50 protein-coding genes and 1 tRNA gene (1 of these 51 only partly in view) are annotated in these 57,274 nt (G+C 64.6%); 29 read left to right on the forward strand and 22 right to left on the reverse strand.

Annotated features, from left to right (window positions below; genetic code table 11):
• Positions 1-36 precede the first annotated feature (36 nt).
• Positions 37-354, forward strand: coding sequence for a BON domain-containing protein (locus CLU86_RS01550; protein ID WP_099658262.1), 318 nt, complete (start codon positions 37-39; stop codon positions 352-354).
• Positions 355-569: 215 nt separating this feature from the next.
• Positions 570-1,679, forward strand: coding sequence for a putative zinc-binding metallopeptidase (locus CLU86_RS01555; RefSeq protein WP_099659055.1), 1,110 nt, complete (start codon positions 570-572; stop codon positions 1,677-1,679).
• A gap of 87 nt (positions 1,680-1,766) precedes the next feature.
• Here the strand turns inward: CLU86_RS01555 and CLU86_RS01560 are convergent, their stop codons facing one another.
• The 9 genes from CLU86_RS01560 to CLU86_RS01600 form a co-directional block, all read right to left on the reverse strand.
• Positions 1,767-3,065, reverse strand: coding sequence for a DUF1513 domain-containing protein (locus CLU86_RS01560; RefSeq protein ID WP_233194726.1), 1,299 nt, complete (start codon positions 3,063-3,065; stop codon positions 1,767-1,769).
• Positions 3,049-4,224, reverse strand: a complete 1,176-nt coding sequence (locus tag CLU86_RS01565) for an imelysin family protein (protein WP_099740349.1) — start codon at positions 4,222-4,224, stop codon at positions 3,049-3,051. The genes CLU86_RS01560 and CLU86_RS01565 overlap by 17 nt, the downstream gene beginning before the upstream one ends.
• Positions 4,221-5,702, reverse strand: a complete 1,482-nt coding sequence (locus CLU86_RS01570) for a di-heme oxidoredictase family protein (protein WP_099740350.1) — start codon at positions 5,700-5,702, stop codon at positions 4,221-4,223. The genes CLU86_RS01565 and CLU86_RS01570 overlap by 4 nt, the downstream gene beginning before the upstream one ends.
• 2 nt (positions 5,703-5,704) lie before the next feature.
• On the reverse strand, positions 5,705-6,928 hold the full coding sequence (locus tag CLU86_RS01575) for an imelysin family protein (RefSeq protein WP_099740351.1): 1,224 nt from the start codon (positions 6,926-6,928) through the stop codon (positions 5,705-5,707).
• 356 nt (positions 6,929-7,284) lie between these two features.
• Positions 7,285-9,234, reverse strand: a complete 1,950-nt coding sequence (locus tag CLU86_RS01580) for a PhoX family phosphatase (RefSeq protein WP_099740352.1) — start codon at positions 9,232-9,234, stop codon at positions 7,285-7,287.
• Between the two features lie 288 nt (positions 9,235-9,522).
• Complete coding sequence (locus CLU86_RS01585) at positions 9,523-10,335, reverse strand: iron dicitrate transport regulator FecR (protein ID WP_233194727.1); 813 nt, start codon at positions 10,333-10,335, stop codon at positions 9,523-9,525.
• Positions 10,292-11,125, reverse strand: coding sequence for a BPSS1780 family membrane protein (locus CLU86_RS01590; protein ID WP_099740353.1), 834 nt, complete (start codon positions 11,123-11,125; stop codon positions 10,292-10,294). Before CLU86_RS01590 ends, CLU86_RS01585 begins: the two co-directional genes overlap by 44 nt.
• A 260-nt stretch (positions 11,126-11,385) precedes the next feature.
• A complete protein-coding gene (locus CLU86_RS01595) occupies positions 11,386-12,336 on the reverse strand; it encodes a homoserine kinase (protein ID WP_099740354.1) in 951 nt (316 codons plus the stop codon).
• 136 nt (positions 12,337-12,472) lie between these two features.
• Complete coding sequence (locus CLU86_RS01600) at positions 12,473-12,832, reverse strand: hypothetical protein (protein WP_099740355.1); 360 nt, start codon at positions 12,830-12,832, stop codon at positions 12,473-12,475.
• Between the two features lie 54 nt (positions 12,833-12,886).
• Between CLU86_RS01600 and polA the strand changes: the two genes are divergently transcribed.
• The 3 genes from polA (at position 12,887) to yghU (ending at position 18,217) form a co-directional block, all read left to right on the forward strand.
• Positions 12,887-15,685 (forward strand): DNA polymerase I, encoded by a 2,799-nt coding sequence (polA, locus tag CLU86_RS01605; RefSeq protein ID WP_099740356.1) that lies wholly within the window; start codon positions 12,887-12,889, stop codon positions 15,683-15,685.
• 300 nt (positions 15,686-15,985) lie between these two features.
• On the forward strand, positions 15,986-17,173 hold the full coding sequence (locus CLU86_RS01610) for an RES family NAD+ phosphorylase (protein ID WP_199175075.1): 1,188 nt from the start codon (positions 15,986-15,988) through the stop codon (positions 17,171-17,173).
• A gap of 159 nt (positions 17,174-17,332) precedes the next feature.
• Complete coding sequence (gene yghU, locus CLU86_RS01615; protein WP_099740358.1) at positions 17,333-18,217, forward strand: glutathione-dependent disulfide-bond oxidoreductase; 885 nt, start codon at positions 17,333-17,335, stop codon at positions 18,215-18,217.
• A gap of 110 nt (positions 18,218-18,327) precedes the next feature.
• On the opposite strand, the gene CLU86_RS01620 is transcribed toward yghU, so the two are convergent.
• The 6 genes from CLU86_RS01620 to CLU86_RS01645 form a co-directional block, all read right to left on the reverse strand.
• The gene (locus CLU86_RS01620; RefSeq protein ID WP_099740359.1) at positions 18,328-19,359 is read right to left on the reverse strand and encodes an SRPBCC family protein; all 1,032 of its coding nucleotides are present in this window, start codon (positions 19,357-19,359) and stop codon (positions 18,328-18,330) included.
• Between the two features lie 69 nt (positions 19,360-19,428).
• Positions 19,429-19,908 carry a DUF2269 domain-containing protein gene (locus tag CLU86_RS01625; protein WP_099740360.1) on the reverse strand — a complete coding sequence of 160 codons (480 nt, stop codon included), beginning with the start codon at positions 19,906-19,908 and terminating at the stop codon, positions 19,429-19,431.
• Positions 19,905-20,330: a DoxX-like family protein gene (locus CLU86_RS01630; protein WP_099740361.1), complete on the reverse strand. Its 426-nt coding sequence runs from the start codon at positions 20,328-20,330 to the stop codon at positions 19,905-19,907. The genes CLU86_RS01625 and CLU86_RS01630 overlap by 4 nt, the downstream gene beginning before the upstream one ends.
• Entirely contained in the window at positions 20,327-21,286 is a 960-nt protein-coding gene (locus tag CLU86_RS01635) for an NAD-dependent epimerase/dehydratase family protein (protein ID WP_099743213.1), read from the reverse strand. Before CLU86_RS01635 ends, CLU86_RS01630 begins: the two co-directional genes overlap by 4 nt.
• A 54-nt stretch (positions 21,287-21,340) precedes the next feature.
• The gene (locus tag CLU86_RS01640) at positions 21,341-21,781 is read right to left on the reverse strand and encodes a thiol-disulfide oxidoreductase DCC family protein (RefSeq protein ID WP_099740362.1); all 441 of its coding nucleotides are present in this window, start codon (positions 21,779-21,781) and stop codon (positions 21,341-21,343) included.
• A 66-nt stretch (positions 21,782-21,847) separates the two neighbouring features.
• Positions 21,848-22,438, reverse strand: a complete 591-nt coding sequence (locus tag CLU86_RS01645) for a GbsR/MarR family transcriptional regulator (protein ID WP_099743214.1) — start codon at positions 22,436-22,438, stop codon at positions 21,848-21,850.
• A 327-nt stretch (positions 22,439-22,765) separates the two neighbouring features.
• Between CLU86_RS01645 and CLU86_RS01650 the strand changes: the two genes are divergently transcribed.
• Positions 22,766-23,662 carry a dienelactone hydrolase family protein gene (locus CLU86_RS01650; RefSeq protein WP_099740363.1) on the forward strand — a complete coding sequence of 299 codons (897 nt, stop codon included), beginning with the start codon at positions 22,766-22,768 and terminating at the stop codon, positions 23,660-23,662.
• Between the two features lie 122 nt (positions 23,663-23,784).
• Complete coding sequence (locus CLU86_RS01655; RefSeq protein WP_099740364.1) at positions 23,785-24,639, forward strand: ZIP family metal transporter; 855 nt, start codon at positions 23,785-23,787, stop codon at positions 24,637-24,639.
• A gap of 57 nt (positions 24,640-24,696) precedes the next feature.
• Here the strand turns inward: CLU86_RS01655 and CLU86_RS01660 are convergent, their stop codons facing one another.
• Positions 24,697-25,638, reverse strand: coding sequence for a LysR family transcriptional regulator (locus CLU86_RS01660; protein ID WP_099740365.1), 942 nt, complete (start codon positions 25,636-25,638; stop codon positions 24,697-24,699).
• Positions 25,639-25,707: 69 nt separating this feature from the next.
• On the opposite strand from CLU86_RS01660, the gene add reads away from it, so the two are divergent.
• From add to arsA, 3 genes are all read left to right on the forward strand, one after another.
• Entirely contained in the window at positions 25,708-26,799 is a 1,092-nt protein-coding gene (gene add / locus CLU86_RS01665) for an adenosine deaminase (RefSeq protein ID WP_099740366.1), read from the forward strand.
• 13 nt (positions 26,800-26,812) lie between these two features.
• Positions 26,813-27,856, forward strand: coding sequence for a tripartite tricarboxylate transporter substrate binding protein (locus CLU86_RS01670; RefSeq protein ID WP_099740367.1), 1,044 nt, complete (start codon positions 26,813-26,815; stop codon positions 27,854-27,856).
• Between the two features lie 135 nt (positions 27,857-27,991).
• A complete protein-coding gene (gene arsA / locus CLU86_RS01675; protein WP_099740368.1) occupies positions 27,992-29,809 on the forward strand; it encodes an arsenical pump-driving ATPase in 1,818 nt (605 codons plus the stop codon).
• A 158-nt stretch (positions 29,810-29,967) separates the two neighbouring features.
• On the opposite strand, the gene CLU86_RS01680 is transcribed toward arsA, so the two are convergent.
• The 5 genes from CLU86_RS01680 to CLU86_RS01700 form a co-directional block, all read right to left on the reverse strand.
• Positions 29,968-30,044: transfer RNA gene (locus CLU86_RS01680), tRNA-Met, on the reverse strand.
• Positions 30,045-30,071: 27 nt separating this feature from the next.
• Positions 30,072-30,851 carry an enoyl-CoA hydratase gene (locus CLU86_RS01685; protein ID WP_099658283.1) on the reverse strand — a complete coding sequence of 260 codons (780 nt, stop codon included), beginning with the start codon at positions 30,849-30,851 and terminating at the stop codon, positions 30,072-30,074.
• 147 nt (positions 30,852-30,998) lie between these two features.
• Positions 30,999-32,804: a M61 family metallopeptidase gene (locus CLU86_RS01690; RefSeq protein ID WP_099743215.1), complete on the reverse strand. Its 1,806-nt coding sequence runs from the start codon at positions 32,802-32,804 to the stop codon at positions 30,999-31,001.
• Positions 32,805-32,993: 189 nt separating this feature from the next.
• Positions 32,994-33,722 (reverse strand): DsbC family protein, encoded by a 729-nt coding sequence (locus CLU86_RS01695; RefSeq protein WP_099740369.1) that lies wholly within the window; start codon positions 33,720-33,722, stop codon positions 32,994-32,996.
• A 62-nt stretch (positions 33,723-33,784) separates the two neighbouring features.
• Positions 33,785-34,921, reverse strand: coding sequence for an FAD-dependent monooxygenase (locus CLU86_RS01700; RefSeq protein WP_099740370.1), 1,137 nt, complete (start codon positions 34,919-34,921; stop codon positions 33,785-33,787).
• A 146-nt stretch (positions 34,922-35,067) separates the two neighbouring features.
• Here CLU86_RS01700 and CLU86_RS01705 point away from each other — a divergent pair, with 146 nt between their 5' ends.
• From CLU86_RS01705 to nudB, 14 genes are all read left to right on the forward strand, one after another.
• Complete coding sequence (locus CLU86_RS01705) at positions 35,068-35,943, forward strand: MOSC domain-containing protein (RefSeq protein ID WP_099743216.1); 876 nt, start codon at positions 35,068-35,070, stop codon at positions 35,941-35,943.
• 126 nt (positions 35,944-36,069) lie between these two features.
• Positions 36,070-39,987 (forward strand): FAD/FMN-binding oxidoreductase, encoded by a 3,918-nt coding sequence (locus CLU86_RS01710; protein ID WP_099740371.1) that lies wholly within the window; start codon positions 36,070-36,072, stop codon positions 39,985-39,987.
• A 163-nt stretch (positions 39,988-40,150) separates the two neighbouring features.
• Complete coding sequence (locus tag CLU86_RS01720; protein ID WP_099740372.1) at positions 40,151-40,585, forward strand: HIT family protein; 435 nt, start codon at positions 40,151-40,153, stop codon at positions 40,583-40,585.
• Positions 40,586-40,647: 62 nt separating this feature from the next.
• The gene (locus tag CLU86_RS01725; protein ID WP_099658289.1) at positions 40,648-41,064 is read left to right on the forward strand and encodes a gamma-butyrobetaine hydroxylase-like domain-containing protein; all 417 of its coding nucleotides are present in this window, start codon (positions 40,648-40,650) and stop codon (positions 41,062-41,064) included.
• Positions 41,065-41,247: 183 nt separating this feature from the next.
• Complete coding sequence (gene ubiE, locus CLU86_RS01730) at positions 41,248-41,979, forward strand: bifunctional demethylmenaquinone methyltransferase/2-methoxy-6-polyprenyl-1,4-benzoquinol methylase UbiE (RefSeq protein WP_099658290.1); 732 nt, start codon at positions 41,248-41,250, stop codon at positions 41,977-41,979.
• Between the two features lie 47 nt (positions 41,980-42,026).
• Positions 42,027-43,037 carry a Tim44 domain-containing protein gene (locus tag CLU86_RS01735; protein WP_099740373.1) on the forward strand — a complete coding sequence of 337 codons (1,011 nt, stop codon included), beginning with the start codon at positions 42,027-42,029 and terminating at the stop codon, positions 43,035-43,037.
• 40 nt (positions 43,038-43,077) lie between these two features.
• A complete protein-coding gene (locus tag CLU86_RS01740) occupies positions 43,078-43,656 on the forward strand; it encodes an SCP2 domain-containing protein (RefSeq protein WP_099740374.1) in 579 nt (192 codons plus the stop codon).
• Positions 43,653-45,218: a ubiquinone biosynthesis regulatory protein kinase UbiB gene (ubiB, locus tag CLU86_RS01745; RefSeq protein WP_099740375.1), complete on the forward strand. Its 1,566-nt coding sequence runs from the start codon at positions 43,653-43,655 to the stop codon at positions 45,216-45,218. The genes CLU86_RS01740 and ubiB overlap by 4 nt, the downstream gene beginning before the upstream one ends.
• 105 nt (positions 45,219-45,323) lie before the next feature.
• A complete protein-coding gene (locus tag CLU86_RS01750) occupies positions 45,324-46,769 on the forward strand; it encodes a sodium:solute symporter family protein (RefSeq protein WP_099740376.1) in 1,446 nt (481 codons plus the stop codon).
• A gap of 81 nt (positions 46,770-46,850) precedes the next feature.
• Positions 46,851-47,171, forward strand: a complete 321-nt coding sequence (locus CLU86_RS01755) for an FmdB family zinc ribbon protein (protein WP_099740377.1) — start codon at positions 46,851-46,853, stop codon at positions 47,169-47,171.
• A 9-nt stretch (positions 47,172-47,180) separates the two neighbouring features.
• The gene (locus CLU86_RS01760) at positions 47,181-47,801 is read left to right on the forward strand and encodes a DUF502 domain-containing protein (protein WP_099658296.1); all 621 of its coding nucleotides are present in this window, start codon (positions 47,181-47,183) and stop codon (positions 47,799-47,801) included.
• A gap of 45 nt (positions 47,802-47,846) precedes the next feature.
• On the forward strand, positions 47,847-49,661 hold the full coding sequence (gene aspS, locus CLU86_RS01765; RefSeq protein WP_099740378.1) for an aspartate--tRNA ligase: 1,815 nt from the start codon (positions 47,847-47,849) through the stop codon (positions 49,659-49,661).
• Between the two features lie 112 nt (positions 49,662-49,773).
• Positions 49,774-50,595 carry a CsgG/HfaB family protein gene (locus CLU86_RS01770; RefSeq protein ID WP_099740379.1) on the forward strand — a complete coding sequence of 274 codons (822 nt, stop codon included), beginning with the start codon at positions 49,774-49,776 and terminating at the stop codon, positions 50,593-50,595.
• A gap of 38 nt (positions 50,596-50,633) precedes the next feature.
• Entirely contained in the window at positions 50,634-51,122 is a 489-nt protein-coding gene (gene nudB, locus CLU86_RS01775) for a dihydroneopterin triphosphate diphosphatase (protein ID WP_099740380.1), read from the forward strand.
• Positions 51,123-51,139: 17 nt separating this feature from the next.
• Here the strand turns inward: nudB and CLU86_RS01780 are convergent, their stop codons facing one another.
• Positions 51,140-52,915, reverse strand: a complete 1,776-nt coding sequence (locus CLU86_RS01780; protein ID WP_099740381.1) for a tetratricopeptide repeat protein — start codon at positions 52,913-52,915, stop codon at positions 51,140-51,142.
• Between the two features lie 241 nt (positions 52,916-53,156).
• Between CLU86_RS01780 and CLU86_RS01785 the strand changes: the two genes are divergently transcribed.
• The 5 genes from CLU86_RS01785 to CLU86_RS01805 all read left to right on the forward strand — a co-directional run.
• Positions 53,157-53,894 carry an endonuclease/exonuclease/phosphatase family protein gene (locus CLU86_RS01785; protein ID WP_099740382.1) on the forward strand — a complete coding sequence of 246 codons (738 nt, stop codon included), beginning with the start codon at positions 53,157-53,159 and terminating at the stop codon, positions 53,892-53,894.
• A 33-nt stretch (positions 53,895-53,927) separates the two neighbouring features.
• Positions 53,928-55,154, forward strand: coding sequence for a cardiolipin synthase ClsB (gene clsB / locus CLU86_RS01790; RefSeq protein WP_099740383.1), 1,227 nt, complete (start codon positions 53,928-53,930; stop codon positions 55,152-55,154).
• Between the two features lie 172 nt (positions 55,155-55,326).
• The gene (gene folE, locus CLU86_RS01795; RefSeq protein WP_099659059.1) at positions 55,327-56,055 is read left to right on the forward strand and encodes a GTP cyclohydrolase I; all 729 of its coding nucleotides are present in this window, start codon (positions 55,327-55,329) and stop codon (positions 56,053-56,055) included.
• Between the two features lie 2 nt (positions 56,056-56,057).
• Complete coding sequence (locus CLU86_RS01800; RefSeq protein ID WP_099740384.1) at positions 56,058-56,480, forward strand: BLUF domain-containing protein; 423 nt, start codon at positions 56,058-56,060, stop codon at positions 56,478-56,480.
• A 243-nt stretch (positions 56,481-56,723) separates the two neighbouring features.
• Positions 56,724-57,274: the 5' portion of a DMT family transporter gene (locus CLU86_RS01805; RefSeq protein ID WP_099740385.1), read on the forward strand. Its footprint extends 331 nt past the window's final position; only the first 551 of its 882 coding nucleotides appear in the window; it begins with the start codon at positions 56,724-56,726; the stop codon falls past the right edge of the window.

Raw genomic sequence — 57,274 nt, forward strand, 5'->3', positions numbered from 1 at the left:
CACCCGCGTTCTCCAATCTCCAACGAAGGAATTCCCATGAAATACGCACGTGCCCTTGCTTTTGCTGCCGTGACCGGCATCACCGTTCTGGCCGCTACGGGTTGCTCCGTGGCCCGAGACCAGCAGACTGTGGGTGCCTACGTCGATGACGCAGGCATCACCACCGCCGTGAAGGCCAAGATGGCAGAAGACAAAACCGTTTCCGCCACCTCCATCAGCGTGGAGACCTTGAACGGCACCGTCCAGCTGTCTGGCTTTGCCAAGTCGCAGGCCGAGAAGAACCAGGCTGAAAACATCGCCCGCAACACCAAGCATGTGCGCGAAGTGCGCAACAGCATCGTGGTGCGCCCTTGATGTTGTAATGCCTTGACGGATCGGGGGTCTGCGAAGGCCCCTGGACCCGTCAGCGACAGGGCGCAGGTGCCCACGCAGTCCCCGTCACTCATCGCAAGCCCACCCGTTGCCATGCAGCGGGTGGGTTTGTTTTTTTCCAGAGTCTTGCCGCTGGGCCCGTGCTTGTTGCATGGGGCGTGTGCGGACGAACCTGCTCAGGGGTAAGCTTCGGCACCATGCGCGTATTCAATTGCGACCACTGCGGTCACCTGGTTTTTTTTGACAGCGTGCAATGCCTGCACTGCGGCAGCACGTTGGCTTTTGTGCCCGACCAGCTCAGCATGGCGGCGCTGACCCCTGCACCCCAGGATGGCCCTGACCTGTGGCGGCGCATGGGCGAGCGCGGCGGCTCGGCCCACAGCGGCAAGCTCTACCGCATGTGCCACAACCGTACGGCCCACGGTGCCTGCAACTTTGCTGTGCCGGCCAACGACTATTCGCCGCTGTGCGTCTCGTGCCGCCAGACGCGCGTGCTGCCAGACCTTTCAGAGCCCGCCAACCTGGGGCGCTGGCAACAGGTGGAGGCCGCCAAAAGGCAGCTTTTTTACACCCTGGCGCGCCTGGGGCTGGAGCCCGTGCCGGGCCGATCGGGCCCCGTATTCGAGTTTCTGGCCGACTGGCCCGGCGGCCCAGAGGTGCTGACGGGCCACCTGGGTGGCACCATCACCCTGAATGTGGCCGAGGCCGATGACGACGAGCGCGCCCGCAGGCGCATTGCATTGGGCGAGCCCTACCGCACGCTGATTGGCCATTTGCGGCACGAGTCCGGGCATTTTTACTGGGACCAACTGGTGCGCGATGGCGGCAGGCTCGATGCCTTTCGCAGCGTGTTTGGCGACGAGCGGCAAGACTATGCCCAGGCCCTGAGCGCGCACTACGCCAAGGGCAACGACCTGGGCGACTGGGCGCAGCGCCATGTGAGCGCTTATGCGTCAGCGCACCCCTGGGAAGACTGGGCCGAGACCTGGGCGCATTACCTGCACCTGGTGGACTTGCTGGAAACCGCTGCCAGCTACCAAACCACGGTGATGGTGCCCGAGCCGCATGCTTCTTGGCTGCACAGCATGCAAGACCCCTTTGGCACCCCGCCGCCGGGGTTTGACGACATGGTGCGCCAATGGGTGCCGCTCACCCTGCTGCTCAACAGCCTGAACCGCAGCCTGGGGCAAAGCGATGCCTACCCGTTTGCCTTGTCGGCCGGGGCCATGGGCAAGCTCCGGTTTGTGCACGAGCTGGTGCAGTCTGTGCGGCTGGCGGACGACGCCCGTCGCAGCGACATGCAGTGAGTTTGCTATAAAAAATATAGCTGCTGGCGCTTATTTATCAAGCGCTAGAGGCCAATTTTGTTCTGAGTTGGATGGTGGCGCGTGACTTCAGACGGCCCGGACCAGTCCCCAATGGTTGTCTAGCCTGGCCTGGTGCAAAGTGCCCGGGTGGGTGAGTGCCTGCGTGTTGACTGGGGCTCCAGGCACCCGCTGGTGCAACAGGCTCTGGCCCAGGCCACCGGCCCACAGCCGGGCCCCGTCGGATGCCAGCGCGCACACTTCTGCCAGCGCAATCTGCCCGGTGCGCAGCCCTTGGGCATTGAACAGCACTGCGCAGCCTGCTTTGGGGCAACTCACGGCCCAGCCCTCAGGCGTGGCCACAATGCTGCCGCCATAGCCCTGCAAGTTGGCCGGCGCTTGCACAGGGGGCACGAGGGCCTCCGCTAGCGCACTGGCTCCAGTCTGCGCTGCATTGCCCACCTGGGGCTCTGCGTGCAACGCCTGCCCATCAAAGCGGGCGTGCACGGGGGCGGCATGGCGCAGGGCCGGGTCATCGTGTTCAGCCTGCAGTGCAATGCCCAGCACCGTGCCCGCCGGGTTCCAGGCCAGGTGGCGCAGGCTCAGGCGCGGGTCGTCCAGCCGCCACTGGCCCAGCAACTCGCCGGTGGTGCCATCCAGCCGCACCAGCGATGAGTCCATGCGGTGCATGTCGCGCTTGGCACGGCCGGTTTCGGGGGCGGTGGGCACGCCACCATTGGCCACGATGAGGGTGGGGGCGCCGGTTTTGCTGCTGGCGCTGAGGCGGTCCCAGATCAGCTCGTGCGCATCCATGCCATGGGTGGGCCATTCGGCCACTTTCTCCAGCGTGCGCGCATCGCGCACGCCCACCAGGCTGTCGCCGGTTTCCACGTCGGTTTCTGTGGTGTAGAGCGTTTGGCCGTCTGGGCCCGCCAGCACATGGCCGTTGAAGGTGCGGTCTGGAAACGCAGCCTCGGCGGTCTGCCACCGCCACAGCGGCGCCGTGTGGCGGCCCGGGTGCCAGCGCACCATCCAGTCACCAGGGCGGCGGGCCACGGCCAGCACCGATCCATCGGGCAAGGCGACCACCCCGTGGGGGCGCGAGGGCACTTCCAACACCGCTTGCACGCGCAGTTGCAGGCCCGCCGCCGACAGCAGCCCGATGTGAAAACTGCCCTGCGCCTCCCACGCCGCGGCCAAGGTGGCGCTGTTGGTGTGGGTGGCGTTGTTGGGGCGGGTGCGGGCTGCGGCTGCCTGCGCTGCGTGGGGCTGCAGCGCCCAGGTACTCAGCCCCCCCAGGCCTGCCAGCAGCGCCAGGGCGGTGCGGCGCTGCAGCGCCGCTGGCGCAGTCTGGCCCGTAGCTGCTGTGGGCTCAATCCCCATCGGCATCAGAAAAACCAATGCTCACCTGCAGCGCAGGCGCCACTTCCGACTCGGCCAGGAACTTGAGCGCCGCCAGATCGCGCGCCGCCTGCTGGATGGCGGGCTTGCCTTTGACCCCGGCTTTTTGCACCTGCGCCATCGAGGCATCCACCTTCTGCGCCGCCTGGTGGAGCTTGTCGGCCAGCGGGTTCAGGCCCTTGCCACGCAGGTAGGTCTCCAGCGGCACCAGCGCTTCGCCGGGGGCGGGCGTAGGCGCCTGGGCGCTTTGCTGCGTCACGGTGCTCAGCCCCTTCCAGGTGGCGGCCCAGGCGGCCAGCGTGTCCTGGCTGGCGCTGCGTGGGTACTCGGGCGGCTTGCTGCCCTGGGCTGCGCGCAGGGGCTTTTCCATGTGGGCCCAGCGCAGGCGCTCAATGCCGCCCACCCACTGGTTCACGAATTCGCTCATGGCCTGGGTGGACTGCTCTTGCTGTTCCTCGGCACCCCAGTCACTGGCTGCCGTGCGGGCAAAGTCGGCGGCCACAGCGGTGGCCTCGCGGGCCACGTCCAAGGCCACTTCGTGCGCGTAGCTGCAAGCAGGCGTGCCGGGCTGTGCGGGGCGCGTCCACAGCAGCCACTCCAGCGCTGGCAGGCCCTTGGCAGGGGTGCCGATGCGTTCAAAAGCCTTGGCGCCCTGGGGTTGTGCCTGGATGGCTTTTTCAACCAGTGCGGGGCGTGTGGGGGCGAAGTCGATGGCGCGCTGCGTGCGGCGCGCAATCACCGGGCCGATGGCGATGGCCGAGAGTTCTTCCCAAGCGCGGGTGGTGCCCAGCCATGCGTTGCGGGCTGATTCCAGTGCGGCCTTGGATGCGTTGGTGTCCGCGTTGCCACTGCACATTGCCGCCATCGCGTTGGTCAGTGCCTGCGCGCTGCGGTCAAACGCCTGCGCCCGGGGCAGGGCCCAGTGGCTGTAGATGCCTTGCAGTGCGTGCACCGTGTCATAAAACGGCACGGCCTCGCGTTGCCAGGTGGGCGCTGCGTGGGGGGGCGTGTTTTTGACCTGTGCATGGGCAGCCAAGTGCAGGGCTGGCGCGATGGTCAGCAGCAGCGCGCACAGTGTCCATGCCTGGCTCAACGGTTTGCGCGTGCTTGCAGGTGTGCTTGTGCGGCTTTGGGGTGCATGGGTCATAGCGATTCCACAAATTTCACGAGCGCTTCGCGGTCAGCCTTCTTCATCTTGAGCACCTGGTCCTTGGCCGCTTCTGCCTCGCCACCGTGCCACAGCACGGCCTCCAGCACACCGCGTGCGCGGCCGTCGTGCAGCAGGCGGGTGTGGCCGTTCACGTCCTTGATGAGACCGGTGCCCCACAGCGGCGGGGTCTTCCACTGGCGGCCATTGGCGCCAAAGTCGGGGCGGCCATCGGCCAGGCGCTCGCCCATGTCGTGCAGCAGCAAGTCGGTGTAGGGCCAGATGCGCTGGCCGCTCAGGGCCTTGCTCGTCAGGTGCGGGAAGGGGCCGCTTTGCGTGACGTAACTCGGCCGGTGGCAGGTGGCGCACTGTGCCTGCGCAAACAAGGCCTGGCCGCGCAGCACCTGGGCGTCGTTGACGCTGCGGCGTGCAGGCGGTGCCAGCGTGGCCTGGTAGAAGATCACGTCGGCCAGCGTCTTGTCGTCAATCTCCACGCCGGGCTGCCCTTGCACCGCAGCGCTTTGGCCGCTGGGCGCAGCCAGGCAGTCTTTTTGCGCGGGGGTGCAGGCCTCGGTGGCAAAGTGGCGCGAGGTGATGCCCATGTCGCCCACAAAGGCCCCGCCCGTCTGGTGCGCAATGGTGGCCACGTTGGCCTTCCAGCCAAAGCGGCCCAGCATCATGCGGCCCGAGGGTGCGTCCCACACCTGGTTGGGCGTGCCCCTGATGGGGCCTGCGGCAGCAGCCTGGTCGGCTGCGTTGGCCAGGATGTCTGTCTCGGCAATGGCTTCAAGCAAGCCCACACCGATGATCTGCGGCGCAATGCGGGGGCTCAGCATCACGTCGGGGTGCATGGGGCCGTAGCCCAGGTCGGCAAAGCCGTACGCGGGCTTTTGCAGCGCGTAGGGCGTGCCATCGGCAAACTTGCCTTTGACGGTGTCGTAGCGCAGCGTCACGCGGCCTTCGGGCTTCACGCCCTGGATGGCTGCGTTGTTGAATTGGTCGCCATAGGTGGGCTCGTGCTTGGGCCCGCCATGCGCATCGGCGCCAGGGATGGACAGGCGAATCAGCAGCGCCACCGTCGGGTCTTTGGTCTCGCCCAGGCGGTTGAAGATGGCTGGCGGCTCGCCCCGGCCGTCCTGCACATGGCAGCCACCGCACGACCGCGCAATGAAATGCGGGCCCAGGCCATCGCGGGCCTTGGTCGATGCGGGGGCCTCGACCCAGTTGCGCCGAAAGAACGAGTTGCCAATGACAAAGCGCGTGCGCTCCTCATCGCTGAGGTTGGCGGCGGGGAACGAGAACGCATTGCGCCCCGTGGCAAACACCGTGGTCTCTCCGCCCGTTTTTTCACCCAAGGGGTCGGGTTGGGGCGCGGCCGTCAAAAGGCCCACGCTCAGGCAGGCTAGGGCGGCGAAACCGGTGCTGGCTGCTGCCAGGCGCGCGGCGCGCCGGCGGCGAATGGCTTGCGGACGCTGCATGCTCAAGGCTGCACCAAGGTCAGTTTGGTGATGCCAATGGCATTGGCAGCGGCGACCAGGTCCTTGCTTTGCTGCGTCAGGCTGTCGATGGTCTTCTGGATGCGCTGGCGGCCCGGTGCTTCCTTGCCGCCAATGATCTCGCGGTCAAACGGGGCCTGAATGCCCTCGGCCGCAGCCACCGATGCGGCGATTTGCTGCGTGGTCTTTTCGGCCAGAGCCGCGTCCTTCGCGGCCACCAGGTCGCGCAGCGATGGGCCCATGAGCACCGTGCCATCGGCCTGCTTGTACTGGCCCAGCCACACGTTTTGGATGCCCAGCGCGTTGGTCACTGCGTCGCGGTGGGTGTTGTCCGAGAAGCACGAGTGCTCGTCTTCCTGGTCCTGGCTGTTGAGGGCCACCTCCAGCCGTTCGCCCGCCAGCTCGCCGCGCGAGAGCGAGCCCAGGCCCACCAGCATCTTGCGCACCGACTCGCGGTTGCCCTTGACGAAGCGGGCGCGGTAGTTGTTCTTGGCGTCCGGGGCCCAGGCCTTCACCAGCGTGGTGAGGTCATCGATGAGCAGCTCGGTCACCACGTTCAGGTACTGGCGACGGCGGTCGGCGTTGGGGGCCTTGCCGTCCACAAAGTCTTCAAAGTTGCGATCGCCCGGGCCGGTCTCAGACAGGTCCTGGCCCCACAGGAAGAACTCGATGGCGTGCCAGCCCGTGGCAATGTTCTCTTCGCCACCGCGTTCGTTTTGCGCAGAGAGGTTTTTCTTGTTGATGACGAACTTGCGGTTGTTCACCAGGCCTGCATTGGGCTTGCCCTGCACGCTGTCCACAAACGACTCGTCCATGGGCCACGCGTTGATGCGGCCCTCAGGCCCGTTGTCGTTGTCGATGGGGCCGCCATAAAAGCGGAAGGCCTCGGTCTGCCCGTAGAACTCGCGCGCCGCCAGCCAGGTCTTGCGGGCCTCGGCCAGTGTGGCGGCCGATGGCTGTGCGGTGAAGGCCGTCACCGCTGTTTGCAGGGCCTTGGCAGCGGTGAGGGTGTCGCTGTAGCTGGTGTGCACCAGGTGTGCGTAGTGCGCCACCACTTGTGGGGCTGCTACGGCGGCTGCCGCAGCCTGGGGGGCGGCCACCGCCGCTGGGCTGGAAGGAGCCTGGGCTTGGGCCACCGATGCGGCCGAGCCCAGTGCACTGATCAGGAGTGCCATGACAGGCATGGTTTTGGTGAAAGGTGTGTGCATGATGGGCTCCTTAGAGATGGCTTGGCCTGTGCGCTGCCGCAGCAGTGCATGGCCAGGGATAGGAAGAAGGTGCGTGCGGCAGAGGTGCCAACGCTAGGGGGGCTGGGCACGCAAGCTGATCGCTGGGGCGTGCCGCAGTGAATTGTAAGTTAATAAGAGTGATTTGCATTTAATGCAGTACCTGACGCCAGGGAATACTTGACCCTGTGGAGGCACTGCGCGGCAGGCTTTGCCGTGCGGGTGCTGGTCGGGTGGTTGGTTGCTCCGGTGTTGCCCTCGCCAGCAAAAAAGCCAGCCGGGCTGTATGGCCCGGCTGGCTTTTGTTGTGCCCCTTTTGCTGGGGGCAAGGCTTGTGCTTAGCCCAGTTTCATCTGGCTGGGTGTCCCGGTGAGGTAGCCCACAGCAGCGCCCGACTTGTTTTTGTAGTTGGCGCGGATCATCGGGTCCAGCGTGTCTTTGACGACGCTGTGAATGCTGCCCCAGTCGCCAGCATGCTGGAAGTTGCTCATGATGTAGGTCCAGCCGTTGATCTCGTCCACAGCGTGCAGGCCGGTGGATTCGCCACCTGCCGGGATCGACATCAGGCGCGACAGCTGCTTGGTGTCCACGTTGTAGGCCCACAAGAAGTTGTTGACGTGCTGGCTGCTGTCTTCGCCGATGAACAGCGTGCGCAGCTTTTCCGAGAACTTCAGGTTGTCGGGGTTGCAGATCTTGTTGGGGTTGCCGGTGTTACCCAGCGCGTCAGCGGTGATGTCTTCGCCTGCAAGCAGAGCCTTGGTGTCCACGGGCATCCATTCGCTGTTGATGGCGCCGCCGTCGGTGTCCTTTTGGCTGCCGCGCAGGTTCAGTGCCATGACGGCACCGGCCGACAGCTGCTTGGGCACCGAGATGCCGTTGCCGGGCACGTTGGCTGCGTTGCCTGCCACCATGGAGCTTTGCACGTTCTGCAGTGCAGAGTAGGCAATCTTGTCCTTGGCGTTGACGGTGGTGCCTTCCATTTTGGTGAAGCCCAGGCTGGCGCCCTTGAAGGCGGCGTAGCGGTGGGTTTCGAGGAAGGCTGCGGCCTTCTCCATGCCGGGGTTGATCTTGATCCACTCGGTCTTGCCGTTAGCCACGATCTTGGTGAACGTGGCGTCCTTCGGGTCAGCGCTCACCACGGTCATGATGTCCGTGGGCTTGAGCGTGTTGGCCAGGTTCTCGATCTCGGTGCTGGTGGCAGAGCCCAGCTTGATCCAGGTGAGCGCAGCGGCGCTGTTGGCTGCGGGGTCGATGGAGAAGCCAGAGCCCACCTTGGCCACATACAGCGAGCCCGAGGACAGGTCTTTTTCCTTGTCGGCCACAAACACAAAGTAGGCGCTGTTGGTGGCGTCATCGCCCATCAATGCCGTGCGCTGGTCGGGCATGACCTGCACCAGCTCGTGCGAAATGCGGCCCATGCAGAAGTGCTTCTTGATGCTGGCCGTGCCATCGGCGTTGACGGTCACTTCGGGCATGTGGCCGTAGTGGTAGGGGTTGGCCGTGGCTTCGTTGCCATACAGGTTCTTGCTGTAGGCCTTGAACATGGTGTTGCTGGCGATGCTGAAGGCATCGGGCTCGTACTCTTCGCTGGACAGGTGCGTGCCCCATGGCGAAAGGCTGGCGCCGCAGGTGATCCACAGGCCGTGCACCTTGGAGGTGTCCACGTTGTGGTACTTCACCAGGCTGAGCTTGCCTGTGTCCTGGTCTTGGTCCAGCGTCAGCACGGCGATGGGCGATGGCAGCTTGCCGTACATGTCGGTCTTGCCGTCTTGCGCCCAGGTGGTGTATTCAAACTGCACCACGGCAAACACAGGCTTGCCCTTGACGCCGTCCACCTTGGCATTGGCCACGGTCAGCAGCGAGGTGCCATCGGGCGAGTCAGAGAAGAACTGGCGCTCAGACCCTGCCACGGAGGTGTCCGTGATGGCCTTGTTGTTGATGTCGTAGTAGCCGCCAGCCAGCAGCTTGCCGCCCTTGCCATCAGACACCATGTCGCCCGTGACGAAGAAGGGCTGGTAGGCCAGTTGGAAAGAGCGCACGGAGTTGTCGCTCAGGGTCACGTTCAGTGCCGAGCCCACTGTGGTGGTTGCCATGGCGGCTGGGTTGGCCAGCGTGGGTGCGGCCATTGAGGTAAAGCTGGCGGAAACAAAGCTGGCACTGGTGCTGTCGCTACCACCGCCGCAGGCTGTCAAAAAGGAGGTGGCAGCCGTTGCGCCCAGGGGGAGCATGGGAACCCCCGCCAGAAATTGCAGTGCTTTGCGGCGGGTGGTCAGCGAGGATTGGGACATGTCTTGGTATTTCCAGTGGGGTATTGCGTTACTGCAGACCACACCACGTTCGACCCAGTGGGCCAGGCACTGCGGTCGGTGGTCGTGATCACCAGCCAGCGATGCTAGAAATATCCTGTGACACTTCGTTGATGCTTTTGTGACGTTTGCGTGACGGATACGCACTATCCGCCGCGTTGTCTGTGCGCACGCGTGACACCCCAACGAGTCCCTTGAGACAGGGGGTGAGAGACCCACCAAACACCAAAGTCAGTGGCCTGGGCGACTTGTTGCGGGGCCCTGGGCCGCTCAGTAGGGGCTGTTTTCGCCGTAAGACGGCTGCACCGGGCGTGTGGCCTTGGGCGCGGCACCGGCGGGCGCCGAGTAGGGCATTTGCCCGCTGCCGTCCTTGGTGCCTTTGCGCCCGGCAATCTGCCACGCCGTGCGCTGGCCAATCAGGCTGGCCAGAAACTCCAGCTCTTCGTCGGTGTGGTTGATGGCGCCCGCAGGCGTCAGCAGGCGGCCATTGCGCGGTGATGTCTCGGCCCAGAACGACTGGTGGTACACCGACTGGCTGACCAGGCTTTCGCTGCCAGCGGCCAGGTCCACCGTGCCATAGCAATTGCAGAAATAGCCCCGCAGGGCCTGCTCGGGGAACACCTCGGCATACACCCCCGTGCCCCGGATGCCTGCGGTGAGGGTAGGCAGGGCCACTTGCCGGTCTGTGCCCTTGCCCCACACGCTGGCCACTGCGCCGGTCAGTAAACGCAGCACCTTGACGGTGGTGGACTCCTCGCTCTTGCCCTCGCCCTCTAGCGAGACGCGCGTGTTTTGCCGCAGCATGAAAGCGCTGCTGCCCACAGCAAATACGGCGGTAGAGCCTGGGCCCGTCTCAATGCGGTCGCCTGTGGCAATGCTGTCGTGTGCCGTCAGCGCCCGGCCATTGCGCAGCACGTCCCCACGCAGCTCAACGATGTTGCTGCGGGACTGGGCCTGCGCTGCCATCCAGCCACCCGTGGTGGCCCATGCAGCGGCGGCTTGCAGCAGACTGCGGCGCTGGTGCCAGCGCAGCTCGTCTTCAGTTCGGCCCAGCAGTTGGGGCGTCGGAGGGTGGTGTGTCATGGGGTGCCTCGTGCAGCAGGCTCTCGGGCGGCTCAAAGCAGTCCCGGAAGATGAAGACAGCGCAAGTCAGGATCATGGTGAGCATCATCATGGAGGCTGCCTTCAGCAGGCTGCCAATGCCCTCGCCACCCAGCCCCAGCAGCAGCGAGATGATGCTGATTGCCAGCGCCCCCAGCACCCCAATGCCCAGCCAGGTGAAGAGGAACACCAGGCAGGCCCCGGCGTTGCGCACGCAGGCCATCAGGCTGAAGAACAAGGCCTTGACGGGCGGGACACCGTGCCAGTGCACCAGGCCCGGCGCATGCCAGAACAGCAGCGACAGGGGCAGTGACAGCAAGGTGGCCAGCCACATGGCTTTCTGAAAGCTGGGGTCCGACGCCATTTGCGCAGTGACCGGCATGCCGTCCATGTAGACCTGCACAAAGCGCCCGCCATCGACCAGCGCCGACAGACCCATGATGCCCAGAAAGCCCAGCGCGTACAGCACGCCCAGCAGCAGCATGTGGCGCAGGTGCTGGCGGCCTTTGCGGAAGGTGACCAGCAGCAGCGCAGGCGTGGGCCGGTGGCCCTGGATGGATTCGCCCGTGGCCACCATCATGGCCAGCGTGACAGAGGGCAGCAGCACCAGCGAGGCAATGCTGCCCAGCACGGGCACGCTGGTCAGCAGCTTCATTGCAACATACGATATGAAAAACAGCGCTGCCAGCGCCATGGGCTGGCGCCGGAACGCTTGCACGCCCAGTTTGACCCAGGTGAAGCCAGTCTTGGCGGGAACGATGTGGAGTTTCATGGGGTGGGTGGTGGTGTGGTCCGGGGCGGGCGGTGTGTGTGCCTGCTAGCCCATCGCGCGCCAGGGGGGAATTTACCCCAGCGCGCTGCAGCCGGTCTGGGCAAAGGGCTATCGCCTGGGGTTGTGCTGGCGTGGGGCCAGAGGTTGGGTGGCACGGGTGGCCCTGCCAACCCACCGTGTGCGCCGGTGCAGATGGCCCCTTGGAACGCTCTGTCGCTCTGGCGTTGCAGGGGCGGGCCGCAAGATGGAACTACGGGACGTCAGGCTTGCACCGGGTGCGCAATGCGCCCCTGCAGCACGCGCTCAAAGTGGGTCGGGTCGTGCGGCTTGAGCATGGACGCCTCGCGCGGCAGGTAAAAGTCCCACAGGCGCGATATCCAAAAGCGCAGCGCCCCGGCGCGCAGCATGGCGGGCAGCAGCTCGCGCTCTGCCGCTGTCAGGGGGCGCACGGACTGGTAGGCGGTGAGCATGGCCGTGGCGCGCTCGGCGTGGTGTGTGCCGGTGGGCAGGTCAATGCACCAGTCGTTCAGGCACACCGCTAGGTCAAACAGCCAGGTGTCCACGCCCGCAAAGTAAAAGTCGAAGAAGCCCGTCAGGGTGTCCTCGGCAAACATCACGTTGTCGCGGAACAGGTCGGCATGCACCGGGCCACGGGGCAGGGCGGCGTAGGTGGACGACGCTGCCACATGGTTCTGGTAGGCCAGCTCTGACTGCAGCAGTGCGGCCTGGGCAGTGTCCAGGTGCGGCAGCACCACGGGCACGGTTTCGTTCCACCAGGGCAGGCCGCGCAGGTTGGGCTGGTGGCGGTCAAAGTCGCGCCCCACCAGGTGCATGCGCGCCAGCATGGCGCCCACGGCGGCGCAGTGCACGGGCTCGGGGGCCAGCTGGCTCTTGCCGCGCAGCTTGCTCACCACCGCCGCAGGCTTGCCCGCCACGGTGTGCAGGATTTCGCCGTACTTGTCACCACGCGGCTCGGGCACGGGGATGCCGCCGTGCGCCAGGTGCTTCATCAGGTGCAGGTAAAACGGCAGTTGCTCGGCCGTCAAGCGCTCAAACAGGGTGAGGACGAACTCGCCTTGCGAGCTGGTCAAAAAATAGTTGGTGTTTTCAATGCCGCCCTCAATGCCGCGCAGTTCCACCAGTTCGCCAATTTGCAATCGGCGCAGCACTTCGCGTGCATCTTTTTTGGAGACTTCGGTAAAAACAGCCATCGTTCAGCTCAGCAGGGGAGAAAGTAAGGGGCGGGGGAGTCACGGGCCCAGCCCGTGCCGGGGCCATGGCCCCCATGCGGGTGCGGGGGCAGGGCGTGCAGTGCGGCGGGCCCTCAAGGCAGGCCCGCGCAGGGGTTCAGAACTTCATCACGTTCCACACACGCGGGGCGGTGTTGGTCTCCGCACCGCTGTTGCTGCCAGCGCGGCTGCGGGCGCCGTCGGGTGACTTCACTTCGTAGGCGGGCATGTCGCTGCCCTTGGGCTGCACGTTGATGCTTTGCGTCTGGCCACCCACACGCACCTCGTCCACGCGGCTGCCGCCGTCTTCCACCCGAATGCGCTCGGTGCGCTGGTTGGTGCGGCCTTCAAGTTGCTCTGGATTTGATAGCTGCTCGCGCTTTTCCGTTGTGCCCTGAGGGGCATTTTGGTTCGTATTTTGGGCCAGCAGGGGGCTGGACGCCAGGCCCAGCAAAAGGAAGAGGTGGAGTGCGCGCATGGGGCCGATTGTAGAGCGCCGTCCAGAGGCAGCCTGCCCGTGCACAATCCGTGCATGACTGACAAAAAGACCCTGGTGCTGGTGGACGGCTCCAGCTACCTCTACCGCGCCTTTCACGCCATGCCCGACCTGCGGGCCGTGCCGGGTGACCCCAGCAGCGCCGCCACGGGCGCCATTCGCGGCATGATCAACATGATGCAGGCGCTGCGCAAAGAGGTGCGCGCCGACTATGCCGTGTGCGTGTTCGACGCCTCGGGCCCCACCTTTCGCGATGCCCTGTACACCGAATACAAGGCCACACGCTCGCCCATGCCCGACGACCTGCGCAGCCAGATCGAGCCCATTCACCAGGTGGTGGACCTGCTGGGCTGGAAGGTGGTAGCCGTGCCCGGCGTGGAGGCCGACGATGTGATCGCCACCTTGGCCAACGCAGCAGCCGCACAGGGCATTGAGGTCATTGTGTCCAGCGGCGACAAAGACTTGAGCCAACTGGTCAACGAGCACATCACCATCATCGACACCATGAGCGGCAAGCGCCGCGATGTGGCGGGTGTGACGGCAGAGTTTGGCGTGCCACCCACGCTGATGGTGGACTACCAGGCCCTGGTGGGTGACACCGTGGACAACGTGCCCGGCGTGACCAAGGTGGGCCCAAAGACGGCCGCCAAGTGGCTGGAGGAATACGGCTCGCTCGACAACCTGATTGCCAACGCCGAAGCCATCAAGGGTGTGGCGGGCAACAACCTGCGCGAGGCGATTGCCAGCGGGCAGCTGGCATTGAGCCGCCAGCTGGTCACCATGAAGACCGATTGCGCGCTGGCCGACTACATCCCCGGTTTGCCCGCGTTTGACGACATCACACTCGACGCACCGGACAACACCGGCTTGCTGCCGTTTTACGAAAAGTACGGCTTCAAGGGCCTGGCCAGTGCGATCAAGGGCGCAGCGGCACCCGCCACCACAGCCCCCACCGTCGCCATGCCCGGCCAAAGCGGTGATCTGTTTGCCGACCACTCTGCCAGCACCGTGGCAGAAGAGGCCCAGCACCGCACCGTGGTGTACGACACCATCCTGAACTGGGCGGACTTTGACCAGTGGCTGGAGCGCCTGCACAAAGCCCCGCTCACCGCAATCGACACCGAGACCGATTCCCTCGACGAAATGCGCGCGCAAATCGTCGGCATCAGTTTCAGCGTGCAGCCCGGCGAAGCCGCGTACATCCCCTTGCGGCACGAAGGGCCCGATGCGCCCGCGCAACTGCCGCTGGATGAAGTGCTCGCCCGCCTCAAGCCCTGGCTCGAAGACGCCAAGCACCCCAAGCTGGGCCAGCACATCAAATACGACCGCCATGTGTTTGCCAACCACGGCATCGAGGTGCAGGGCTACGCGCACGACACCATGCTGCAAAGCTACGTGCTCGAAGTGCACAAGCCCCACAACCTCACCAGCCTGGCCGAGCGCCACACCGGCCGCAAAGGCATCACCTACGAAGACCTGTGCGGCAAAGGCGCGCACCAGATACCGTTTGCGCAAGTGCCGGTGGACAAGGCCGCCGCCTACTCATGTGAAGACTCCGACCAGACCCTGGACGTGCACAACGCCCTGTGGCCGCTGCTGCAGGCGGACGACAAACTGCGCTTTATCTACGAGCTGGAAATCGCCAGCAGCGAAGCCCTGTACCGCATCGAACGCAACGGCGTGCTGATCGACGCCCCCACGCTGGCCGCCCAAAGCCACGAGCTGGGCCAGCGCATCCTGCAGTTGGAGACCGAGGCGTACGAAATTGCAGGCCAGCCCTTCAACCTGAGCAGCCCCAAGCAGCTGGGCGAAATCTTCTTCGACAAGCTGGGCATGCCGGTTGTGAAGAAGACCGCCACCGGTGCCCGCAGCACCGACGAAGAAGTGCTGGAAAAGCTGGCCGAGGACTATCCCCTGCCCGCCAAGCTGCTGGAGCACCGGGGCCTCGTCAAGCTCAAAGGCACCTACACCGACAAGCTCGCCCAACTGGCGCTGCCACGCACAGGCCGCGTGCACACGCACTACGCGCAGGCCGTGGCTGTGACAGGCCGCTTGTCCAGCAATGACCCCAACCTGCAGAACATCCCCATCCGCACCCCCGAAGGCCGCCGCGTGCGCGAGGCCTTTGTGGCCCCCGCAGGCCGGGTGATTGCGAGTGCCGACTATTCCCAGATCGAGCTGCGCATCATGGCCCACCTGAGCGGCGACCACTCGCTGCTGCACGCCTTCCACGCCGGGCTGGACGTGCACCGCGCCACCGCTGCCGAAGTGTTTGGGGTAGAGGTCGATCAGGTCACCAGCGAGCAACGCCGCTACGCCAAGGTCATCAACTTCGGCCTCATCTACGGCATGAGCAGCTTTGGCCTAGCCAAAAATTTAGGCATCGAGACCAAGGCCGCTGCGGCCTACATCGACAAGTACTTTCAGCGCTACCCCGGCGTAAAGCAGTACATGGACGACACCAAGGCCGCCGCCAAATCCATGGGCTATGTCGAAACCGTGTTTGGCCGCCGCCTGTACCTGCCCGAGATCAACTCCCCCAACGGCCCCCGCCGCGCCGGGGCCGAACGCGCCGCCATCAACGCCCCCATGCAGGGCACGGCGGCAGACCTCATCAAGCTGGCCATGGTGGCCGTGCAAAAAGAGCTGGACGCTCACAAGCCGGAGATCCAAATGATCATGCAGGTGCACGACGAACTGGTGTTCGAGCTGCCCGAGAGCGAGGTGGACTGGCTCAAGACCCACATCCCGCGCCTGATGGCGGAAGTGGCGGCGCTGAAGGTGCCGTTATTGGCGGAAGTGGGGGTGGGGGCTAATTGGGATAAGGCGCATTGAGGTTGTGCGGGCGAGCGTGGCAGGTCAATTTATTGAAGTATTTTTGGCCTGTAGCGCTTGTCTTTTAAGCGCTTTCAGCTATCAAATTTGAAGTGTTTGCTTGCGCTGTAACCCTCAAAATCGCCGCGTTCCCTTCGAATTTCCAAATAAACACATCCGCATTTACGACTGTCCAGAAAAGCGGGCTCAGGGGTACCAATGATTTGTGTTGACTGTGTCGCACCGGCTCCACTCAAGAAGTTGTTCCTGGCGCATGGCACCTCAGGTGACTGTGAGTATTGCGGCCGTCATGGGCGCACGATGGATACGAAGCAACTGTTCGCATACGTTTATGACAGAGTGTCGGAGAACGTTGCGGTGAGTGAGGATCTCTCAGACTTCGAACTCGGCATGTTGTACGAATGCGGAGACGATTCCATACCTATCGCTGATGTAGGTGTCGTCCTTGCGGAGTGGTTCGAACTTGGTGATGAGCCATATCTCAAGGAGCTCATGGCTGGTGTTCCACCCGAGCTCAAGACTGACGACGCGGGCCATGAAAGACACTTTTATGGTGATGACGGTACGTTAGAGCAGAACGTGTACGAGGCGCGCTGGGATGGTTTTGTCGAGGGTGTTCGTTACAAGCACCGTTACTTCAATGCTGATGCCACCCAGTTCTTAGATTCCATTTTTTCGGTGTTGGTAGTCGGCGGTGATCAGCTTAAGGTTGAAGTCGTGCGCACTATCTGCCCCGGCGATCTGCTCTTTCGGGCGCGCCGCGCCCAAAGCCAAAAGCAGGCGGAAGAAATCTACAAAGATCCAGCGCGCCAGCTCGGACCTACGCCAAAACATTTGGCCAGTAGCCAGCGGATGACTCCGAATGGCATCTCAGCTCTTTACTGCGCATTGGAGCGAGAGACCTGCCTGAGCGAAATTCGCTCCATTACTGGCGACCATGTGGTCAGTGCAGCATTGACACCCACCGGCGAACTAAAGCTTTTAGATATCACCGCGCTGAGCCGCGTTGAACCCCCGGCGCTCACTTTGCTGGATGAGGGATTTCGAGAGTCACGGCATCGAAAAGTGTTTTTGGATTCGTTGGTAAAAAAGATGTCTCGACCTAAATCTAGCGACGATGAGTTGAGCTATCTATCGACCCAGGTGGTGTTTGAATACTTAAGGACTCGCTTCGGTAAGTACGTGGATGGCATGGTTTTCCCCTCAGTTCAAACTGGCGAGGTTGGAACCAATGTAGTGATGTTCCCAGAAGCAAGTCGGCTCTCCTATACGCCCCCATCTGATCCCGATCCGGCAGACGGACCTGTACAGGTAGCGGTGCCAGCAGAAAACACATTTGGGCCGCCTGCAAAGTTGTCTGTCGTTGCGGGTTCAATGCGGTTTCACCGGGTCACTGCGATTGAGACTAGAGCCAAGGAGTACCTTCATTTTTATCCCCTATTCATGAATGACCTGGATCGAAAGCGCATTGGGCCGTACTTTGAATGAGTGCCTCCTCTGGCAAATGTCAAAGTTATGCAAAGACCAGGGCGGCAGCCTTAATCGTTTAGTTTTTTGTCTTCACAGTGCCCAGAAGGCAGCGTCGGTTAACTCATTCAGCAACCGCTAGCTACCCTGCAAATTTCCATTCTTTTGCTTGGAGTCCACATGTCCGATACCCCCTACACCCCTCCCGCCATCTGGCAATGGAACAAAGAAAACGGCGGCCAGTTCGCCAGCATCAACCGGCCCATTGCCGGGGCTACGCACGACAAAGAGCTGCCCGTGGGCAAGCACCCGCTGCAGCTCTATTCGATGGGCACGCCCAATGGCGTGAAGGTCACGATCATGTTGGAAGAGCTGCTGGCGCTGGGCCACAGCGGGGCGGAGTACGACGCGTGGCTGATCCGCATTGGCGATGGCGACCAGTTTGGCAGCGGGTTTGTGGGCATCAACCCCAACTCCAAAATTCCGGCGCTGCAAGACCGCACCGACCCCGCCAACCCGGTGCGGGTGTTCGAGTCCGGTGCCATCCTGATGTACCTGGCCGAGAAGTTCGGTAGCGCCTTCTTGCCCAAAGAGGGCGCGGCGCGGGCCGAGTGTCTGTCGTGGCTGTTCTGGCAAATGGGCAGTGCGCCGTTTGTGGGCGGCGGGTTTGGGCATTTTTATGCCTACGCGCCGGTCAAGATCGAGTACGCGATTGACCGCTATGCCATGGAGGCCAAGCGCCAGCTGGATGTGCTGAACCAGCGCCTGGCCGTGACGGAGTACGTGGCGGGCAATGAGTACACCGTGGCCGACATGGCAATCTGGCCCTGGTATGGGCTGATGGTGAAGGGCGAGGCCTACGACGCGGGCGAGTTTTTGCAGGTGCACGAATACACCCATGTGTTGCGCTGGGCCGAGCAGGTGGGCCAGCGCCGCGCCGTGCAGCGTGGGCGCATGGTGAACCGGGTTCGTGGTGACTTGGCCAGCCAGTTGCATGAGCGGCACGATGCCAGCGACTTTGAGACGAAGACGCAGGACAAGCTGGCTACGGCCCCCAAGGTTTGATGGTATTGAAGTAAAAATGGCCGCTAGCGCTTGATAAATAAGCGCGAGCAGCTATATTTTTGATAGTGAAATGCACGCAAGGCGCCCTGAATTCCGGGGCGCTTTGTCGTTTATGCCGACCCTTCCAGCCGCGTTTTGTAGAGCTGCAGCACGGTCTGCGCAAAGTTGTCGAGCAGGGCCTGGGCCCACCAGTTGGCGTAGGTGTTGAAGTCGGTGGACACGCGGTAGCTGACGCGCAGGTGCAGTCGGGTGCCGCCTGCCTCGGGGGTGAGGGTGTAGGCAGTGTCGTTGAGGTCAAAGTAGGCGCCGCCAATGGCGACGTGGTCGTCCAGCGCGCCTGCGGGGATGGAGTCCGGCCCGAAGCGGTAGGTCCAGCGCAGGTGGCGGCCGGGTTCCCATTCCTGGATGATTTCGTCAAAGTGCACGCCCTTGGCCCAGCGGCTTTTGCGCACGCGCTGGCTGCCTTCTTGCACCGTCACGGCCTCCACGGGCGGGGGAACGCCAATGCGGTAGGTCCAGGCGGTATCCACTTCATGCGGCTCAATGTTGCGGATGTGGGTGATGCCCTCCCACACCACAGCGGCTGGGGCGTTGATCCACAGGCTGCGCTCTACCTGCCCCATCTGGGCGGGTGCGCCCTGCGGCATGACCAGTGCGGCAACCAGGGGCAGCACAGCAAAGCCATAGGCTGCGTGGCGGGGCCAGCGGGTGAGGCGACACACCAGCCCCATGCACAGCCCGCCCGCCATGCCCATGAAGGTGAACAACGGCACGATGACGATGGCGCAGATCAACCCTTCGATCAACACCAGCATCGAGCCGATGACGACCAGGCAGGTGGCCAGCGCCGGGGCCCAGGCGTAATAAGACCAGCTGCGCCGCTGCTGCCGCTCGGCCAGGTACACCGTGATGGCCCCGGTGGCCAGGGGCGCCAGCCAGATGAAGGCGCCCACCATGGCCGACCAGCGGCTGCTGGGTGCGCCGCTGAACGCCAGGCGCAGCAGCACGCCAAACACCATGCCGCAGACGATGGGGGCGAACTTGCCAAAGGGCAGGCGTGAGGGGTTGTCGGCAGCGTCCCATGGCGAAGGGTCTACAGGCTCGATGGGCTCTGCGGGGGGCTTGGTGGTGCTGTCAGACATGGTTCCTCCCTGGTTGTGTTTGGCTGCTTTGGTTTTTTTGCGTGGTGCCGTGGGCGGCTGGCGTTGCGCTCACCCACCCCACAGCGCGGGCTTGTTCACCATCAGCGCAAAGACCACGGCCATGGCGATGAAGGCGGGGTAACCCAGGCCTTCCCACCAGCGCTGCAGTTGCCTGTATTGCGCGGGCAGCGGGGTGCCTGCGGCGTGGGCGGCTTGGGCCATGCGGGCCATTCGGATCTGGATGGCCACCACGGGCAGCCAGCAGGCACCGGCCAGCAGGTACAGCGCAATCGACAACGCCAGCCACGGCGTGGTGAGCGGCCAGCCCGCCATGTGGGCCATGGCGATGCCGCTGAGCGGCTGCACGATCACGGCGGGGGTGGTAAACCACCAGTCTGCCCGCACCACCAGTCGGCCCACCACGGCCTGCGCGGCCACGCTGCCGCTGCGGTTGGCAAAGAACAGGTAGAACGCCGAGCCCAGGCCCGTGCCCACAAGCAGAACGCTGGAGACGATGTGAAGGGTCTTGAGGATGAGGTAGGTGTTCATGGTGCGGTTTCCTCGGTGCGGGCGGAGCTGGCTCCTAAAACCACCAGGATGGCGGCGATGGGCAGGTTCTTGAGCAGGGAGCCGAGTGGATCGAGCCACAGGTGGGGCAGCAGCACGGTGGCGGTGAGGGTCATCACCCCCATCAGGCCTAGGGCGGCCCATGCGCTGTGGCGGCCTGGCCAGCGCCACAGCGCTATACCCATCAGCAGGTCGGCCGCTGCGCCGCCCCAGATGAGGGCTTGTATCCATGCGTCGTCCGTCAGCCCGGCCTGGCGCAGCAGGGCATCGCCCTGCGTGCGGTGGGTGATGGCGCTGACCACGGCAGTGCCCAGCCACACGGCCACCAGGCTGGTGCGCAGAAGTCTGAGAGATGGGCCGGTGGGGGCGGGCAGTGGGGCTGGGTGGTGTACGGATTGGGTCATGAGGGGGCTCCGGGGTGGAGGGCGTCAGGCGCTGCGGCGGTGGGGGATGGGGCCCAGGCGCGCTCTACCAGCTGGCTGTAGTGCGTGGCGGCGTGGCCCAGCAGGGCTTGCAGTGGCGCTGGGTCGGCTACGTTGTCGGTGGCCAGCATGGCCAGGGTTTCGCTGCACCAGGGAGACACCGGCACCCAGTCGCCCAGCCGGGCCGACAGGCGGGTGAGCGGCGTGGGCAGCCGCAGCGCATGGGCGGGTGGGTGGCCGCGTTGCGCCCGCAGGCTGGCTATCAGCGCGGCCATGGGCAGGGCCTCTGGGCCCACGCAGGGCACCACGCCGCGCACGTGGCTGTGGCTGCCCAGCAGCGCCACCACGGCATCGGCCAGGTCGTGCACGGCCACGGGCTGGACGCGTGCGGTGAGCACCGGCCCAGGCAGCGCCAGCACGGGCAGGCAGGCCAGCCGCATGAACAGGGTGGCGCTGGCGCCCCCATGGCCAAACACCACGCTGGGGCGCAGCACTACGCCGCGCAGGGGGCTGGTGGAATCGTTGGTGGCCGCTGCCAGGCCCAGCAGGTGCTCGTCGGCAGCGCGCTTGGTGCGGGCGTAGCGGGTGGTGCCGGTCTGCACGCCCAGGGCCGATATTTGCACCACATGCCGCACGCCCGCTTGTCGGCAGGCCTCAAACAGCGCCACTGGGGTGTGGTGGTGCACGGCATCGATGGGGCGGGCGTTGGTGTTGCGCAGCACGCCCACGGCGTTGACCACCGCGTCGATGCCCTGCAGGCGCGGCAGCCAGGTGGCGGGGTCGGTGTCGCGGGCAAAGTCCATGGCCACGCCGCCAGCGTGTGGCTGCCGTGGTGAGTTGGGTGAGTGGCCCGTGTGCACCGTGTGCCCGGCCCGGCGCAGCGCGGCGGCAATGGCCTGGCCGATGAAGCCGGTGGCCCCGGTCAGGAGTACCTGCAGGGGGACTGTGTGTGTGAGGGGCGTGGTCATGGCGGGCCTTCTAGGTTTTGGGGCTTAACGCATGCATTGGTCCGTGCATTGCTGGGCCGCTGCCCGCTCTGCGGCACGGCGCAGGGCCTTGCCAAAAAACGTTCGTATCACCCACCCTGGCACGCGGTAGCGGTTGCGCGCCACCACGGGGTACAGCGCGTTCATGCCCGCACGCAGCAGGGGGATGCGGGCGGGGGCCATCACCCAGGCGAGGCCCACGGCGGCATAGGCCACTTCAAAGGCGGCCACGCCGCTCAGCCATTGCCCGCCTGCGGTGCGGGCGTGCATCAGGGTCAGCAGTGTGTCGCGTGTCACGCCCTCGGGGCAGGCAAAGCCGCTGGCCTGCACATCTTCAAACCGCAACTGCCCGGCCTGGTTGCGCAGCATGAGGTTGTGCATCTCGGTGTCGCACAGCGGGCAGGCGCTGTCGTAGTAAAGGGTGAGGGGATAGAGGGCTGTGGTCATGGTCTCGATCCTTTCTGAAATTTCTGTCAAAAGAGAAATGTTGGGGCAAAAAAATTTCACCAAAAATTACGAGGCAGGGGGCGTGCGGTCCGTGCTGCTGGGGGCTGTTGGCGCTGCTGGAGTTGCAGGCGCATCGCCGCCGCGCACAAACTTTTGCACGGTGGCGCCCATGCGCAGCACCTTCTCCAGCGTGTTGGGGGACAGGCGCAGCATCTCGTCCGCCCAGGTGCCCAGCGACTCCATCAGGTGCAGGGTTTCGCGCACGCGGTCCTGGGCGTCGGGGCTCTCTTGGGCAAAGTCGGGCTTGCGCACCAGCTCGCGCAGCATGCGGGTTGTGGGGTCAAACTCGCGCGTCTTGCGCTCGCGCACCACGGTGCGGAACAGCTCCCACACATCGCTGCTGGTTTCGTAATAGTCGCGCCGGTCGCCCAGCACGTGGGTCACGCGGATCAGTTGCCAGTTCAGCAGCTCTTTGAGGCTGTTGCTGACGTTGGAGCGCGCCACCACCAGGGTGTCGGCGATCTCTTCGGCGTTGAGCGGGCGGCCATGGAAGAACAGCAGGGCATGCAACTGGGCCACCGTGCGGTTCACGCCCCAGGCGCTGCCCATTTCGCCCCAGTGGACGACGAATTGCTTGGCGATCGGTGTGAGTTCCATGGGGGGCAGTCTCATGGTTTCTGTAATTTCTGTCAAGAAAGAAATTGCGGGATGTGAAAGTAGCCGTTCAATCCTTGGTGCGGTCCGCATGGATACGGGGGCGCAGCCAGCGCGTTGAAGCACAAATGGCTAATATGGGCCGCCGACGCTGGCGGCCCACCTGTAAGCCATGGCGCTGTGCAGGGCCTGGGCTGAGCCACGCGCTGGTGCGGCGGTGCCTGCGCCCATTCCCATGGGCTCTGGTTTGGCCCGGCCGCTCTGTGGGTTTCCTCTGCAAGGGCTTGCGCCTTTGTTTCCTTTGTTCTGATTGCACTCTGGAGGTATCTGATGCTCAACCGTGACCACCAACTGGACACCGAAGCCCTGCTGCCCGGGCGTTCTACCGAGGCGGGCGCCACCCGGCGCACGGCCCTGCAAGCTGCGCTGGGCCTGGGATACGCTGCCGCTGCGGCCCCTGTGATGGCGCAAACCGCCATTGCCACGTCTGCCGAGGGGCTGGTGGCGGGCCAGGTGAGCTATGAGGTGGACGGCTTCAAGGTGCCCGCCTACCGCGCCGCGCCTGCGGGCAAGACCGGGCTGCCTGTGGTGCTGGTGATCCAGGAAATCTTTGGCGTGCACGAATACATTGCCGATGTGTGCCGCCGCTTTGCCAAGGCGGGCTACCTGGCCATCGCCCCCGATCTGTATGCGCGCCAAGGCAATGCGGCCAGCTACACCGAGGTGTCCAAGCTCATGGCCGAACTTGTGTCCAAGGTGCCCGATGGGCAGGTGATGGGCGACCTGGACGGCGCCGTGAAGTGGGTCGCCGCCAACGGTGGCGATGCCGCCCGTGTGGGCGTGACGGGCTTTTGCTGGGGTGGCCGCATCACCTGGCTGTATGCAGCCCACGGCCCGGTGAAGGCGGGCGTGGCCTGGTACGGGCGGCTGGTGGGGCAGTCCACCGACCTCACGCCCAAGCACCCGGTGGAGATCGCGCCCATCCTCAAGGCGCCCGTGTTGGGCCTCTATGGTGAAAAAGATTCCGGAATCCCTCTTGACACGGTTGATAAGATGAAATCAGCCCTAGCCAGCGGTTCTGCTGCAGCCAAGGTTTCCGAGTTTGTGGTGTACCCCGATGCCCCGCATGCTTTCCATGCCGACTACCGCCCCAGCTACCGTAAGGAAGCGGCGGAAGACGGCTACAAGCGTGCCCTGGCCTGGTTCAAGACCCACGGAGTGGTTTAAGCCGCTCCCTGGTCCGCAACCCGCAGCCGCCCTGATGTTTCGGGGCGGCTTTTTTTCGGGTGTACCACAAGCGTTTGATAAGAAAAATGCCGCTAAGGCACTATTAATAAGCGCTAATAGCTATGACTTTGATAGCAATCTTGATCGCCACCCTGGCTGCGGGGATTGGCAGCGTGTGGGCGGCAGCCCTTTTGATGCGCATGGGCCTGGGTGGGCGCCACGACGGCGTGGGGCCCCAGCACCTGCTGAGCCTGGCAGCCGGCGCGCTGCTGGCCACCGCCTTCATGCACCTCTTGCCCGAGGCGTTTGAAAGCCAGGCGGGCGCACACGACCTGTTTGCCACGCTGCTGGTGGGCGTGGTGTTTTTCTTTTTGCTCGACAAGGCGGAGCTGTGGCACCACGGGCATGAGCACAGCCACCACGGTCACGGCGATGGTCACGCGCATGCCCACGCACACCCCCCTGCGCGTGCCCATGAACACCATGAGGGGCACGACCATGGCCACGCCCACCACCACGGCCCGCGCGCGGGCGGCTGGGCGGTGCTGACGGGCGACAGCGTGCATTGCTTTGGCGACGGCATCCTGATTGCCTCGGCCTTCATGGCCGACCTGCGCTTGGGCGTGATCGCCGCCGTGTCGGTGCTGGCGCACGAGGTGCCGCACCACATGGGTGATCTGGTGGTGCTGCGCCAAACCAGCCCCAACCGCCGCATGGCGCTGGTGAAGGTGTCGCTGGCAGGCGCCGTGACGGCGCTGGGCGGCGTGGTGGGCTACTTCTTGGTGGGGCAGTTGCAAGACTTCCTGCCGTACTTCCTGGCCGTGGCGTCGAGCAGCTTTGTGTACGTGGCGCTGGCCGATTTGATCCCCCAGCTGCAAAAGCGCCTGACGGCGCGCGAAACCATCGCGCAGATCGCCTGGTTGATCGCGGGCATGGTCGTGGTCACTATGGTGAGCGGGGCGGCGCACAGCCACTGAGGTTGTCGAACGGGTTGGGCAGCAGCCCCGCTCAGGCCCCCAGTTCAAGCCCCCGTTTCAAGCGTTGCGCAGAGCCTGGGTGAGGAATTCCAGGCAGCTTTGCACCAGGGGCGGTCTTGCATCCTGCGCGGCATGCACCATGAGCGCCACCTTGCGCGAGATGACAGGGGCTTGCAGCGGGCACACCTTCACGGTGCCTTCGTGCAAGCTGTGGGTGTACAGCCGCGAGATCACGCCCACCGCCAGCCCGCAGCGCACCAGGCTGTAGAGCGACTCGCTGTACAGCAGCTGGTCGGCACGCGCCAGATCGGCCCCATGTTGGCGCAACGTGGCCATGGCCAGCTCGTAGGTGCTGCCGCGTGCAAACAAGGCCAGCCGTTCGCCCGCCAGGTCTTGCCACGTCAGGCGTGCACGGGGTGCCAGCCGGTGGCCCACGGGCAGCACCGCAACCAGGTCGTCTTGCGCCACGGCGATGGCTTCGATCTGCGGCGGCAAGTCCAAGGCCACGCCCAGCGCCAGGTCCACTTCACCGCGCTGCAGCGCGGCCAGCAGGTCGTCGTTGAGCGGGTCGTACAGGCGCAGGTCCACATCGGGGTGCTGCGCCAGCCATTGCTGCAAGGGCGCGGCCAGCAGGTGCATGGCCGAGGGCAGGGCGGCCACGCGCAGGACGCGCTTGCCATCGTGGAGCGTGCGAAACAGCCCATCCACCCCTTGCTCATAGCCATTGAGGAGCCGCTCGACCTGTGGCAAAAGCTGGGCGCCCTGCGGGGTGAGGCGCACATGGTGCGTGCTGCGCTCCAGCACCGGGGTGCCCAGCACGGCCTCCAGCTCGCGGATGGAGGCCGACAGCGCGGGCTGCGTGAGCGACAGCGCCTCGGCCGCCTGCCGAAAGCTCATGGCCCGGGCCACGGCCTGAAAGCTGCGCAACTGGCGCAGCGTGGGCGCACGGTGCGCGGGGGCGGGCTCAGTAGTGAGTGGCTTTGCAGGGGGCTTGCTCATAAATTGCTTTTATTGCGCCATCAAATTAAATCACTTCCGTTATCACCCCGCGCTGCATAGCATGCGGCCATGCCCACCTTTGTCGCGCCCGCAGACCCGCTGTACACCTTTCTCCATGCCCTGCCCAAGGTGGAGCTGCACTGCCATTTGCTCGGCACCGTGCGGTGCACCACGTTCACCCACCTGGTGCGCCGGGCGGGCGCGGCCATCAGCGATGCCGAGATCGAGGCCTTCTACACCCGGGGTGAAAAGCCCGTGGGCGTGCTGCGGGTGCTGCGTGCGCTGGACGCCGAACTCATCCGCAGCCCCGACGACCTGCACCGCCTGACTTACGAATACCTGCAGGATGCCGCTGCGCACCAGGTGCGCTATGCCGAGTTCTTCTGGAACCCCACGGGCACCGCCCAGCATTCGGGGCTGGCCTACCCGCAGGCGCTGGGCGGCATCGTGCGCGCCATTGCCGATGCCGAGGCCGATTTCGGCATCACCGGCCGTTTGATTGCAGCGATTGACCGCGAGGCCCCGCCCGCAGCCGCCACCGAGATGGTCGAGTGGGTGCTGGCCCACCGGCGCGACGAGGTGATTGGCATTGGCATTGATTACCGCGAGGTGGACCACCCGCCCGAGTGGTTTGCCCCGGCCTATGCGCTGGCGCGCCGGGGCGGGCTCAAGACCACGGCCCATGCGGGCGAGTTCGGCATGCCCTGGAACAACGTGCGCACGGCCATCGACGTGCTGCAGGTGGACCGCATCGACCACGGCTACACGGTGCTCGACAACCCGGCGCTGGTGCGCGAATGCGCCGACCGGGGCATCGTCTTCACCGTGGTGCCCACCAATTCGTACTACCTGCGCACCTTGGCCCCTGAGCGCTGGGCGCTGGACCACCCCATCCGCCACATGCCTGCGGCGGGCCTGCGCATTCACCCCAACACCGATGACCCCACGCTGCACCACGTGAACCCCACACAGGCTTGGGCCATGATGGTGCGCGACTTTGGCTTTGGTGCGGCCGACCTGCGCAGCTTTCTTGTCAACGGCCTGGATGCCGCGTGGATCGACGATGGCACGCGCCGTGCGTGGCGTACGCAGTGGCTGGCGGCGTTTGACCAGCAACTGGCGCCAGTGCAGGCCTCTGCTTTTGCTGCCGCGCCACCCTGAAGGAGTTTTTTTGATGTTGTCCCTTTTGTCGCCCCTCTCGGCACTGTCTTCATTGCCACCTTCCGTGCCTTCCCGCACCCGGCGTCTCGCCTTGCACCTCGCCGCAGCCGTGCTGGCGGGCGGCTGCGGCGTGGCCGCGCAGGCGCAGCCCGCTTGGCCTGCGGCCAAGCCCATCACGCTCATCGTTCCATTCAGCGCTGGGGGCAGTGTGGATGTGACGGCGCGGCTCATTGCCCAAAAGCTGGGCGAGCGCCTCAAGCAAAGCGTGGTGATTGAGAACGTGGCCGGGGCTGGGGGCGTGATCGGCATGGAAAAGGCCGCCAAGGCCGCGCCGGACGGCTACACCTTCGTCCTGGGGGCCGACAGCCCCGCCGCCATTGCGCGGCTGGTGAACCCGGTGGCGGTGCGCTACGACACGCTCAAGGACCTGGCCCCCGTGGGCCTGGTGACCACGGCCCCCATGGTGATCGTGGCCCGCCCGGGCCTGCCTGCCAACAACCTGGCCGACGTGATCCGCCTGGCGCGCGAAAAGCCAGGGCAGCTCAGCTACGCCACGTCGGGTGTGGGCACGGTGCTGCACCTGGCCATGGAGCGCGTCAAAGACCAGAGCAAGACCTTCATGGTGCATGTGCCATACCGAGGCGGCGCCCAGATCGTGACCGATGTGATCGGCAACCAGGTGGACCTGGCTGTGCTCATCAGCGTGACGGCGGCGCCGCACATCCACAGCAAGAAGCTCAAGGCCATCGCCCTGACGGACGGCCAGCGCCTGCCTTCGCTGCCCGACGTGCCGACCGTGGCCGAGACCGCAGGCTTCAAAGGGTTTGACATGGTCTCGTGGACGGGCCTGTTCGCCCCCGCGCAGACGCCCCCCGCCGTGGTGGAACGCCTGAACCGCGAGCTGGGCGAAGTGCTGCGCCTGGACGATGTGCGCGCCAAACTGGCCGACGGCGGCGCCGTGGCGGGCAAGGGCAGCGCGGCGGAGTTTGCGCGGTTTGTGCAGACCGAAAGCGCCCGGTATGCCGCAATCGTGAAGGCCGCGAACATCAAGGAATAAGCGGCCAGCGGGTTGCTGCTTGCCGTGCGGCGCTGTGCCTCCTGGCCCTTGATGCAGGTCAGTGGGTTGGCGAGTGCCTGGGGCCCGGGGCAATTTGCGCCAGACAAAAGGCGGGGGCTGTGCCATCCTGATGGCATGAACTCTGCCGCATCTGTCCCGTCCCATTCCACCGGGGTGCGTTTGGGCCTGTTCGCCCAGCCCACGCGTTTCCTGTTCTTCACCGGCAAGGGCGGGGTGGGCAAGACCTCGCTGTCCACTGCCACGGCCATTGCCCTGGCAGATGCAGGCCGGCAGGTGCTGCTGGTCAGCACCGACGCGGCCTCCAATCTGGACGAAATGCTGGGCGTGCCGCTGTCCAACCAGCCGGTGGCTGTGCCTGGGGTGCCGGGGCTGCACATGCTCAACATCGACCCTGATACCGCCGCCGAGGCCTACCGCCAGCGTGTGCTGGCGCAGCTGGAGGTCACGGCCACCAGCGACGAGCGCGCGACAGTGCGCGAGCAACTCTCGGGCGCCTGCACCACCGAGATCGCGGCGTTCGACGAATTTGCGGCGCTGCTGGCCAGCGAGGGCAGCGCCATCGGCCACGTGTTCGACCATGTGGTGTTTGACACCGCCCCCACCGGCCACACGCTGCGCCTGCTGAGCTTGCCCAAGGCCTGGACCGGGTTTTTGGCAGGCAACGACCGGGGGGCGTCGTGCCTGGGCCCGCACTCGGGGCTGAAGATGCAGGAGGCGCGCTTCAACGCCGCCCTGGCCGCGCTGAGCGACCCGGCCCTGACCACCGTGGTGCTGGTCACCCGCCCCGACCCCCGACCCATGCAGGAGGCCGCGCGCACCGCGCTGGAGCTGCGCGCCTTGGGCCTGGCCAACCAGCGCCTGGCCATCAACGGCGTGTTCCATGCCAGCCGACCGGGGCAGGACGCTGTTGCCGACGCCATCGAGGCCCTGGGCCGTAAGGCCATGGACCAGATGCCCGATGCGCTGGCGCATTTGCCGCGCGACGAGGTGCCGCTGCGCGCCTTCGACACCGTGGGCCTGCCTGCGCTGCGGGCCTTGCTGGGTGGCGGCGATGTGACGTTGCGCGCGCCCACTGCCGCAGCGGGTGTGCCGTTGCAGGCGGAGCCCCTCGCAGCCCTGGCCGACGCGTTGGCCGCCAAGGGCCACGGCCTCATCATGGTGATGGGCAAGGGCGGCGTGGGCAAGACCACCATCGCCGCCGCGCTCGCCGTGGGCCTGGTGCAACGCGGGCACAGCGTGCACCTCACCACCACCGACCCGGCGGCCCATGTGCAAAGTCAGCTCGATGGCAGCCTGCCGGGGCTGAAAGTGGGGCGCATCGACCCACAGGCCGAAACCCAGGCTTACATCGACAAGATCATGGTCACACGCGGCAAGGTGCTGGACGACGCGGGCCGCGCCCTGCTGCTGGAAGACTTGCAGTCCCCCTGCACCGAAGAAGTGGCCGTGTTCCACGCCTTCAGCCGCGTGGTGAACGAGGCCCGCAGCGCCTTTGTGGTGCTGGACACCGCGCCCACCGGCCACAGCCTGCTGCTGATGGACGCCACCGGCGCCTACCACCGGCAGATGACTCAGCAGTACGAAGGCAGTGCAAACTCCAAACACATCATCACGCCGCTCATGCGCCTGCAGGACGCCGACATGACCCGTGTGGTCATCGTCACCCTGCCCGAGGTCACGCCCGTTAGCCAAGCCGCCGCACTGCAGGACGACCTGCGCCGCGCCCACATCGAGCCCTGGGCCTGGGTCATCAACAAAAGCGTGGTGGCCACCGGCACCAGCGACCCTTTGCTGCAGGCCCGCCTGGTGGGTGAGCAGCAGCAGGCCGCACGCATTGCCAACGGCCTGGCGCAACGCACCTATGTGTTGCCCTGGCTGGCCCAGCCGCCGGTGGGGGTTGCGGCACTGGGGGCTTTGGTGGATGCGCCGTAATTTGCTATGAAATAAATAGCTGCTTACGCTTGCCGATATTGCCTTGAAGCCCAAAAATACTTAAAAAAAGCACTCAGTGGCAGGCCATGGTGTGACGGGCGCAAACCCTCACAGGCAACAAAAAACCCTGCTTGGCGAACCAAGCAGGGTTTTTGATTTGGTGGTGGTACCGGGACTTGAACCTGGGACATCAGCATTATGAATGCTGCGCTCTAACCAACTGAGCTATACCACCGAAGCCTCAAATTATAGACCAAAAAAATCACTGGTGCACGAAATTGGCCTTGCGCTTTGCAACGAAGGCGTCCATGCCCTCTTTTTGGTCTTGGGTGGCAAACAGCGCGTGGAACAGACGGCGCTCAAACATGACCCCGTCGGCCAGCGTGCCTTCAAACGAGCGGTTGACCGATTCCTTGGCCGCCATCACGGCGATGCGCGAGAAGTCCGAAATGATCAGCGCGGCGCCCAGGGCTTCGTCCAGCAGCTTGTCAAAGGGCACCACACGGCTCACCAGCCCTGCGCGCTCGGCCTCGGTGGCGTCCATCATGCGGCCGGTCAGGGCCATGTCCATGGCCTTGGATTTGCCCACGGCGCGTGGCAGGCGCTGCGTGCCGCCCGCGCCGGGGATCACGCCCAGCTTGATTTCGGGCTGGCCAAACTTGGCGTTGTCTGCGGCAATGATGAAGTCGCACATCATGGCCAGCTCGCAGCCGCCACCCAGTGCAAAGCCGCTCACGGCGGCGATCACGGGCTTGCGGATGCTGCGGATGGCTTCCCAGTTGCGGGTGATGTAGTCGCCCTTGTAGGCGTCGGCAAAGCTGTACTTGGCCATGGCGCCAATGTCGGCACCGGCGGCAAACGCTTTTTCGCTGCCCGTCACGATCATGCAGCCGATTTTTTCATCGGCATCGAACGCCTTGAGGGCCTCGCCCAGCTCGTTCATGAGCTGGTCGTTCAGCGCGTTGAGTTGCTTGGGGCGGTTGAGCGTGATGATGCCGACCTTCTCGCCTTCGGTGCGCACTTCAATGGTTTCGTAAGCCATGTTGTCTCCTGGTTTGGGGTATCAGAACCGGTGGGAATCGCTTGGAACAGATTCTTGGAACCTGTGGCCCAAGCCTGTTCAATACGGTAACCAATGACTATACCCATGCGGCTTGCACGGGGCTGTCGCGCCACCGTCAAGCCGCCGTTAGGCGGAGCCTGCCAGCCAGCGGCTGGTGGCAGTGGCGTCCGTGCAGGTCAGGCCCACGTTGTCGGGCGTTGCCGGGCGGCTGCGGCCCTTGGTTGGGGCGGGTGAGTTGCCGGGCAACGGCAGCTGCAAGGGCAATTCCAGCAGGCGCCCGTCGCGTGCCACCACGGCGGTCAGCTGCTTTTGGCTGCCTGCGTAAAAGCCCACATCGTCGAGCTTGCTGATGCGCCAGCCCTGGCCTTTGACCTGCACGCCCAGCCATTCGTCGCCGGGGGCCAGGCCTGCCTTCTCGGCGGCGCCGCCGCGCAGCACGGTCTTGATCTGCACGCTGTGGTTTTCGGCCACGCGCAGGCCCAGGCGCTGCGCCAGCTGGGCGGGCTCGCTTTTCGCGGCCACGCCGTGGGCGGCCAGTAGCTCGGCCAGGGGCAGCTCATCGGTGCTGTGCACCCATTGCTGGAGGTCGCGGGCGTAGGAGCGCCCTGCCAACTGCTCCAACACGGCCAGCACGTCGGTTTCAGCCATGGGGCCTGCCTTGCAGCGGCTCCATAGTCCACGCATCACGTCGTCCAGCGTGGTCTTGCCCTCCTGGCGCAGGCGCAGGTCCAGGCACAGCGCCACCAGCGAGCCTTTGGTGTAGTAGCTCACCGTGGCGTTGGGGGTGTTTTCGTCCTGGCGGTAGTACTTCACCCAGGCGTCAAAGCTGGCCTGCGCCACCGTTTGCACCTTGCGCCCCGGGGTTTGCAGCACCTGGTTGATGGTTTTTGTGATGAGCTTGAGGTAGGTGGCGTCATCGATGAGCCCGGCGCGGCGCAGCAGCAGGTCGTCGTAGTAGCTGGTGAAGCCCTCAAAGAACCACAGCAGCTGGGTGTAGTTTTCCTGGTCGTAGTCGTACGTCGCAAACTCGGCAGGCCGCAGGCGCTTGACGTTCCAGGTGTGGAAGTACTCGTGGCTGATGAGCCCGAGCAGGGTGGTGTAGCCATCGCTTTGGCGCTTGTCGCCCACGCGGGGCAAGTCACGCCGCCCGCAGATCAGGGCGGTGGAGTTGCGGTGCTCCAGCCCGCCGTAGCCGTCGTGCACCGCGTTGAGCATAAACAGGTAGCTGCCAAACGGCGCCTTGCCTTTGCCGTGCCAGAACCGAATGGCGGTTTCGCAAATTTTTTGCGTGTCGGCCAGCAGGCGCTCGCCGTCAAACGATGGGGCGGCCCCGGCCACCACAAACCGGTGGGCCACGCCACAGGCTGTGAATTGGCCCTGCCAAAAGTCGCCCATCTCCACAGGGCAGTCCACCAGTTCGTCGTAGTGGGCTGCGCCATACAGGCCAAAGCCCTTTTTGTCGGTCTTGAGCGGCGCAAGGCCCGTGGCCACCGACCACGCGGCTGTGGCAGGCCTGGGTGCGATGTACAGGCTGTGGCGGGCGGCTTCTTGGCCGTGCACGCGCAGGCACAGGCTGGTGCCGTTGAAGAAGCCCCGGGCGCTGTCCAGCCAGGCGGTGCGTACCGAGTTGTCGTAGGCATACACCTCGTAGGTCAGCACCAGCGGCGCGTCCTCGCGGCACTGCGCGACCCAGGAGTGCTTGTCGCCCTGGTGCAGCGGCACCGCGCGCTTGCCCTGGCGGGCCTGCAGGTTCTGCAGGTTCTTTGCAAACTCGCGCACCAGGTAGCTGCCCGGAATCCACACCGGCAGCGACACCGTCTGCCGCGCCTGGGGCTGCGCAATAGTCAGCGTGACCTGGTACAGGTGGGCTTGCAGGTTGGCGGCAGCCACCTCGTAGTGAACCGGTGCGGGGGCGGCAGTGGTTTTGGGCATGGCGTTGCTGCGGGGTGCGCAGGGCGTGTGGGTGGGGGCGTGTGGGGTGCTGATTTGGGCTTGGTTCAAACCCTCTGGGGCGCCCGCCGGGCGAGCACCGCTTAGTCATGATTGACGCAAAACAGGGCTCAGGCAAGCGGTTCGTCTTGTTGCGGGGCCGGTGCCACGTCCCGGTTTGCGTCAGCCGTGTCAGTTCTTGCTGGTGGTGTCGCTGGCGGCTTCGGCCAGGCGCTTTTCCACCTCTTGCGCGTCCACGGCGCCGGGGACACGGGTGCCGTTGGCAAAAATCAGGGTGGGGGTGCCGGTGATCTTGTGCTTGCGGCCAAAGGCCAGATTGCGCTGGATGGCGGCCGTGTCGCAGCTGGCGTTGCTGGGTTGCTTGTCGCGCACCATCATGTCTTGCCAGGCCACCACGCGGTCTTTAGCGCACCAGACGTTGCGCGACTTTTCGGCCGAATCCGGGCTCAGGATGGGGTAGAGGAACAGGTAGATGGTGACGTTGTCCACGTTCTGCAAATCCCGCTCAAAGCGCTTGCAATAACCGCAGTTGGGGTCTTCAAACACGGCCACCTTGCGCTTGCCGTCGCCACGCACGATGGGGAAGGCGTCTTTCAGGGGCAGCTCCGAGAATTCGACCGCCGTGAGCTTGTTGATGCGGTCTTCGGTCAGGTTGCGCCGGGCCTTGGTGTCGATCAGCTCTCCCTGGATGACGTAATTGCCTTTGGCATCGGCGTAGAACACGTCGGTGCCAATGCGCACTTCATACAGGCCCGGCATGGCGGTGGGGCGCACCTCGTCAATCTTGCCCATTTGTGGAATGCGCTCGGCCAGGGTTTTGCGGATGGCCGATTCCTGGGCCTGGGCAGACAGGCCCAGGGTGAGGGCCGCAGCAGCCAGCAGGAGGGAGATGAGTTTCATGGGCAGATCAATCAAAAAAGAGGGGCGGGTTGTCTGGGGGGCTCAGGTCGGTGGGAGTGTGCTCAAAGCCCGTGGGTTCCCATGGCTTGGCGGGCAATCCAGTTTTTGATCGGGCCACTGCGCTCCACGCCGCGAAGGCCCCAGTTGCGCAGGGCTTGCAGCGGGTTTTCGGGGCGTGAGAACAATTGCTGCAGGCCATCGGTGGCCAGGCTCATGGGCAGCATGGCGGCTTTGCGCTCGCGCTCGTAGCGGCGCAGCAGGCGCAGGTCGGCCACGCTGCGCCAGTAGTCGCGCCCATGCAGCACAGCGGCCAGCGCCTGGGCGTCGGCCAGCCCCAGGTTCAGGCCCTGGCCTGCCAGGGGGTGGATATTGTGGGCGGCGTCGCCCGCCAACACCCAGCTGCGTGTGGTTTTGCCCGACTCGGCCATGGGCCCGCACCAACGCGCCGCCTGGGCCTGTTGCAAAGGCCATGCTGCGCGGGGGGCGACCAGTTCCAATTGGCCCAGCGCGCCTTGGCTGGCGGCCTGCAGTTCTTCGGCAAAGGCCTCGGGTGCCATGTCCAGCAGTGGGGCCACTTGCTCGCGCTCGACCGACCACACCACGGCCACGGTGTGCCCATCGGCGCCATCCAGGGGCAAAAAGGCCAGGATGCCCTGCGGCAAAAACCACTGCCTTGCGATTTGGCCGTGGGGGTGTTCGCACGCCAGGCGGGTGGCAATGGCGTGCTGCGTGTAGGGGGTGACGTCAAATTCCACGCCAAACTCGGACCGCGTGCTGCTGGCGCGGCCTTCGCAGACGATGGTCAGGGCGGCGTCCACCGGCGCAGGCACCATCTCCACCTGGGGTTGGTAGCGCACGGCTTCGGCCAGACGCTGCTCCAGTGCGGGCACGTCCACAATCCAGGCCAGGGCATCGGCGCCCTGGGTGGCGGCGTCGAAGTGCACAGCGCTGCCTTGGTCTCCCTGCACCTGCATGCGGGTGACGGCTGTGGCGTGTTCAGGGTCGGGCCAGCTGCGCAGCGACTCCAGCAGCGTGCGCGAAGCGGTGTTGAGGGCATAGGCCCGCACGTCGGTGGCTGGGGGCTGGATGGCAGGGGGCGCGACCAAGGCCACACGCAAGCGTTCGCGGGCCAGCAGCAAAGCCAGGGTGCGGCCGACAATGCCAGCCCCACGGATACAGATATCAAAGGTGTGCGCCATGGCAGGGATTGTAGGAGCGGCCCGGCAGCCTGCTGGTGCAGTGCAGAATCGCCCCATGGGCGCCCGTGCTCGGGCTTTTGGCTGTGCCACCGAAGCAAGCGAGCTGGTGCGCCCCTTTTGTCCCCATTTTTCAGGAGCGCTGCAGCGTGTCGTCATTTGAAGCCGAATCCGATGTGACTGGAACCATTGCCCGGTTGTTTGTTTACCCCGTGAAGTCCTGTGCGGGCATTGAAGTGCAAGAAGCCCTGTTGACCGAAACCGGCCTGGACCTGGACCGTGCCTGGATGGTGGTGGATGCCCAGGGCCAGTTTCTGACCCAGCGCAGCCTGCCGCGCATGGCACTCATCCGTCCGCAGATCAAATTGGACGAACTGGTGCTGCGCGCCCCCGGCATGCTGGCCCTGCATGTGGCGCTGGACGTGGTGGAGGCGCCCGCCACCGTCACGGTGTGGGATGACACCGTGCCTGCCTGGGACATGGGGGCCGTGGCAGCGCAGTGGTTCAGTGACTTTCTGGGCCAGCCTTGCCGCTTGGTGCGGTTTGACCCCGACCACCGGCGCTGGTCCAGCAAGCAGTGGGCGGGTGATGTGGCGGCCCACACCCAGTTTGCCGATGGCTTTTCGCTGCTGGTGACGAGTGAGGGGTCCATGGACGGGCTCAACGAACGGCTGGCGGCCGCAGGCCATGGGGCTGTGGGGGTGGAGCGGTTTCGACCCAACCTGGTGCTGGGCGGGGTGGATGCACATGACGAAGACCGCATTGAGGACCTGCGCATTGACGCAGGAGCGCAGAGTGTGGTGCACCTGCGCCACGTCAAGCCCTGCGCCCGTTGCCCGATCCCCAATATCGACCCCACCACGGCCGAAAGCAGCCCGGTGGTAGGCGATGCCCTGAGCGCCTACCGCAGTGACAAGCGCTTGCAGGGGGCTATCACCTTTGGCATGAACGCGGTGGTGGTCCGCGGTGCGGGCACGCTGCTGCGCGTAGGACAGCGGTTTGGCGCCAACTATTGTTTTGATTGAGGTTGGGGGCTCTTTTTCAGCAGAAAAGGGGCTCTGCCTGCTGCTTTGCGCGCCGCTGGGGCCGCTGACATAAAATCACGCCCCCGAGGCTCATGGGCGCGCGGCGCCCACCCCAGGTTGATCCCCATGAATGTTCCGATTGCGTTGGCCGCCTTGCAGGCGCAGGCTGCCGAGCCTGTCCGTTTGCGTGAAATCCCGTACAACTACACCTCGTTCTCTGACCGGGAGATCGTGATCCGCTTACTGGGCTCCTCCGCCTGGGACCTGCTGGACCAACTGCGCAAAGAGCGCCGCACGGGCCGATCTGCCCGCATGCTGTACGAGGTGCTGGGCGACATCTGGGTGGTGCAACGCAACCCCTACCTGCAGGACGACCTGCTGGACAACCCCGACCGCCGCAAGCTGCTGGTCGATGCGCTGAACCACCGTCTGGGCGAAATCGAAAAACGCCGCACCCCCAACGACGACGCTGAGCGCGACCGCCTAGTGGGTGAGCTGGTGGTGGCCGCACGCCGCGCGGTGCAAGAGTTCAACGCAACCTTCGAGAATGCTGCGCAGTTGCGCCGCCAGGTGCAAAAGACACTGGGCCGCCTGACGGCCAAGGACAACATCAAGTTCGACGGCCTCTCGCGCGTGAGCCACGTGACGGACGCCACCGATTGGCGTGTCGAATATCCCTTCGTCGTGCTCACCCCCGACACCGAGGCCGAAATGGCCGCGCTGGTCAAGGGCTGTATCGAACTGGGTCTGACCATCATCCCGCGTGGGGGCGGCACGGGCTACACCGGCGGCGCGATTCCACTCACCTGGAAGAGCGTGGTCATCAACACCGAAAAGCTTGAAGCCATGACTGAGGTGGAACTGCGCCGCCTGCCGGGTCTGGACCGGGATGTGGGCACCATCTGGACCGAAGCGGGCGTGGTCACGCAGCGCGTGGCCGACGCGGCAGAGCGCGCCGGTTTTGTGTTTGCGGTGGACCCCACCAGTGCCGAGGCATCCTGCATTGGCGGCAACATTGCCATGAACGCAGGCGGCAAAAAGGCCGTGCTGTGGGGCACGGCGCTGGACAACCTGGCCAGCTGGCGCATGGTGACACCCGACGCCCAGTGGCTGGAGGTGACCCGCCTGGACCACAACATGGGCAAGATCCATGACGTGGAAGTGGCAACGTTTGAGCTGCAGTACTTCGAGGCCGACGGCAAGACGCCCGTGCGCACCGAGCGCCTGCAGATTCCGGGTCGCACCTTCCGCAAGGAAGGCCTGGGCAAGGACGTGACGGACAAGTTCCTGGCTGGCCTGCCCGGCATCCAGAAAGAAGGCTGCGACGGCCTGATCACCAGCGCGCGCTGGGTGGTGCATCGCATGCCCGAGCACACCCGCACCGTGTGTCTGGAGTTCTTTGGCAATGCCAAGGATGCGGTGCCCAGCATCGTGGACATCAAGGACTACATGTTTGCCGAGCAAAAACGCAGTGGCGTGTTGCTGGCGGGCCTGGAGCATCTGGACGACCGGTATCTGAAGGCCGTGGGCTACGCCACCAAGAGCAAGAAGGGCAACGGCGGTCTGCCCAAGATGGTGCTGATCGGCGACATTGCGGGGGACGACGCCGACGAAGTGGCCCGCGTGACCAGCGAAGTGGTGCGCCTGGCCAACACCCGCAGCGGCGAGGGCTTTATTGCCATCAGCGCCGATGCGCGCAAGAAGTTCTGGGCCGACCGCAAGAAGACGGCGGCCATCAGCCGCCACACCAACGCCTTCAAGATCAACGAAGACGTGGTGATCCCGCTGCCGCGCATGGCCGAGTACACCGACGGCATCGAGCGCATCAACATCGAGCTGAGCCTGCGCAACAAGCTCAAGCTGTGCGATGCGCTGACCGACTTTTTCGAGCGTGGCAACCTGCCCCTGGGCAAGCAAGACGCTGCTGAGGACGTGCCCGCAGCCGAGCTGCTGGAAGACCGTGTGGCCCAGGCCATTGCCCAGGTGGCCGAAGTGCGTGCTCTGTGGCAAGGCTGGCTGAACAACGTCGAAACGCTGTTCCCGCAACTGCAAGACCACACCCTGCGGGCCAGCTGGAAGACCCAACTGCGGGCGCCGCTGCAAGGCATCTTCACCGGCGCGGCGTTCAAGCCCATCCTGGACGAGGCCGTGGCCATCCACAAGCGCGTGCTCAAGGGCCGCGTGTGGGTGGCTCTGCACATGCACGCGGGCGATGGCAATGTGCACACCAACTTGCCGGTCAACAGCGACGACTACGAAATGCTGCAGACCGCGCACGAGGCCGTGGCGCGCATCATGGTGCTGGCGCGCAGCTTGAATGGCGTGATCTCGGGCGAGCACGGCATTGGCATCACCAAGCTGGAGTTCCTGACCGACGACGAGCTGCGTCCCTTTGCCGACTACAAGCGCAAGGTGGACCCCGATGGCCGTTTCAACAAGGGTAAGCTGCTACGAAATCAGGAGCTGCCAGCGCTTGATGGGAAGGCGATAGAGGCCAAAAATGCTTCTAATGCACCTGTGGTGCATGCCGACTTGACCAATGCCTACACGCCCAGCTTCGGGTTGATGGGGCACGAGTCGCTGATCATGCAGCAAAGCGACATTGGCGCTATTGCCGAGAGCGTGAAGGACTGCCTGCGCTGCGGCAAGTGCAAGCCCGTGTGCTCCACGCACGTGCCGCGCGCCAGCCTGTTGTACAGCCCGCGCAACAAGATTTTGGCCACCTCGCTGTTGGTTGAAGCCTTCTTGTACGAAGAGCAAACGCGCCGTGGTGTGTCTATCAAGCACTGGCAAGAGTTTGAAGATGTGGCCGACCACTGTACGGTGTGCCACAAGTGCTACACGCCTTGCCCGGTCAAGATCGACTTTGGCGACGTGACCATGAACATGCGCAACCTGCTGCGCAAGATGGGCAAGAAGACCTTCCGCCCCGGCAACGCGCTGGCCATGGCCATGCTCAATGCCACCAACCCGGACACCATCAAGTTCCTGCGTACCGCTGTGGTGGATGTGGGCTACAAGGCCCAGCGCGCCGTGGTGGACATCCTGCGCACCGTGGGCCGCAAGCAGACCGCCAAGCCGCCTGCGACGGTGGGCACCGCGCCGATCAAGGAGCAGGTGATCCACTTCATCAACAAGAAGCTGCCCGGCGGTCTGCCCAAGAAGACCGCCCGCGCGCTGCTGGACATCGAAGACAAGAACTACGTGCCCATCATCCGCAACCCGCAGGCCACCACGGCCGAGTCGGAGGCGGTGTTCTACTTCCCCGGCTGTGGGTCCGAGCGCTTGTTCTCGCAAGTCGGCCTGGCGACCCAGGCCATGCTGTGGCATGCGGGCGTGCAGACGGTGCTGCCACCGGGTTACCTGTGCTGTGGCTACCCGCAGCGCGGCAGCGGCCAGTTCGACAAGGCCGAGAAGATGATCACGGACAACCGGGTGCTCTTCCACCGCGTGGCCAACACGCTCAACTACCTGGACATCAAGACCGTGGTGGTGAGCTGCGGCACTTGCTACGACCAGCTGCAGGGCTACCAGTTCGACAAGATCTTCCCGGGCTGCCGCATCATCGACATCCACGAATACCTGCTGGAAAAGGGCATCACCCTGCAAGGAAAGGGCGCGTACCTGTACCACGAGCCTTGCCACAACCCCATGAAGCAGCAGGACAGTCTGAAGACCGTGAAGGCGCTGGTGGGCGAGCAGGTGCTCAAGAGCGACCGCTGCTGCGGCGAATCCGGCACGCTGGGCGTGTCGCGGCCCGATATTTCGACGCAAGTGCGCTTTCGCAAGGAAGAAGAAATCCGCAAGGGTGAAGCCGCCTTGCGCACAAGCGGTGCTGTGGGCGCAGAGGACAACGTCAAGATCCTGACCAGCTGCCCCAGCTGTTTGCAGGGTCTGAACCGCTACGAGGGCGACCTGCAAAACGGCCTGCTCGAAGCCGACTACATCGTCATCGAGATGGCCAAGCAGATCCTGGGTGAGAACTGGATGCCTGAGTATGTGCAGCGCGCCAACCAGGGTGGCATTGAGCGGGTGCTTGTGTAGCAATGAAGCTCCCCCTGAGTCGCTTCGCTCCTTCCCCCTCTCTCGCTGCGCGGGAGGGGGACGACGCCCTCGCCGCGGGGCGGCCCTTGCTCGGCGTCCACGGCTATAGGCTGCGCCGGTTGCGGGCTGCATTTGATATGAGAAGCTCCGTGGAGTTATCTCAATGAGCTGCCCCCTGTGCGAAGAAGACGGCGGTGCGCTGGTCTGGCGTGGCGAGAAGCTGCGCGTCATCCGCGCGCATGAGGCGGGCTTTCCGGCCTTCTACCGCGTGGTGTGGACGGCGCATGTGGCCGAATTTTCTGATCTGTCGGCCGCCGATCGCAGCCACTGCATGGAGGCGGTGACGGTGGTGGAGCAAGCCCTGCGCCAGCACCTGGCCCCCACCAAGGTCAACATCGCGGCGCTGGGCAACATGGTGCCGCACCTGCACTGGCACGTGATTGCACGCTTTGACTGGGACAGCCACTTCCCCGCGCCGGTCTGGGCCGCAGCGCAACGCCTTGGCCCTGCAGACCAAGAGGCTGCCGTGCATGCGCTGCTGCCCGCGCTGGAGTCTGCACTGCGGGCGCGTCTGGATGCCGTGATGCCTGTCGCTTGAGCGGTAGCTTTCCCAGTTTTTGACGGGCGCAGGCCCGCTTCCATTTTTTGACAGGTGATTGCATGGCTGGTTTGAAAACAGGCGCTCCGACGCCCACCGCGCTCACGGTCCACGAGGCCTCTCGCGTACTGGAGGTGGCATTTTCGGACGGTGCCGCGTTCCGCATCCCGTTTGAGCTGATGCGCGTGTACTCCCCCTCGGCCGAAGTGCAGGGCCACGGGCCCGGCCAGGAAGTGCTGCAAACCGGCAAGCGCGAGGTGACGCTGGTGAACCTAGAGCCGGTGGGCAACTATGCCGTCAAGCCTACGTTTTCGGACGGCCACGACAGCGGTATCTTCAGCTGGGACTATCTCTACGAGCTGGGCCAGCAGCAAGACGCCTTGTGGCAGCAATATGCTGAGCGCCTGGCCGCTGCTGGGGTGGAGCGTGACGCGCCCATGGCCGCCAAAGGTGGCGGCCATGCCTGCGGTAGCCACTGAAGTGCGACGCGCCCGTCAGGGGATGGAGCCGCGCGGCAGTGCAAATGCTATAAAAATAGTAGCTGCTAGCGCTTATCCTGAAAGCGCTAGCCTCCCTTTTGATATCAACCCTGCGACGGATGCCCCATATCAGTGCGGGGTTGTCGCTGTACGGCAGGCGCGCAGGCGCCTAGCATGAATGCCATGAGCAACACCCACTTTGGATTTGAGTCGGTCGACGAAACGGAAAAAGCACAGCGCGTGCGCGGTGTGTTTGATTCGGTTGCGTCCAAGTACGACGTGATGAACGACCTCATGTCGGGCGGTCTGCACCGCGCCTGGAAGGCCTACACCGTGATGGTGGCCAACCTGCGCGAAGGCAGCCAGGTGCTGGACATTGCCGGGGGCACGGGCGATCTGTCGCTGGCGTTTGCCAAAAAGGTCGGCAGCACCGGGCGCGTGGTGCACACCGACATCAACGAGGCCATGCTGCGCACGGGACGCAACCGCCTGATCGATGCGGGCGTGGTGCTGCCCACGCTGGTGTGTGACGCCGAACAACTGCCGTTTCCTGATGCGCATTTCGACGTGGTGAGCGTGGCCTTTGGCCTGCGCAACATGACCCACAAAGACCGCGCCTTGGCAGAAATGTGCCGTGTGCTCAAGCCCGGCGGCAGGCTGCTGGTGCTGGAGTTTTCCAAGGTCGCCAAGCCGCTGGAGAAGGTGTACGACTGGTATTCCTTCAAGGTGCTGCCGCAACTGGGCAAGCTGGTGGCGGGAGACGACGCCAGCTACCGCTACCTGGCCGAGTCCATTCGCATGCATCCAAGCCAGGAAGATCTCAAATCCCTCATGCAGCAAAGCGGTTTTGGGCATGTGGACTATCACAACATGACTGGCGGAGTAGTGGCTTTGCATGTTGGAATCAAGTGCTGAACGCAATGTTTGCGCTCAATGCTGATGAATGACTCAACGGAGATGACATGATGAAACTGTGGTCTGTGGTTTTGGTGGCGCTGATGGCGGTGGTCCATGTGGACGCCGAAGCCAAGCGCATGGGGGGCGGTAAGTCCGTTGGACAGCAATCGAGCAACGTGACCCAACGCGAATCGTCTGGCGGCGCGGCACCTGCCCAGAACGCCACAAACAACGCAGCCGCTGCCAAGCCCGCCACACCGGCGGGTGCAGCGCCTGCTGCCGCAGCGCCCAAGAGGCCTTGGGGCGCCATGCTGGGCGGCCTGGCCGCAGGCTTGGGCCTGGCGTGGTTGGCCAGCTCGTTGGGCCTGGGTGCCGGGTTCGGTCAGTTCTTGATGATTGCACTGCTGGCCTTGGCGGCGGTTGCGGTGATTGGCATGGTCATGCGCGCTCGCCGCTCGGGTGCTGCCAGCCCGGCAGGTGGCGCACCGTTCGCCTTCCAAGGCGCGGGCGCTGGGGCTGCCACACCGGCAGCGGCCCAGGTCCCCAACACCTACCGCCCTGAGAACGTGGGCAACGACGCGTCGGCCCGCCCCTGGGAGCGCAGCAGCATGGCCTTTGATGCCTCGCGCCAGGCCCAAGGCTCTGGCGTGGTGATCGGCTCTGGCCTGGCAGGCTCGCAAAACTGGGGCGTTCCAGAAGGCTTTGACACCGACGGTTTCCTGTCGGCCGCCAAGCGCAACTTCGTGACGCTGCAAGCCGCTTGGGACCGCTCTGACATTTCCACGCTGCGCTCGATGATGACGGACAGCATGCTCGAAGAAATCCGCACCCAGCTGGCCGAGCGCCAGTCGCAGCGCGGTGCAGAGCCCAACCACACCGATGTGGTCATGATTGAAGCGCAGCTGCTGGGCATCGAAGAAATGGACGACCGCTACATGGCGAGCGTGGAGTTCTCCGGCATGATCCGTGAAGAACTCTCGGCGGGCCCCAGCCCCTTCCGCGAAGTCTGGAACATGACCAAGGGCAAGACTGGCAACAGCGGCTGGCTGGTGGCTGGCGTGCAAGCTCTGCAGTAAACGCGCAGGGTCATCCCAGTTCAGGGAATAATCGGGGACTATGGCAACACAGTCCCCTTTTTCATTTCTGGATGGCATTTTTGACCGCGTCACTTCTGGACCGCAGCCTCCGCAATGGCTGGTCCACGAAGTGCATCAGCGCGCCGTGCTGTTCATCAACCACGTTCTGATGCAAGAGCCCGAGGCCATGGAGCGCCTGCGCCGCCAAAAGGGCCGCGTTGCGCGCGTGCAGTGGCGCCACTATTCCATGGCGTTGCTGGTCACACCTGCCGGGTTGTTCAACCTAGCGGGCGAGGGCGATACCCCTGATCTGCGGCTGGAGGTGACCGAGCTGTCGCCGCTGGCCTTGGCCCAAGGCGCCTTGCGGGGCGACAAGCCCGCCATTCGCATCGAGGGCGATGTGCAACTGGCGGCAGAAATCAACTGGCTGGCCGACCATGTGCGCTGGGATCTGGAGGAAGACCTGGCCCGCTTGATGGGCGATGCGCCCGCCCACCAGCTGTGCAACGTGGCGCGTCGCGCCGCGCAGGCACTGCGCCAGTTTGTCGGTACCCGCGTGTCCGAGGGCGCCGTGGTGCCCGCCTCTGCTCCAGACGGCGTGGACCGGGCCGCGGCATGAAGCGTTTTTTGCGCGGCTGCACCATCTTGTGGGTGGTGTTCCGGTACGGTCTGGACGGTTTGGTTCTGGACAGCTTTCAAAAGCCCGGCTTGCGCTGGTTGTCGCGCATGCTGTCGTTTGGGCGCAAGCTGGACGCGCCGCGAGGCCAGCGCCTGCGCGAGGCGCTGGAGCAACTGGGCCCCATCTTCGTCAAGTTTGGCCAGGTGCTCTCCACCCGGCGTGACCTGTTGCCCCCTGACATTGCCGACGAACTGGCATTGCTGCAAGACCGGGTGCCGCCGTTTGACCCCAACGTGGCCATTGCCACCATCGAGCGCGCTTTTCGCAAACCGGTCGATACCGTGTTCACCTCGTTCGAGCGTGTGCCTGTGGCCAGCGCATCGATTGCGCAGGTGCACTTTGCCACGCTGATTGACCGCGATGGCGTGCAGCGCGAGGTGGCCGTCAAGGTGCTGCGCCCTGGCATGCTGCCTGTGATTGAAAAAGACCTGAGCCTCATGCGGATGATGGCGGGCTGGGTCGAGAGCCTGTCGGCCGACGGCAAGCGCCTCAAGCCACGCGAGGTGGTGGCCGAGTTTGACAACTACCTGCACGATGAGCTGGACCTGGTGCGCGAGGCGGCCAACGCCGCGCAGCTGCGGCGCAACATGCAGGGGCTGGATCTGGTGCTGATCCCTGAGATTTTCTGGGACTTCTGCCACCCTGAAGTGATGGTCATGCAGCGCATGAAGGGCGTGCCCATCAGCCAGGTGGATCGCTTGCGCGACGCGGGGGTGGACATTCCCAAGCTGGCGCGCGATGGCGTCACCATCTTCTTCACCCAGGTGTTCCGCGATGGGTTCTTCCACGCCGACATGCACCCAGGCAACATTCAGGTCAGCCTGGAGCCTGAAACCTTTGGGCGCTACATCTCGCTGGACTTCGGCATCGTTGGCACGCTCACCGAGGTGGACAAGGAATACCTGGCGCAGAATTTTGTGGCGTTTTTCCGCCGCGACTACAAACGCGTGGCCGAGCTGCACATTGAAAGCGGCTGGGTGCCGCCCGAGACACGGGCCAACGATCTCGAATCCGCCATTCGGGCGGTGTGCGAGCCGTATTTTGACCGCCCGCTCAAAGAGATTTCGCTGGGGATGGTGCTGATGCGCCTGTTCCAGACCTCGCGCCGGTTTCATGTTGAAATCCAGCCCCAACTGGTGCTGCTGCAAAAAACCCTGCTCAACATTGAGGGGCTGGGGCGTGAGCTGGACCCCGAGTTGGACCTGTGGAGCACGGCCAAGCCCTTCCTGGAAAAGTGGATGCTGGAGCAAATGGGGCCGCAAAGGCTGTGGCGCGACATGCGTGCCGAGGCCCCGCATTACGCCAAGCTGCTGCCCGAGCTGCCCAGGCTGCTCCACGATTTTTTGCGCCGCCGTCCCTCCGAAGAGCACACAGCCCTGCGAGAGCTGGTGGAGACCCAGAAGCGGACCAACCGCTTGCTGCAACTGATCTGCAGCGTGGGCTTGGGCTTTGTGCTGGGTTTGCTGGCCATGCAGGTGCTGGTGCGCATTCGGTTGTTTTAAGTCCCGTTTGCCGTGGGCAGATTCCAGGGGGCCTGCGGGGCCCCTGGCACTACTTTCGCTTAGGTTGTTCTTTCCTCCAACGTCCGCGACATCAAGGAGCATGCCGTGCTGTTGACCCTGGTCATCGTCTATCTGCTGATCACTATCGCCATTGGCCTGCTGGCCGCCAGGCGCGTCAAGAACGCGGCCGATTTCGCCATTGCCGGGCGACATTTGCCGCTGTACATGATCATCACCACCACGTTTGCGACCTGGTTTGGGTCAGAAACCGTGCTGGGCATTCCGGCCAAGTTCATTGAAGGGGGGCTCGGCAATGTGGTCGAGGACCCTTTTGGTGCAGGCTTTTGCCTGATTTTGGTGGGGCTGTTTTTTGCGGGACGTCTGTACCGGATGACCCTGCTGACCATCAGCGACTACTACCGCGAGCGCTTTGGCCGCACGGTGGAGGTGGTGTGTTCGCTGATCATCATGCTCAGCTACCTGGGCTGGGTGTCCGCTCAGGTGACGGCACTGGGGTTGGTGTTCCACCTGCTCTCGGGTGGTGCCATCAGCATCTCGGTGGGCATGGTCATTGGGGTGGTGTCCATCTTGGCCTACACCCTGTTTGGTGGCATGTGGTCCGTGGCGGTGACCGATTTCATCCAGATGATCATCCTGGTGGTGGGCCTGGCCATCATTGCCGTGTTTGCGGGCAACATGGCTGGCGGCGCCGGCAAGGTGCTGGAGTTCGCCTCCAGCCGCGAGCTGTTCCGCTTCCTGCCCGAGCCCAAGTTCCACGACATCGTGTTTTTCGTGGCAGCTGCCATCACCATGATGTTCGGCTCCATTCCGCAGCAAGACGTGTTCCAGCGTGTCATGTCGGCCAACAACATCCAGGCCGCCACGCGCGGCCCCGTGATTGGCGGCATCTGCTACATCCTGTTTGCCTTTGTGCCCATGTTTCTGGTGGCCAGTGCGTTGATCATCATGCCGGGCGAAACCGCCGAGCTGCTCAAGGACGACCCGCAAAAAGTGCTGCCCACGCTGGTGCTGTCCAAGATGCCTTTTGTGATGCAGGTGCTGTTCTTTGGCGCCTTGCTGTCGGCCCTCAAATCCACCGCCTCGGCCACCTTGCTTGCGCCCAGCGTGACGTTTACCGAGAACATCTGGCGCCAGTTTCGCCCGCACGCGTCTGACCGCCAGCATCTGCTGACCATGCGCGTCACCACGCTGGTGTTCAGCCTGTTTGTGCTGGCATATGCGATTTACATGCAGGGCACGCCCATCTATGAACTGGTCTCGGGCGCCTACCAGGTGCCTTTGGTGGGGGCGTTTGTGCCCCTGGTGTTTGGTTTGTACTGGAAGCGTGCCACCACCCAGGGCGCTATTTTTGCCATCGTGCTGGGGTTGCTGACCTGGCTGCTGTTCTTGGCAACACCCGCTGGCAAGGAGTTTCCGGCCCAGTTGGCTGGCGTTCTGGCCGCCTTGGTGGGCATGCTTGCGGGCTCGCTGGGCCCCCAGGCCATTCGCAACAGCCATGCGGGGCACCACCGCGTGGTGGGGGTGGAGTGACGGCCAGAGCCTGGCGAGGGCTGTGGTGCAGAGACGCCCGCCTATAATTAAAGGTTTTGCACTTTCCCTCAACGCTCTGACATGCCTATCTACGCCTACAAATGCGGCTCCTGCGGCCATGCCAAGGATGTGCTGCAAAAAATCTCCGATGCGCCGTTGACCACTTGCCCCGCTTGCGGAGCAGAAGCCTTTTCCAAACAAGTCACTGCCGCGGGCTTTCAGCTCAAGGGATCAGGCTGGTATGTGACGGATTTTCGTGGCGGCAGCGGTGGCAGTTCTGCCCCCGCCCCTGCAACTGAATCCAAGTCCGATGCCGCAGCGCCTGCTGCCAGCGCGCCAGCGCCTGCCCCCGCAGCTGCTCCTGCCCCTTCGGCGGGCGGCGGCTCCTCTTCTTCGACCTGACAGGCCGCCATGTCCGCCTTGCGCAAATGGCTGTTCACCGGATTGCTGGTCATCGTGCCCGGCGTCATCACCGCGTGGGTGCTGAACTGGATCGTCAGCACGCTGGACCAGACGCTGCAAATCCTGCCCGGTGCGTGGCAGCCAGACAAACTCCTGGGGATTCACATCCCAGGGTTTGGCGTGCTGCTGACGCTGCTGATCCTGTTGGTGGTCGGGGCTGTTGCCAGCAATTTTGCAGGACGCAAACTGGTGCAATGGGGCGATGCCCTGGTACACCGCATCCCGGTGGTGCGCTCCATTTACTCCAGCGTCAAGCAGGTTTCTGACACCCTGTTTTCAGAAAGCGGCAACGCCTTTCGCACCGCTGTGCTCGTGCAGTGGCCGCGCGAAGGGGTCTGGACGATTGCGTTCATCACTGGGGCACCCAATGGTGAAGTCGCGGCCTATTTGCGCGACGAGTTTGTGAGCGTGTATGTGCCCACCACCCCCAATCCCACGGGCGGTTACTTCGTCATGCTGCGCAAGAGCGATTGTGTGGAGCTCGACATGAGCGTGGATGCCGCGCTCAAGTACATCGTCTCGATGGGGGTTGTTGCGCCAGCCGACCCCAATCAGTTGCCTCTCAAATAATTTTCTTTTCATTCATTGCGCCACAGCGGCGCCGGAAGTAATGCCATGGCCATGCGCTCCCACTATTGCGGTCTTGTGACCGAAGCCCTGATGGGCGAAACCGTGACCCTGTCGGGTTGGGTGAACCGCCGCCGCGACCACGGTGGTGTGATCTTTATTGACCTGCGCGACCGCGAAGGCTACGTGCAGGTGGTGTGCGACCCTGACCGCGCTGAGATGTTCAAGACCGCCGAAGGCGTGCGCAATGAGTTTTGCGTGCAGGTCAAGGGCCTGGTGCGTGCCCGCCCAGAGGGCACGACCAACGACAGCCTCAAGAGCGGCAAGATCGAAGTGCTGTGCCATGAACTGAATGTGCTGAACCCTTCGGTCACGCCTCCGTTCCAGATGGACGACGAGAACCTGTCGGAGACCACTCGCCTCACGCACCGCGTGATGGACCTGCGCCGCCCGCACATGCAGCGCAACATGATGCTGCGCTACAAGACCGCGATCCAGGTGCGCAACTTCCTGGACAAGGAAGGTTTCATCGATATCGAAACGCCCATGCTGGGCAAGAGCACGCCCGAAGGCGCGCGCGACTATCTGGTGCCCAGCCGCGTGCACGATGGCCAGTTCTTTGCGCTGCCCCAGTCGCCCCAGCTGTACAAGCAGATGCTGATGGTGGCGGGCTATGACCGCTACTACCAGATCACCAAGTGCTTCCGCGACGAAGACCTGCGTGCCGATCGCCAGCCCGAGTTCACCCAGATCGACTGCGAGACCTCGTTCCTGAACGAAGAGGAAATCCGCGCCATCTTCCAGCGCATGATCACCGAGGTGTTCCACACCCAGTTGGGTGTGGACCTGGGCGAGTTCCCGATCATGACGTACCAGGACGCGGCCTACCGCTTTGGCTCGGACAAGCCCGACCTGCGCGTGAAGCTCGAATTCACCGAGCTGACCGACGTGATGAAGGACGTGGACTTCAAGGTGTTCTCGGGGGCCGCCAACATGAAGGGCGGCCGTGTGGTGGCCCTGCGCGTGCCCGGTGGCTCGGTCGAAGGCGGCGGCATCAGCCGTGGTGAGATCGATGCCTACACCGAATTCGTCAAGATCTACGGTGCCAAGGGCTTGGCCTACATCCGCGTCAACGAGCTGGCCAAGGGGCGCGACGGCCTGCAGTCGCCCATCGTCAAGAACATCCATGACGCTGCGCTGGCCGAAGTGCTCAAGCGCTCGGGCGCACAAGACGGTGACTTGCTGTTCTTCGGTGCCGACAAGGAAAAGATCGTCAACGACGCCATTGGCGCGCTGCGCATCAAGATCGGCCACAGCGAATTCGGCAAGAAGAATGGCCTGTTCGAAAACCGCTGGGCGCCGCTGTGGGTGGTGGACTTCCCGATGTTTGAACATGACGAGGAAGAAAACCGCTGGACAGCCGTGCACCACCCCTTCACCAGCCCCAAGGATGGCCACGAGGACCTGATGGACACCGATCCAGGCAAGTGCATTGCCAAGGCCTACGACATGGTGCTCAATGGCTGGGAGCTGGGCGGTGGTTCGGTGCGTATCCACCGTGCGGACGTGCAGGCCAAGGTGTTTGCGGCGCTCAACATCGGTCCCGAAGACCAGCGCGCCAAGTTTGGCTACTTGCTGGACGCGCTGCAGTACGGCGCGCCTCCACACGGTGGCCTGGCATTTGGCCTGGACCGTCTGATCACGTTGATGACCGGTGCCGAGTCCATCCGTGACGTGATTGCCTTCCCGAAGACACAGCGTGCCCAGGACCTGCTGACCCAGGCCCCTTCGCCCGTGGACGAGAAGCAACTGCGCGAGCTGCACATTCGCCTGCGCAACCTGGATGCTGCCAAAGCCAGCTGATAGGACACAAACCAAGGCCTGTTGCATGCAGTAGCAGGAACCCAAGCGGCACAGGCGTTGGTCTGGGCCGCTTTTTCGTTGGAGCCTACCTTTTTGATTCAGGGAGTAAGAGATGAAAAAAAACGTGCTGTGCCGCCGTGTGGGTGTCCGTCTGGTGGTGTTGGCCGCAGCCCTGGCTCTGGCCGGCTGTGGTGAGAAGAAAACCGAGCTGGGCGAGGGTGGCTCGGTGGTTTCAGGGTCTGCAGGCCCTGCCGGCGCCAAGGGGGCAGACAAGTCGCTCACGCAGTGCGATGCCCCGGTGGCGACGCTGGCCCTGGCAGAGAACCCGAACGGCTACACCGTCTCCAGCAGCTACCACCTGCCTGCGTCGCCCGTGCCCCTGATTCGGCTGATTGCCCAGCAAAGCGGCTGCTTTCGGGTGGTGGACCGCTCGGCGGGCCTGCGCGGCACGGTGCAGGAGCAAGAGCTGAAAGACGCGGGCATCCTGCGGCAAAAGTCCACCGTGGCCAAAGGGCGCGGTTACGAGGCCCAGTACACCCTCATCCCCAGCCTGACGTTCAGTGAGCAGGATGCGGGCCGCAGCATTGCGGGGGTGATCGCCATGATTCCGGTGCTGCGCGACATTGCCGGGCTGATCGGGCTGGCAGAGCAGGTCAAGCTCAAGGAGGCGCAGACGGCGCTGCTGCTGACCGACAACGAAACCACTGAACAAGTCGCCGCCGCCACGGGCTCGGCCCGCACCACGGACCTGGGCGCAGCCGGTGTTCTGTTTGGCCGCCTGGGCGGTGGGGCGGGTGCGGGCTGGAGCAACACCAACGAAGGCAAGGTGATCGCCGCAGCCTTCCTGGACTCGCACAACAAGCTGGTGGCCCAGGTGCGCATGCTGCAGGCCAAGGAGTTGCCGCCCCCCGTGGCGGTGAAGAACCAGCGCTGATGCTGGCCCCAACGGTTTGCACAGAACTGCCTGCCCCCATGGCCGCCATGCCCGCCCAGGATTCGTTCAAGATCCCTGAATCGGTCTTGGTGGTGATCTACACCCCCATGCTGGACGTATTGATGGTCCAGCGCACGGGCACTGAGGTGGGTGTGGAGCACTGGCAGTCGGTCACCGGCAGCAAAGACCGTTGGGACGAGCCGTGGCACGAGACGGCAGCGCGCGAGGTGCAGGAAGAAACCGGCATGGACGTCGGCGCCCCCGGCAGCAGATTGACCGACTGGCAGCTGGAAAACCACTACGACATCTGGCCCCAGTGGTTGCACCGCTATGCGCCTGGGGTGCAGCGCAACCGCGAGCGGGTGTTTGGCCTGTGTGTGCCGGTCGGAACGCCGGTGCGGCTCAACCCGCGTGAACATGTGCGCTGGCAGTGGCTGCCTTGGCTGGAGGCTGCCGACTTGTGTTTTTCAGCCTCCAACGCGGAGGCTTGCCTGTGGCTGCCGCGCTTCGCAGCCCAGGTGCGGTGACACGGCCTGGCTCCGCTTCAACCGGGGCGCAGCCTGAGCTTGTCCAGCGGGTCCGCCTCGCTCCACTGCGCTGCGGGGTCTTCCGCTGGGGCCGGGGTGGGGGGCATGCTGTCTGTGCGTGGCCGCGCCGCCCCTTCGGCATCGCCAGACGATGAGCGTGTGCGGATGACCACGCCGCCTGGGTGCCGTTCGCTGTCTTGCCCCAGCACCGCACGCGTTGGGGCCGTGCCGCAGCGGGCGCGCAATGCGTCAATCTCCTGCTGAAGCTCGTCGCTTTCTTCAATGCGCTCGCGGTGTCGCAGCAACACCTGCTGCGACATGTCCACCAATTTGGAGTTGAGTGTCTCGCCTCCGTGCCGGATCAGATTACGCACAGCGCCTGCGGCATCGCCAGACAGGCTGCGGGCCATGGCCTTTTCGGCCCTTTTGTTGATGTGCTGCAGGCACTCGCGCACGCTGTCTGCATAAGGGGAATACAGGTTGCAGGCATTGGCCATCAACTCGCAGAGGCCGCGCGTGTTGGCGTAGCGCATGCCAATGGCATTCACCCACATCGGCCCCTCGTCCAGCTCAATCGACGTGGTGGCCAGCACGGCCAGCAGGCTGCCCAGGTTGCAGGCCGCTTCAAAGTCGAAACTGCTCTCCATGATTTCCAGCGCCATCTGCTTGACCGAGGCCACGGCCTGGGAGAACTGGCGCTGCTGGATGAGCTGCAGGGTGCGGGAAATTTCGACAAACCGCAGGATGCGCGGGCTGTTGGTGTTTTCGTGGCGTTCGAGCAGGCGCGCAAAGTCCGCCATGCAGCGCTCAATGCCCTTGCGGTCGTTGTCGGCAAAGTAGGCGAACGTGAGCAGCACCAGCGACTGGCAGTCAAACAGCTTGGAGTCCAGCCCCAGAATGGCAGCCCGCGACAGCACCCGGGTGGCGGTGGCCCGCTCGCCCATGTAGTACGACATCATTCCCAGCTTTTGCAGGCGCACCACCGAGTCCGGGGTCAGTTCGCTGGCAACGCGGTAGGTTTCGATGGCCTCGCTGAAGTGCCCCAGCTCCACCTGCGCGCGGCCCAGCACGTCGTAGGCGTCGGCAAACGATGCGTCTTCGCCAATCAGCCCTTGCAAGGTGGTGATGGCCCGCTGGGCCTGGCCTGACTCAATCTGTGCACGCGCCACCCCCAGCTTGGCCCAGGGCAGGGCACGCGCTGCGATCACGGCCTCGAACAGGGTGCGGGCCTCGGCGTGGCGGCCCAGGCGCAGCAGCAGCTCGGTGCCAATGCGCGCGGCATACAGCCAATACGGCTGGCGCGCCTCAAAGCGCTCTGCGCACAGGCTGGCGGCCAGTTTGAAGTCGTCTTGCTCAATGGCGTCGAAGATGGGCTTGAGGTGGACTTTGCGCAGCCGCGCCAGGCTCAGTCGCTCAAACAGTGCGCTGGGCGTGAAGGGCTTGAGCAGGTAGCCGTCCAGTGCGGACTCGGCCGCCTCGGCCACAGCGGCGTAGGACGCCTCGGCCGTCACCATGAAAAACACGGTGGAGAACGGCAGCAACTGCGCGCGGCGCAGATCGTCCAGCAGGGTCTGGCCCGAGTGGTTGGATTCGGTGAAGTACTGCTCGCACAGCACGTAGTCAAACACGGTGTGCTCTAACCGGTTGCGGGCATCGCGCACACGGCTGCACTGCACGATCTTGGTCACCCCGTATTCGCGCAGTTGCGCGACCAAGATGCTGCGTGACGTGGCATTGCTGTCAATCACCAGTGCCTGGCTGTCCTGAGGGTCCTGATCTTTGCCTGTGGCCATCGGGGGTGCTGTCTCGCAAATAACGGTCCGCTGAAATCGCGCGTTCACCTCTGTCACTGCGAACGGCACGAGCCAAAGGCTTTTTTTCCGCCGCTCACTCGTGGCGCAGCCCCTGAGTTGTGTTTAAGCACACGGCTTGTGGGTGAATTGCGGCTAGTGTATGCCCACTTTGGCGGCTTTGCGGATGCGGGAAAGCCCGTTGATGCGCTCTGTGCGGCGCCGTTGCGACACAATCAGCGCCATGGATCACACCGACATCTTGCGCGTAGCCACGTACAACATCCACAAAGGCGTGCAAGGCCTGGGGCCCGCACGACGGCTGGAGATCCACAACCTTGGTCTGGCCGTGGAGCAACTGGACGCCGACCTGGTCTGCCTGCAGGAAGTGCGCAAGCTGCACCGGCGCGAACAGGCCTACTTTCACCACTGGCCCGAGCTGCCGCAGGCCGACTTTCTGGCCCCCGAGGGCTATGAGGCCGTGTACCGCACCAATGCCGTGACCAAGCATGGCGAGCACGGCAACGCGCTGCTGACACGCTGGCCCGTGGTGGGCCACCAGCATGAAGACATCTCTGACCACCGCTTTGAGCAGCGCGGCCTGCTGCATGTGCAGGTACAGGTGCAGGGGCGGCCACTGCACGCCATCGTGGTGCACCTGGGGCTGATTCCTGGCAGCCGCGTGCGGCAGGTCGAGCGCCTGCAGCAGTTCATTGAGCGCGAAGTGCCGGGCAACGAGCCGGTGGTGGTAGCGGGCGACTTCAACGACTGGGGGCCCCAGCTCAAGCGCATCCTGGCGGGGTACGGGCTGCACGAGTTCGATGCCCCCCGCGCCTACACCTACCCGGCGCGGTTGCCGCTGGCGCAACTGGACCATGTCTACGTGCGGGGCCTCACGCCCCTGGGCCTGCATGTGCCGCGTGGCCGCATCTGGTGGCGCATGTCAGACCACCTGCCGCTGATCGCTGAATTCAAGCTCTGACCCCGTGGCCCTGTCTTTATCTCCGCCCAGGCTATGACCCAGACGCCAGAGTTTGCGCGCGACCACGACGTGCAGCTGTACCAAGGCGCGCAGGAGCTGTTTCCTGCGCTGGTGCAGGCCATGGATGCCGCGCTCAGCGACATCCAGTTTGAAACCTACATCTTCGACTTCACCGGCGCGGGCGCCAGCGTGGGTGATGCGTTGATCCGCGCAGCGCAGCGGGGCGTGCGCACCCACCTGGTGGTGGACGGCGTGGGCACCGGGCGCCTGCCCGAGCCCTGGGCGGCGCGCCTGAGCGCCGCCGGGGTGCAGTGGCGCGTGTACTCGCCCCTGGGCACCCTGGGCCTGCTGCTGCCCCACCGCTGGCGGCGCCTGCACCGCAAGCTGTGCGTGGTCGATGGGCGGGTGCTGTTTTGCGGCGGCATCAATGTGCTGGACGATTTTCACGACCCCAACCATGGCGCCCTCGACGCCCCGCGCTTTGACTTTGCCGTGCGCGCTACGGGCAGCCTGGTGGCGCAGGCCAGCGACACCATGGAGCAGCTGTGGTGGCGCATGCAGGCCGTGCGCGACGTGCGCAAACGCCGCCTGCCCGAAGCCCTGCTGGCGTTGCGCACGGCCAGTGCCCAGCACCACGCGCAGCAACCTGCCGGGCCAGGCCAGGGTTCGTCCCCCGTGCGCGCGGCCCTGGTGCTGCGCGACAACGTGCGCAACCGCAGCCGCATTGAAAAAGCCTACCTGCGTGCCATTGGCGCCGCCCGGCATGAGGTCATCATCGCCAACGCCTACTTCATGCCCGGGCGCAAGCTGCGCAAGGCCTTGCTGATGGCGGCTCGCCGGGGCGTGCGTGTGCGCCTGCTGCTGCAGGGGCGCTACGAATACTTCATGCAGTACCACGCGGCGCGCCCTGTGTACGGCACGCTGCTGGAGGCGGGCGTGGAAATCCACGAGTACGAACCCAGCTTCCTGCACGCCAAGGTGGCCGTGGTCGATGCGCAGGGCGACAAGCCCTGGGCCACGGTGGGCTCGTCCAACCTCGACCCCCTGAGCCTGCTGCTGGCCCGCGAGGCCAACGTGGTGGTGGAAGACGCCGCCTTTGCCGCCGACCTGCGCCAGCGCTTGGTACACGCCATGCAGCACGCCGGGCGGCGCATGGACCCGGCCCGCTACGCTGGGCGCCCCCTGCGCCAGCGCGTGCTGGACCGCGTGGCCTTTGGCCTGATGCGGCTGGCGCTGTGGATCACCGGCAACCGCTACTGACACCACTGCCGTGGCGCCTGGCCGCCTGGGGTGCTGCTGAATGGCCGGGCCTGGCCTGCATTGGTTGCGTGGTTTGCTATGTATTTGGTAGCTGCTAGCGCTTATCCAATAAGCGCTAGGGGCCTAAAACCTTTGCAGCACTGCGTGGTGCGATCGCTGGTAGGATGTGCCCATGTCCAGTCAACCCGCTGCCGCTATGACGCCCACCCCGCCGGATGAAGAAGGCACCCCCGTTTCCGTGAAGATCCGCGAGCGGATCAACGCCTCTCGCAAACGCTTCAACGCCAACGACAACATTGCCGAGTTCATCGAGCCCGGCGAGTTGGAAAAGCTGCTGGACGAAGTCGAAGCCAAGATGCAGGGCGTGCTCGACAGCATGGTGATCGACACGGCGGGTGACCACAACACCCACAACACCGCGCGCCGCGTGGCCAAGATGTACCTCAACGAGGTGTTCAAAGGCCGCTATGTGGCCGCGCCACCCATCACCGAATTTCCCAACGCCGAGCACCTCAACGAGCTGATGATCGTGGGCCCGCTCACCGTGCGCAGCGCCTGCAGCCACCACTTCTGCCCCGTCATCGGCAAGATCTGGATCGGCGTCATGCCCAACGAGCACACCAACGTGATCGGCCTGTCCAAGTACGCGCGTCTGGTCGACTGGATCATGGGCCGCCCCCAGATCCAGGAAGAAGCCGTGGTGCAACTGGCCGACCTGATCATGGAAAAGACCCAGCCGGACGGCCTGGCCATCGTGATGGAGGCCAGCCACTTCTGCATGTCCTGGCGCGGCGTGCGCGACATGGACAGCAAGATGATCAACTCCGTCATGCGCGGCGTGTTCCTCAAGGACAGCGCCCTGCGCCGCGAATTCCTGTCCCTCATCCCCAGAAAGAACTGACCATGTTGGTACGCCTGCTCTACGCCAGCCGCGCGGTCGACACCTCGCCCGCCGCTATCGAAGCCATCCTCACCCAGTCGCGCCAGCACAACCCGGGCTGCGGCATCACCGGCGTGCTGTGCTACGGCGGCGGTGTGTTCCTGCAAGCCATCGAAGGCGGCCGCTCGGCCGTCAGCGAGCTGTACGGCCACATCCAGCGCGATGTGCGCCACAAGGATGTGGAACTGCTGCACTACGAAGAAATTGCCGAGCGCCGCTTTGGCGGCTGGACCATGGGGCAGGTCAATCTCAACAAGATCAACCATTCCATCTTGCTCAAATACTCTGAAAAGCCCGAGCTGGACCCGTATGCCGTGTCGGGCAAGGTGTCGTTTGCGCTGCTCGAAGAGCTGATGGCCACCGCCTCCATCATCGGCAGGGCATAGAGATCACCCCCTGAGGCGCTGCGCGCCTTCCCCCCGCTCTCGCACCGCTGCGCGGTGCGGGCAGGGGGACGCCACCAGTGCGGCGGGGCGGCCCTTGCACGGTGGCCGCTGGCTTGGGTCGCGCCAGTTGCAGATGCCTTGAGCGGTATTCAACCCTGCAATAGACAGACCCTTTCGCGCCACACCAAGCCGCAGCCCCAGGCGCTGCGGCTTTTTGCATTCAAGCCGTTCTTCTTTTCAGCCGTGACCCTTAACGCCTTCGCCCTCATCATCCTTGCCGGGCTCATTCATGCCTGCTGGAACATTGCAGCCAAGAAAGCGGGGGGCGATTCGCGTTTTGCGTTTTTTACCTCGGCGCTGATGATGTTTTTCTGGGCGCCGCTGGGCTGGTGGCTGGGGCGCGATGTGGTGCCGGGTTGGGGCGCGGTGGAGTGGGGCTTTGTGGTGGCCAGTGGCTTGCTGCATGTGCTGTATTACGTGATCTTGCTGCGGGGCTACCGCGTGGCCGATCTCACGGTGGTGTACCCGCTGGCGCGGGGCTCGGGGCCGCTCTTGTCGTCACTGGTGGTCATCACGTTGCTGGGTGAGCAGATCTCGGCCCTGGGCGCGCTGGGCATTGCAGGCGTGGTGGGCGGGGTGTTTTTGATTGCCGGTGGCCCCGGCCTGCTGCGCGCCGCGCACGACCCCGCTGCGCGTGAGCGCGTGCACAAAGGCATGGCCTACGGCTTGCTCACCGGGGCGTTCATTGCCAGCTACACGGTGGTGGATGGCTATGCCGTCAAGGTGTTGCTGAT

This window comes from Acidovorax sp. 62 (assembly GCF_002754495.1).
GTDB lineage: Bacteria > Pseudomonadota > Gammaproteobacteria > Burkholderiales > Burkholderiaceae_C > Acidovorax.

Bases quoted from the DNA above. Each gene is read 5' to 3' on its own strand.
- CLU86_RS01670 (WP_099740367.1), top strand. From the start codon at position 26,813: ATGTTGTCCCTTTTGTCGCCCCTCTCGGCACTGTCTTCATTGCCACCT.
- CLU86_RS01620 (WP_099740359.1), bottom strand. From the start codon at position 19,359: ATGTCTGACAGCACCACCAAGCCCCCCGCAGAGCCCATCGAGCCTGTA.
- ubiE (WP_099658290.1), top strand. From the start codon at position 41,248: ATGAGCAACACCCACTTTGGATTTGAGTCGGTCGACGAAACGGAAAAA.
- CLU86_RS01625 (WP_099740360.1), bottom strand. From the start codon at position 19,908: ATGAACACCTACCTCATCCTCAAGACCCTTCACATCGTCTCCAGCGTT.
- CLU86_RS01690 (WP_099743215.1), bottom strand. From the start codon at position 32,804: ATGCCCAAAACCACTGCCGCCCCCGCACCGGTTCACTACGAGGTGGCT.
- CLU86_RS01725 (WP_099658289.1), top strand. From the start codon at position 40,648: ATGGCTGGTTTGAAAACAGGCGCTCCGACGCCCACCGCGCTCACGGTC.
- add (WP_099740366.1), top strand. From the start codon at position 25,708: ATGCCCACCTTTGTCGCGCCCGCAGACCCGCTGTACACCTTTCTCCAT.
- CLU86_RS01575 (WP_099740351.1), bottom strand. From the start codon at position 6,928: ATGCACACACCTTTCACCAAAACCATGCCTGTCATGGCACTCCTGATC.
- CLU86_RS01760 (WP_099658296.1), top strand. From the start codon at position 47,181: ATGTCCGCCTTGCGCAAATGGCTGTTCACCGGATTGCTGGTCATCGTG.
- CLU86_RS01565 (WP_099740349.1), bottom strand. From the start codon at position 4,224: ATGACCCATGCACCCCAAAGCCGCACAAGCACACCTGCAAGCACGCGC.
- CLU86_RS01695 (WP_099740369.1), bottom strand. From the start codon at position 33,722: ATGAAACTCATCTCCCTCCTGCTGGCTGCTGCGGCCCTCACCCTGGGC.
- polA (WP_099740356.1), top strand. From the start codon at position 12,887: ATGACTGACAAAAAGACCCTGGTGCTGGTGGACGGCTCCAGCTACCTC.
- CLU86_RS01770 (WP_099740379.1), top strand. From the start codon at position 49,774: ATGAAAAAAAACGTGCTGTGCCGCCGTGTGGGTGTCCGTCTGGTGGTG.
- CLU86_RS01660 (WP_099740365.1), bottom strand. From the start codon at position 25,638: ATGAGCAAGCCCCCTGCAAAGCCACTCACTACTGAGCCCGCCCCCGCG.
- CLU86_RS01570 (WP_099740350.1), bottom strand. From the start codon at position 5,702: ATGCAGCGTCCGCAAGCCATTCGCCGCCGGCGCGCCGCGCGCCTGGCA.
- CLU86_RS01710 (WP_099740371.1), top strand. From the start codon at position 36,070: ATGAATGTTCCGATTGCGTTGGCCGCCTTGCAGGCGCAGGCTGCCGAG.
- nudB (WP_099740380.1), top strand. From the start codon at position 50,634: ATGGCCGCCATGCCCGCCCAGGATTCGTTCAAGATCCCTGAATCGGTC.
- CLU86_RS01560 (WP_233194726.1), bottom strand. From the start codon at position 3,065: ATGCCGATGGGGATTGAGCCCACAGCAGCTACGGGCCAGACTGCGCCA.
- CLU86_RS01580 (WP_099740352.1), bottom strand. From the start codon at position 9,234: ATGTCCCAATCCTCGCTGACCACCCGCCGCAAAGCACTGCAATTTCTG.
- CLU86_RS01610 (WP_199175075.1), top strand. From the start codon at position 15,986: ATGGATACGAAGCAACTGTTCGCATACGTTTATGACAGAGTGTCGGAG.
- CLU86_RS01595 (WP_099740354.1), bottom strand. From the start codon at position 12,336: ATGGCTGTTTTTACCGAAGTCTCCAAAAAAGATGCACGCGAAGTGCTG.
- CLU86_RS01555 (WP_099659055.1), top strand. From the start codon at position 570: ATGCGCGTATTCAATTGCGACCACTGCGGTCACCTGGTTTTTTTTGAC.
- CLU86_RS01650 (WP_099740363.1), top strand. From the start codon at position 22,766: ATGCTCAACCGTGACCACCAACTGGACACCGAAGCCCTGCTGCCCGGG.
- CLU86_RS01630 (WP_099740361.1), bottom strand. From the start codon at position 20,330: ATGACCCAATCCGTACACCACCCAGCCCCACTGCCCGCCCCCACCGGC.
- CLU86_RS01600 (WP_099740355.1), bottom strand. From the start codon at position 12,832: ATGCGCGCACTCCACCTCTTCCTTTTGCTGGGCCTGGCGTCCAGCCCC.
- CLU86_RS01640 (WP_099740362.1), bottom strand. From the start codon at position 21,781: ATGACCACAGCCCTCTATCCCCTCACCCTTTACTACGACAGCGCCTGC.
- CLU86_RS01550 (WP_099658262.1), top strand. From the start codon at position 37: ATGAAATACGCACGTGCCCTTGCTTTTGCTGCCGTGACCGGCATCACC.
- CLU86_RS01700 (WP_099740370.1), bottom strand. From the start codon at position 34,921: ATGGCGCACACCTTTGATATCTGTATCCGTGGGGCTGGCATTGTCGGC.
- aspS (WP_099740378.1), top strand. From the start codon at position 47,847: ATGGCCATGCGCTCCCACTATTGCGGTCTTGTGACCGAAGCCCTGATG.
- CLU86_RS01785 (WP_099740382.1), top strand. From the start codon at position 53,157: ATGGATCACACCGACATCTTGCGCGTAGCCACGTACAACATCCACAAA.
- clsB (WP_099740383.1), top strand. From the start codon at position 53,928: ATGACCCAGACGCCAGAGTTTGCGCGCGACCACGACGTGCAGCTGTAC.
- yghU (WP_099740358.1), top strand. From the start codon at position 17,333: ATGTCCGATACCCCCTACACCCCTCCCGCCATCTGGCAATGGAACAAA.
- arsA (WP_099740368.1), top strand. From the start codon at position 27,992: ATGAACTCTGCCGCATCTGTCCCGTCCCATTCCACCGGGGTGCGTTTG.
- folE (WP_099659059.1), top strand. From the start codon at position 55,327: ATGTCCAGTCAACCCGCTGCCGCTATGACGCCCACCCCGCCGGATGAA.
- CLU86_RS01780 (WP_099740381.1), bottom strand. From the start codon at position 52,915: ATGGCCACAGGCAAAGATCAGGACCCTCAGGACAGCCAGGCACTGGTG.
- CLU86_RS01800 (WP_099740384.1), top strand. From the start codon at position 56,058: ATGTTGGTACGCCTGCTCTACGCCAGCCGCGCGGTCGACACCTCGCCC.
- CLU86_RS01755 (WP_099740377.1), top strand. From the start codon at position 46,851: ATGCCTATCTACGCCTACAAATGCGGCTCCTGCGGCCATGCCAAGGAT.
- CLU86_RS01720 (WP_099740372.1), top strand. From the start codon at position 40,151: ATGAGCTGCCCCCTGTGCGAAGAAGACGGCGGTGCGCTGGTCTGGCGT.
- CLU86_RS01735 (WP_099740373.1), top strand. From the start codon at position 42,027: ATGATGAAACTGTGGTCTGTGGTTTTGGTGGCGCTGATGGCGGTGGTC.
- CLU86_RS01585 (WP_233194727.1), bottom strand. From the start codon at position 10,335: ATGACACACCACCCTCCGACGCCCCAACTGCTGGGCCGAACTGAAGAC.
- CLU86_RS01645 (WP_099743214.1), bottom strand. From the start codon at position 22,438: ATGGAACTCACACCGATCGCCAAGCAATTCGTCGTCCACTGGGGCGAA.
- CLU86_RS01740 (WP_099740374.1), top strand. From the start codon at position 43,078: ATGGCAACACAGTCCCCTTTTTCATTTCTGGATGGCATTTTTGACCGC.
- CLU86_RS01655 (WP_099740364.1), top strand. From the start codon at position 23,785: ATGACTTTGATAGCAATCTTGATCGCCACCCTGGCTGCGGGGATTGGC.
- CLU86_RS01590 (WP_099740353.1), bottom strand. From the start codon at position 11,125: ATGAAACTCCACATCGTTCCCGCCAAGACTGGCTTCACCTGGGTCAAA.
- ubiB (WP_099740375.1), top strand. From the start codon at position 43,653: ATGAAGCGTTTTTTGCGCGGCTGCACCATCTTGTGGGTGGTGTTCCGG.
- CLU86_RS01685 (WP_099658283.1), bottom strand. From the start codon at position 30,851: ATGGCTTACGAAACCATTGAAGTGCGCACCGAAGGCGAGAAGGTCGGC.